The organism is Domibacillus sp. PGB-M46 (assembly GCF_022668875.1).
Classification (GTDB): Bacteria; Bacillota; Bacilli; order Bacillales; family Domibacillaceae; genus Domibacillus.
The window spans coordinates 1-57,671 of sequence record NZ_JAKGCR010000027.1; the positions used below are offsets into that span (position 1 = coordinate 1).

Here is a 57,671-nt window from a genome sequence, read left to right on the forward strand (position 1 = left end):
TTTTGGCACTGGAGCGTTCAAGGAAAAAGAATGACTGAAAAAGCAGCGATTCATCCCCCACTTAGCAAGCTTGAAGTGGGGGTGTTCTCGCCAAAGATGATAAAATCATCTTAAAAACAATCGATTTTGAGCCTTACTTTAGACATAGAAAACAAAAAATGAAGTAGCTTATAATTGAGCTACTTCATCTTTCTCTCCACAATCTGTTTTTCCGCATAATAAATTAAACGAACATTATTAAACAGATTACAGGTTTCCACCGATTTGCGTGAGTTCCCTTGCCATAGAACCGTCTAAATCTTGGCTTTCAACAACTTTTAATTTATAAACCCTCGATTCATACGGTTTTAACATAGCCTTTTGGATATCTTCACTTTGTTTACTATCATAATTACTAATTAGTAACTCCTTTGAGCTATATGTTAAATTTCCCGGTAAGTCAAAGCATGCTTCTCTATCAGAAAGATTTGTCAGAACCAGTATTGTTTCATCTTTCAACGTTCTTGTGTAAGCATAAATTTGCTTATGTTTTTCCAGAAGAATATCATAAGTACCGTATATAAGTGTTGGGTTCTCCTTGCGCATTTGAATAAGTTTCTTATAGTAAAAATAAAGCGAATCTGGATCCTTTAATGCATTTTCGACATTAATCTGTTTATAGTTTGGATTAACCTTGAGCCACGGGCTTCCTGTCGTAAATCCGGCATTCCATTCCTGGTTCCACTGCATAGGCGTTCTTGAATTGTCTCGCCCGCTTCTCCAAATAGTTTCCATTATTTCATCGTGGGTTTTTCCGTTTTCTGTTTCAAGCTCATATAAATTTTTAATAGCAATGTCATTATAGTCTTCAATCGACTCAAACTGAACATTCGTCATCCCGATTTCTTGCCCCTGATAAATAAATGGCGTTCCTTTCATAAGGAGATACATTGTTGCAAGAGCTTTACCTGATTGATCCCAATATTCTGTATCATTTCCAAAAGTGGAAATAGAGCGGGGAATATCATGGTTTTCTAGAAATAATGCATTCCAACCGGATCCCTCAAGTCCTTTTTGCCAAGCAGTAAATGATTTCTTAAAAGCCGGGAGATCAATTTTATGGTCAACGCTTTTTCCCCAAAGTTCAAAAGCTCCAAATTGGAACACCATATTAAATTTCCCATTTTCTTCTCCCACCCACAAATCTGCGTCTTCCATAGTGACTCCATTCGCTTCACCTACGGTCATGACATCATACTTATCAAGTGTCTCCCGTTTGAATTCTTCTAGGAAAACATGAATTCCCTCCTGGTTCATATGAGCGTCAAATGAAGGAACATAACGTTTATTCTCCGGATTTGGCATATCAAGGAAACCAGGCAGTTTTTTAATATGAGAAATAGCATCAATGCGAAAGCCATCAATCCCTTTATCAAGCCACCAATTTACCATTGTATATAATTCTTGGCGCACCTTTGGATTTTCCCAATTTAAATCTGGCTGCCCGGTTGCAAAGATATGCATGTAATACTGTCCTGTTCTTTCATCGTATTCCCAAGCTGAACCGCCGAAAATGCTTTCCCAGTTATTAGGTTCCGAACCATCCTCTTTTGGGTCTGCCCATATGTAGTAATCCCGCTTTGGATTGTCTTTACTGGAACGGGATTCCGCAAACCACGCATGCTCATCTGACGTATGGTTAATGACAAGATCCATAATAATTTTCATTTCTCGCTTATGTGCCTCTTCCAAAAGCAAATCAAAATCCTCCATGGTTCCAAATTCATCCATGATGTCTTGATAATCAGAAATGTCGTATCCATTATCTTCATTTGGTGATTTGTAAATTGGACAAATCCAAATAACATCAATACCAAGATCTTTAAGATAATCCAGCTTTGAAATAATTCCTTGCAAATCGCCAATCCCATCCCCGTTGCTATCCATAAAACTTCGAGGATAAATTTGATAAACAACTGCTTCTTTCCACCATTTTTTTAATTCCATTTTTGTAACCCTCCTGTATTTTACCCTTTTACTGAACCGCTGGTAATTCCTTCAACATAGTATTTTTGCAGATAGATGAATAACAGAGTGATCGGGACAGCAATTAGGACACAGCCTGCTGTAAAAGCCATATATAAATGATCTGCGTTTTCCCTTGTCATCATCGAGAACAGGCCAATGGCAATCGTATATTTCTCTACATTGTCTCCCATGATTACTTTTGCAAAAATGAAATCCATCCAGGGAGCCATGAACGCCATCAGTGCCGTATACACAATAATTGGTTTCGACAGCGGCAATGTGATCTTCGTGAAAATCTCTGCTTTTGAAGCACCGTCAATCATGGCAGATTCATCAAGTGTTCTTGGAATCGTATCGAAAAACCCTTTTGCAATAAAGAAGTTAAGGGCAGCGCCTGCAGAATATACCAGGATAAGTGCAAACAGGCTCTGAGTCAGGTTGACAGCCTTCAGCAAATAATAAACAGCAATCATGCTCATGAAAGCAGGGAACATGGTAAGAACTAAGGAAACCTTCATAATCGGCTTTCGCATTTTGAACTGCAATCTAGATAATACATAGGCCATCGACACAGTCAAAATGGTGCTCAAAATACATGTGACAACAGAAACAATGAACGTATTTGTAAACCATTTAACGAATGGAAAGTTGCTGTTTCCATTGAATAGATAACGATAGTGCTCCAGCGTATACTCCTTCGGAATAATATACGGTACAAACATACCGCCTTCTCCCCGAAAAGAAGTTAACACAATCCAGATAATTGGAAAAACCCAGATCGCCGCTAAGAAAATGAGCAGTCCGTGAGAAAGGAAATTGCTTATTGTATCTTTTTTCACCCCAGGCCATCCTCCTTCTTAAAAGAATTAGATCGAGTATAAACAAACAAAGAAAACACAGCACTCAATACAAAGGTGATAATGCCGATTACAGAAGCGATATTATAATCAGCGGTTTCAATAGTGAGCTTATAGAGCCAGGTAACCAGCAGGTCTGTTTCACCAGCAGAATAATAGTTGCTGTTTACTGGGCCGCCCTCAGTTAATAAGTAGATTACGTTAAAGTTGTTGATATTTCCTACAAACTGCTGAATAAGGCTCGGAGTCATGACGAATAAGATTTGAGGGAATGTAATGCTCTTCAAGATCTGAAATCCATTCGCTCCGTCGATTTTGGCTGCTTCTATTTGGTCACTTGGCAAATTCATCAATATTCCTGTAGCGACCAGCATTGTGACCGGAATACCGATCCACATATTGATTGTAATAACGGACAATTTTGCGATTAACCCATCGGTTAAAAATGGAATCGGGGCTGAAATTAAGCCGATGTCTTCCAGGAAAACATTGACCGGGCCGGAAGCGTGCAATAAATTACGCATAATCAATAAAGATACGAATTGCGGTACAGCCATAGTCAGCACAAACAGGGTCCTGAAGACTGCCTTTCCTTTTATTCCTTTTTTATTAATCAAAAGAGCTAACAATACGCCAAAAATAAAGGATGTTGCTGTAGCCATAAAAGCCCAGGTTAAGGTCCACCCGAGTAATGGAAAGAAAGTGCCAGCCATCCTGCCAGTCAGGATATTAGAAAAGTTTGCAAAACCAACCCAATCAAACAAGTTTTTGGGAGGCAAGTGATTATGATCAAAGCTCGTAAAGGCGATACTAATCATGTAAATCAAAGGTATTACCGTAAAGACAAGGACACCGATTACCGGTATAGCCAATAAGGTAATATGAAACTTATCATCCAATAAGGATTTAACATCGTCTTTAAACGAAGGAATGGCCAGACCTTTTTTCTCAAGGTCTGAAATATATTGCATACTTTTAAAATGTGCATGATAGACACAAATGAACAGGATACATAGAGTAATCGCCACAATTCCATAGATGAGCATAAGCATGGAATTATCGCCCTTCGCCAAGACCTCGATCCCTAATTCCTCGTCCATAACCCAGCCCTGCTGGGCAGTCCCCAGGGTCAGCAGTCCACCTATTGCACTGAATCCTTGAAGAATCATAAATAAAATGAATCCAATCTCCGCCGATAAAAATAAACTTCCCTTGATGAGCTGCCCTTTCGAAAGATGCGAGGCACCCATGATAATAAAGGATAGATTCCTGACACCGCTTCCTTCCTTAAAAAAAGCAGAATATTGTTTTAAGGAAGATGAAATTGTAGAACCGATCTGACTCATTATTTACTCCCCCTCTCAATAATAGATCTATAAACGAATATTGGTTCCATACCGTTATTCGTTGTATGGAACCAATATTGAATTTATATTACTTGCCCGACGTATCTTCTACCAATTGATCCAACTTGGCCTTCATATTTTCTTTAGCAATCTTGCCATTGTACGCATCAATGATAAGAGCATCGGCTGGCGGCCAGAATGTAACCATTTCCGGAATTTTAGGCATTACCACAGAGTTCTCTGGTTTTGCCATTTGAATAACAGTTGTTGCTTGCTCGTTTGCTTTTACGTCAGCATTTTCCTGAACTTCCTTGGATGAAGGAGTATATCCTTTCTCTTTGAAGGTTTTTTCCTGAATCTCATTACTTGCTAGATAGTTTGCAAGCTTCATTGCTTCAAGCGGGTACTTTGTTGTTGCTTTTACCGAATACAACTTAACTCCCAGGAACGCTTTCAACTGAACCGGTCCATTGCCAAAATCAGCAGTAGGATAAACGGCAACCCCCAAGTTATCACCCAATATTTCTTTCAATTGATTGTATGACCAAGGCCCGCCGATAAGGGAATTTATTTTTCCGCTTTCCAGGGCACTGATTGAATCTGCGTTTACATGGACAACATTCTTGTTATTTTTCAAGTTAGAAATCCATTCCATCGCTTGAAGACCTTCTGGAGTATTAAAAGTAGATCCGTTTGCATCCTCGCCGTTATCTCCGTACAGTTTGACATTGTTGGCTAAAATGAAAGGTACTACCGTATAGTTTGCTCCTGCTTCTGACAAATTCAACCCAAGTTTCGCCTTTTTCGTAATCCCCTCAAAAGTTTTTACATCTTCTTCCGTTAATTTGCTCTTATCATAGTAGAGAAAGAGACTTTCAATTCCATACGGATATCCATATACCTCTCCTTTGTACGATGCCGCCTGTACTGCTGGTTCAATATTAGACTTTTTAATTTCATCAGCATATTTCGTATTCTTATATACCGTTCCTGATTCTACTAATTGTCCTAATTGATCATGTGGCATACTGAAAACATCTGCTGCTGCATCCGGATCTTTCTTTACAAATTCCTGTGCTTTCCCTGTATCTGACTCAACTACTTCAATTTCATATTTTTTATCTGGATTTTCCTTGATGAAGTTATCTACTACCGTTTTGTAATATTCGCCTGAATCAGGATCTACCCATACTTTTAAAGTTACTTTCTCATCATTTGGCTGGCCGCTTTGCTCACTGCTGGATTCATTTGAGCACCCAGCCATAGCCATTAGAGCACTCAGGCAAACAGTTAATAGGAAAATCAATTTCTTTTTCATTTTTCTTTCCTCCTGTTTTTTACTTTGCTTTCAACGTCTATACAAAACGTTTTAAACTATTAGAATATAGCCTCCAAAAAGTGATATTACCCTTATTAACTTTTATAAAGCAGTGCGCGTATGTCAGCGCTATCATCTCTGACTCCAAAACAATAAATTTAATCAACAAGGTGCATTCTTTGACTTGCGTAACCGGTTACGTAAATGTGCAAAAGACTTATGTTTATTAACGTAACCGGTTACGTAAAAGTCTAAAAAAAACTATAGACTATTTACACTTTGTCTCTCAACAACTCGATGTGAAACAATGTAATTCTTTTTTACTGCTTTGTTTGATTCAATCATCTCGAAAATCAAATTTGCAGCTTTTTCGGCCATCTCACTGTGTGATAGTGAAACTGATGTTAGCGGGGGATTCAAAAATTCACAAAACTTCACATTGTCCATGCCAATGACGGATATATCTTCAGGAACCTTTATGCCCAATTGATAAGCTGCAGATAAAACACCCATACCGATTTCATCATTTTCAGTGAAGATAGCTGTTAAACCAGGAACCTGTCCAATTAATTTTGTCAGGCCAGTTGCACCATCTTCACAAGAAAATCTGCCATATACAACATGATCTTCATTGGCCGAAAGCTTGTGATCTAAAAGAGCAGTCTTAAATCCTTCCACCCTAGGTAGATGATTACCTGCAACCCATTCTTCTTTATTGCCGCTTATCATTCCGACCTTTTTATGCCCTTGCTGAATTAAATATTTCGTTGCCATATAAGCTGCAGCGTAGTCATCTGCTGTGACAGAAGAGACCGGATACTCTGAATCAGTCGACAAAAGAACTATCGGAATTTTTGTTTTTTCAATGTAATCATAATACTCTTTTTGTAAAATTGTACTAGCTAAAATAATCCCATCTACTCGTTTTTCATGCAGTAGCTTGAGATACTTCATCGTTTTCGCACCTTTTGACTCGGTATGACAGACGATAATACTTGAGCCTGCTTTGTGAGCAACTGCCTCAATTTCATTTAAAAAGTTTGTAGTTAAGGAGCTTATTAAATCGGGTAACACAATTCCAATCGTGTGTGTTTTCTTATTGGTTAGGCTTCGCGCAACCGCATTCGGGTTATACTCTAACTCTTCAATAGCTTTAAGTACATGCCTTTTTGTTTTTTCGGAGTAACCACCCTGATCGTTCAACACCCTTGATACTGTTGCTTTCGATACATTTGCTCTCTCAGCCACATCCATTATTGTAACAGTCATAATATACCTTCTTTCTAACTAACTAACGAAACCGGTTACGTAAATCAGAATAACATGAAATGATAGCCCTTTCAATAATATCTTTTAAAAAAAATAAAATTTCAGAAAAAAACCAAAATAAAGCAGCTTTTAGTTAAGATACTTTATGTTTTTCTATTTTCTTATTGAATTAACCTGCCTCGCTAGTTTAACAAGAAAATTAACAATACTCTCTAACAAGGCTTTCTTCTAAGTCAGTTATCGAAAGGAGCCTTTTACTTAACAATTTCGCTCAAGTGCTGACTAATTATGCAGGTACACCTGTTAAGTAAAAAACTATTTGTTTTTCCATTTATCCATTAGTAAATATGAAAATGTTTATCAGCTAATACATGAAACCGCACTCCCTCAATTGTCATAAACTATACGAAATCTTCGTTATTGTACACACAAAGAGCAACTCTTAAACTGTGGGTTATTTGAAAGAACGGCAATACTAGTTCCGTCATAACCAATTCAAAAGATGCTTGTATCCTGATTTACTTTCGCTACGATTGTTTCTGTGATTTTTCCTTCCCAACCTCCTGTCCATTCTCATTGTTCCACACTAAACACATCTTTATTTGCTGACCATACAACGATTTCACCTGCTGTTCCTGCTGTAATGAACCAGGGGAACATTTCTTGGAATTGCTTTTCATTTTGAATCTCCGTAACTGCTATAGTTAGCTGTGGGCTTTGGAACAAGTATTTGTAATAAATATTTGCTCCCTCGCAATCACTTTCATACTCTTCTTTCTAGGAAGAAAGGATTTCAGAACAAAAGTAAATGGGATATGCTTTAATGTTTTTCATCCATAAACGCACGAAGTTTTTATCACACTCAGGAAGATAAAAGTCACTTATATCAAAAACATAACTTGCAGTTCCTTCAATAGCAACCGGAAAATAACCACCAGCATCGGGCTTATTAGTAAAATAATGTTTCGGAAGATAGGCTATTCCAACATCCACACGTATTCACCCTTTTATTAATGAATTATTTATTAAATCTTAATATACCATTATGCAGCAGGATTTGAATGTCATACTCGTTAGTTAGCATAGGATTATGTGGTATTATAAAAAGAATAAATTTTAGCTATATGACTGATTAGCAACCAGTCGTGATAAAGTTGATCATTGAAATAGACGGTATGTTTCATCAAGCTTTACTGACAGGTAAAAAGTGTTCTAAAACACAATTAAGAAAAATGTATTTTCAAGCCCAAGAATTAACTTATGAGATGGAAGACTTTCCACAAGTGTTTTGCAGACTACATCATTTTGACCAAGTACCTTATACAGAAGATATAACGGTTGATTTTGTAATGGACACTGATACAGACAGAATTTACTCACCTTTCTCTTAGGTCAACTGTTAACAGGTAAAAATGAATGCAACATAAATGATGTTATGTGATTTGGATGGTGTTTATTGTCGTGAATACTTTATTAATAGTTACAGGAATCATCTGTATAGTCATTTCATTGTTTATCTTTATACCAGCAATTAAGAAAGCTAATACTGCTAAGGAAAAATGGGGAGAAATTTTAGAATTTGTTTTAGACCCTTTCACTGGATTAACTGGAGTGTTTTACTTAGGGCTTTTGTTAATCTTTTTTGGCTTAGTGAGGATGTTTGAATTAATATAGAGTTTTTTTCGGATGCAACATAAAGGATTATGTTGCATTGGAAAAGCCCCGGCTGTCAAAGGCAGCCGGGGCTTTTAATATATAGTAAGGACAGACTGTTGATTAACTATATGTTAATTTAATCCACTATTCTTTTGAACGAAGATAGAGATAAACTTAGATAATCATTACATTTCTATTTGTTTGAAAGAAGGAATTATCAGCTAATGAAAAAGAAAAAAGTGTTACTCCGATGGGTTATTGTTCTGTCAGCATTATATACTTTAGGGCATATTCTATTTGGTTTTGATGAAACCCAATCAATAAGAGCCATTACTAGTTTAATTGGAGCAGCCCTCTTTGTAAGCATACTTCTCTATCTAAATTTAAAAGAGCAAGAAACAACCGGACAAAAGGATACTCCTTTAACTTTAGGGATGAGCAAAAGTTTATTTAAACTTGTAAGCATCTTCATTCTTCTCGGTATTGCTAAACACCTTTACTTTTTGCTTCACGGAGCAATCACCTACTTTACTTGGGAAAGTTTTGGGGCTGATTTTCTCGCTTTATTTATCTCTGTTGTTTGTTTTTTTATGTTTTTAAAAATTAAATAGAGGTTGAACAGTAATTTTTGAAAAAGTCCTCACCCAAATTTCTTAATCAACAGTTTTGGTCTGCTGCTGAATAAATCGGTATTGGTATTAATTTTCTGTATGTACGAAATGTTGATTGACTAGTATTTGTTTCAATACGATTTGATATAATTAGCAATTATGAGGAAGGAATGTTTTGTTTGAATCGTCAAGTAATAAAGGAAGCTGCTTTTACATTTTTCACCTATATGATTCTCGTTCTTTTTGCTTACCATGCAAGCCACATAAACTGGAATATTACACTTCTTAACAATCTAAACCCTTTAATTATGGTTCTAGGTCTACTATTGATTGACAGTTATCTTCGTCGGGGGCAGAAGATTTTAACCAAAAAGGCTTACTCTATACTATATGTTATCAGTGCGTTTGTAGGTCTTGCCATTTATTTTGGATTAACCTCATTTTGAATTTGTATGCAGGAGATTGATATCGTGTTTAAGATAATATTAAGAAATTATTTGATAGTTACACTTGTTTACTCGGTGGTAATGCTTTTCTTTTTTGAGGCTGACAAGGTTGACTATATTAGCGGGTGGAGCGCTTATACTCTTGGATACTTGATAGTCGCTTACCGTGAGATAAAAAAAGAGAAGAAAACAGAAAAGAAATGATAAATATGATTGATAGTACGGTTTTGACAATAATTGCTGTCTTTGCTTATGGTATTTTTTATTTTCTTTGGACCTCTCGAAACAAAGAAGCAGCCAGAAAAAGAAATGAAGAAATAAAAAAAGAATTTAAAGGCGAAGGAAAATACGGCATATTAGCGGTCTTTCTTTTGTTCGGACCTGCCCTCCTTTTCATAGCCATTCTTTGGTTGATAATAGAATGAATCGCATAAAAAGTTATTCAACAGTATAGGTCAACTGCCGCTTAATCTAGAATTAGTCCTGCTTATCTGTATGGACGAACTGTTAATTAAGGATTTAGGTTGTTATGTCTTTAATATTTTGGTTCTCCTAAACACTGGTGCAGACATATTATTAAAAGAAAAAGAGGATCAATTTTTTTTGGTCCTTCGCTTTATTTGTTCTTTAACTTAATTTTCATCGAAATACATATCTGCATAATACTCTATTTCTTTATCCTTCCGTATGATGGATGCCATTTCCTTGACCCCTTTAGAAGACAGTATCCCTACTTCATTGAAATGATTAGCATAATTGGCTGCCAACTGTTTAATCTCAAGAATTGGATTTTGAAGCAGAACGATCAGCTTTTGCTCAATAAAGGATTCATTTCCTTGCGTATTTTCATAAAGAAAGTTCAAAGCAAGAATAACCTCTTGTTCATTATTCGTTGATAAAGCTGTGTCAACTTCATCGAGAGTCAAATGTGTGATATCTGGTTCGAAATAAGCATCTTCAAGCTCGTCCTCTTTTTCTTCTTCAACGTATAATCCATTTAAGAATGTCTCAAAATTAGGCGCTAATTCAATAATCTGTCCAGAGTCCGCATCAATATATATAACAGGAGGCTCTTTTTTTGTATTCCGGTAATCAAATGCCACCCACGAATGTCCTTCTCCGGAGAATAAAACAATATTTGTGGGCAGCTCCCATTCTTTTATTAGATATTCGCTTTGTAGTATACCGTCTTCTTCACTCACGCCTAAAATATGGTCTATATGAATATGGCCCCCTGCCCAAGAGGTCGGGACACTGGAAGGAAATGCGTTATAGTGAATGTATCCGCCATTCTGTTCTTTAAGAAGATTAATATACGATTCAGGTAGCTTTACTTTAAGTTCTTCTTCTGCGTCTTCAACTGCTTTATCCGTTAAAGGTGGTAACTTATAATAATCATCATCTTGCCATATAGTTTTCAACATTGAACTATTCCTCCCAAAACGGATTAAACAGTTACTGCCATTTTAACGTTAGACTTTTATTTACTCAACAGTATCGGTCAGCTATTGACCAGTAAAATACATTGGAACGTAAATCTAATTATGTTTTAGTGGGATGAGGTGAAAAAAATGACTTGGAATGAATTCATAGATCTCCAAGAGCGAGTAGGTTGGGGAGAAGAATTCAGCTTTGATTATAAGGGAGAAGAGTACTGGATAAGCCAAAATACAGATGGATATTTTCTAACACGCTCTAAAGATTCAATGACGCAAGAATTTGATACCTCAGAAGCTCTTTTTGTTAAAGGAAAAATTAATGGAAAGTATCTTTCAGAAATTTACTCTGATATAGAATGGTAGCCAAACTTCTGAGATGTTTGATGCACAGTATGTACGGACTGTTTATTAACACATTCGCCGCCTCAAAAGTGATAATATATGGTATTGTCAAACGAAAGGAGTGATAATTTTGGAAAATTACAAACATTTGGTTGTGTTTATTGGTGTAATACTATTATTTGTTGCCGGTTGTTCAAATGAAATCAAATTAAGTGAAACTAAATCAAACACAACTAAAAATAGCGGAAAAGTAATTACAGTAGAAAAACATAGCATAAAAGAAGGTAATTATGAACCTTTCAGAGAAATCTCCGATGATGATGCAGTTCAAAAAATTGAGGACATACTTGCTAGCATTGCATGGGAGAACGCAGAAGTAAGTATGGCATCCCCTCCACATTCTAGATTCCATTTAGGAGAAAAAAATGAACAAGCTGAGACAAATAAGATAGTTTACTACCTGTGGGTTAGCCCAAGTAAAGAGAAAGTAGAACTTGTTATAGAGGGTGAAGGTAAATATGCTCAATTAAGCAAGGGTCAGTCAGCAGAACTATTTCAGACAATTACAGATAGAAAATTGTCTGACGTAAAATAAAAATAAAAGGAACATCAGAGGTTCCTTTTATTTTTATTTAATTACTGTTAGAGCGTTTTATTCAACAGTTTTGGTCAACTATTGATTTATCCATCTTCTTAGAAAAAGAACTTTACAAAATTTCACCCTAAAAAATCAGCCAACAAGAATTATGGCTGATTTTTATTGATGCACATAATAATTACGTTCATGTTGTATTGGAGGTTGAGCTTTTGATTCACTCTCTTGAACTAACGCCCCCGTTAGTTTAAGTACAATTCTTCACATTATAGTTTTTCTCTTTTTTTGTTTCTTGGACCTTTTGGTTACTAAGGACAAAACTAATAATTGCTGCAATACTACAAACATATGGCAGGAAAGGATAACCCCAATTAGATATGACATAACCACCAATAATTGAACCAATGGTAATACCAATATACAGAGCCGTATTATTCCACGCCATAACAATTCCTCGTTCCCTGGGATATTCGACTGTTAACCGTGCTTGGTATGATGTAAATCCTGCATACCCAACCAAAGCCCATATGAACAGAAAGAAATAAATCCAATCGCCAGATGAGAAGAATATTCCTAAACAAACGAGTATAAGGGTCAATAAAATTAGCGTAGCTTTAGAAATCTTCTTTTCTCCAAACCTGTCTGTGAATTGTCCACTTATAAGACTGCCTAAGACAGCACCAATACCATAAAAAGTAACCGCTAATGCGATTTCTGATGATGTGTATCTATTTTCGGAATAAAGAGCCGCACCTAAGTAAACATAAAGAGCATACATTGAAATCGCCCAAGTGGTGGTAACACTTACTGAACCAAGTATTCTTGGCAGATTTCCTTCTAATAGATTTTTTGTTGCATTCCTTTCAGGAACATATTTCCACGCTTTAAAATTTACTGCCGCCAATAAAGTCCCTATAATAGCCATTACAACAAATACTGAACGCCAACCAAGAAAATGCTCTAGTAACGTACCGATTGGTGCTCCTGCCCAAAGAGCTGTTAAATGTCCTGAAACAACAATAGAAAGCCAAGTTCCTCTCCGATTTGATGGTGCAATATCCCCGATAATGGCATAAATCAAAGGGGTGACTGCAGCAACGGCCAAACCAGCTAAAATACGACTAATGATTAACCAGGTAAAAGAAGGTGAAGAAGCAGTTAAGATATTAGAGAAGGAAAACAACAATAACCCAAATGTAATAAAAATCCCTCTTCCGTTTTTATCTGAAGCCCAACCAAAGAAAGGGGCTGCAATAGCATATGTTACAGCAAAAACAGTTACCATCCATCCTGTCATCGCTGAATTAACACTATACGCTTCCGAAATGAACGGCAGTAACGGAGATACTACAAATAAATCTGTCCCCATTAGAAACAAAGTTATCCAACCAACACTTAAACTGACTCTCCCTTCCAAGCCCATTACCTCCCCCATTTACAATTATTATTACATGTATATTTTTTAGAGTCATAATTGTTCAAGTAAATTTCTCCGTTTGTTCAATAAGAAAAGGAGGTGCCGCAGCTACCTCCGTTGTTAAGTTAAAGCACCCTTTAGTTTAAATAAGCAACACTCCGAAAATACAGGATTATTGTAGCATACTCTCCAACTTCCCCTTCACTAGCACCCATTCTTGGTCGATTACACTGTAAAATACAGAGTCTCTTAAATAACCGTCAGGCATAACCATATGATTCCGAAGCACTCCTTCTTTTACCGCACCCAGCCGTTCAATTGCCTGCTGGGACCGCACATTTCGATTATCTGTTTTCATCTGAACACGAATTGTCCCAAGTGTCTCAAAGCAGTGTTTCAAAAGAAGATACTTACATTCTGTATTTATTCTAGTTCGCCACACAGTTGGAGACAGCCATGTCCAACCAATTTCCAAGTTACGGTTTGGTGTGGATATATTAAGAAAACGAGTGCTTCCCACAATTTTCCCCGAATCCTTGTCGAAGATAACAAAAGGAAATTCGCTTTCTTGCTCTCTCGCTTGAAGTGCTCCATTCACAAGATACTTCATATCTTCAATCGATTGAACCTTCATTGGCATGTATGCCCATATATCTGGATTGTTTCCCGCATCAAATAATTCCTGTACGTGATAATCCTCCATAGGTTGTATCTTTACTCTATCTCCTATTAATACTACTGGTGTTATCTCCATAATTCTTCTCTCCTTTTTTTCTTTGGCATGATTATATAAACAAACTGTCCTGCATTAAAGTAACAGTTCTTTATTTTTTATAAGGTACAGATAAAAGAGGAAGCAGATACTACATGGTATTTGCAAGAAGAGAGTTCTTTTCGGTGCAACATATATGATGCAAGATCTCCACTGTCTTGGAGTGTCAGTGTAATACATTTCAATCAATCGACTATAACAAGAAGGATGACACGGAGAAGCCGGAATGATAACTAACCTCAGACCACGAGTCCCGGAGCAGCTTAGCAGGCCTCTGCCTTATGAATAGACCGAACGAAGGAATGTAAGCGCACTGACGCCAAGAGACATGGGAGGGTACATCATCATAAGCGCTGCAGAGATCCATAGTTCATCACAATACCGGAAGAAAAATACAATTATTTCCATTTGATTTAGCGAAGCGTACACCAACTTGGTAATAAAAATAATAAATTCAAAACTATGTTTATAAGTAAGTATAAAAATAATTTTCCCTTCATCACGAAGTGATGTAAGCCGTTAATACATCAATGTTTATAGAGGGAGGTTAGCTTAATAAGTCTTTCGCCTTCTGAGGTTTAAAAAGAACAATATAGTGAATAACCTAACATGGAATACTTTTCAGTCTGTAATGTCTACTTAGAAATTCTTAGAAAAAGACGGGGGAAATACTGAATGAATAAAACATTAACAGGGGCGTTCTGTTTATCTTTGGCAGCTAGTATATGGGGAGGGATGTTTGTAGTCAGCAAGTATGTTTTAGAGTATATTCCTCCCTTTACACTCATCTGGATACGTTATCTTATAGGATTTTTAGTGTTGTATACAATTTTGAAAGTTTCCCAGAAGAAAAGACAGTCTGTTAAAAAAGAACGGAAAGACTGGTCAATGTTTATATGGATAGGTTTTATTGGTTATTTTGTTTCTATATCTTGTCAGTTTATAGGGGTAAAGCTAGCAGATGCTCATACTGGTTCACTTATTACAGCCACTACTCCTGCCTTCACTCTGATTTTGGCAAGGCTGTTTTTAAAAGAAAAATTAACTGCACGAAATATAATCGCTCTTCTCCTAGCAACTTTTGGAGTCATCATTACGATAGAGTGGGATAATCAAATGGGTAATTACTTATGGGGTATTTTAGTCCTTGCAGGTGCAGCCGTCTCCTGGGCATTGTTATCTGTTTCTGTGAAAGAAGCTGCCCACAAGTTTTCTTCTGTAGAAATTACAACTTATGGAGTTTTCTTCGCTCTAATTATGACTACTCCCTTTGCCGTATGGGAACTTCAATCAAAAGAAATTCTTTTCCAGAACACAGCGGTTATTCTAGGTGTTATCTATTTGGGTGTTGTCTCAACTGCTGGTGCCTTTTTTTTATGGAATAAAGGAATGGAATTAATGGATGCAGGAACAGGTTCGCTCTTTTTCTTTTTCCAGCCAATTGTCGGGGCTTTTCTCGGGTGGTTATTATTAAATGAACATATAGGGATTAACTTTGTTATAGGTGGCTTCCTCATTCTAGTGGGAATATTCGTTATAACGAGCAAACCAAAAAATAATGCAGCAAGAGACTCGATATGAAAGTTTCTATATAATTGTATTTAAACTAACGGGGCTTTTATTCAATATCTAAAATTACCGATAAGTCGAAAACATGTAAATTTTTATTCATTTATTGCATATTTTCGGCTTTTCATATTCAAAAAACATACTATCATAAACAGCATTTTTTAATTGCTAAATACACCATCTACTAGGTATTATTGCCACATCTCCCGTTTGGAAGAATTTTAACTTGATGTATCAATTGCTTCAATTATCTTGATTGCAGGAAATAAACTAGATACTCGTTTGATAATAATAAAAAAATGCAATATTACCTCTTTTAATATTAAGTAATATCACATTTTAATTAACGGTTATTCATTTAAGGAATGATAATTCATATTTGTTAAAATCTTATTTACTTTATCAAGACGTTCCTTTGTTCTTTCTGGGTAATTGATCGCAATGGCGCTGATTAAATAATCGGCAACAAACATGGATGATACCGCTGAATTATGAAAAGCGATACTGCTTGAGTTACAAGGTAAAATTAAGTCGGAATGCTTCATAAGCGGTGACGAGTAGCTATCCGTAATAGAAATAACTTGTACCCCGTTCCCTTTTGCTGTTTCCGTAAAGTCAATAATCCTCCTTGCGTATCGAGGGAAACTTATGGCGATCACCAGATCGTTTGATGACATATTCACGATAGTATCCACCCAATCACTTACATCAGAGACGATCATTTGTGTATTCCCCAAAAGACGATTAAGTCCATGTGTTAAGTATTGGGCTACAGGCAGACCGCTTCTCACACTTGTGCAGATAATACGTTCGGCAGATACAATTTTCTCAATAGTCTCCTCAAGAATTTCAGGTGTTATTATATTCATGGTATCCTGAATGCTGCTGATCTGGCTTTCTGCATACCGCCCCCATAAATTATTCTCGCCCATCCCTTTTATATTAGCTTCAAGTCTTGTTTGCGGAGCAGCACGATTACGAAGTATCTCCTGGAGTCCCTTTTGAAATTCTGTGTACCCCGAATAACCGACACTAAAGGTTAGGCGCATAATCGTTGTTGTACTTGTACCGACAATGCCCGCCAATTGATCCACTGTCAAAAAAGCAACATCAAGCGGATGCTTAATAATATAGTCTGCTACTCTCTTTTGTGTTTCCGTCAGTTCTGAAATTTTTTCCTGTAGTTTAATAATTGGGTTTTCCATTTTATCTCTCCAAATAGACATCAGATGTCGTAATTTTTCCACCTATCACCTTTAAAAATAGTATCACCTTATTCTTTTTTTGTAAAAATTACTTTTTAAAATGAATAGAACCAGTCAAAATAATTATTCCGCATATATAGAATACACCAGACATTCCAATGAAACCTGAAACCGTACCTAGAGAAAGCGGTGCAATGATTTGAGTCAATTTGTTAAATGTCAGCCGCAATCCTAAACCTTCCGCTACACGGTTTTTAGGCAGTGCCATGATTGTAGCAAAGATTGAGAGCGGCTGTGCAATTCCAGTACAAAAGCCTAAAAGAAGAGAGAACATACTGAGCCATACAATATGATCTGCAACAGGATGTAAAAGATATGAAAGACCTGCCAAAAGGATCGAGAGAGTAATGACAACATCCCGTTTTAAATGTTGAGAAATCCATGGTAAAAAGCCTCGTATGAGCATGCCGGCACCTGCATTTAACGAGACAATAACACCAATAACAAAACCTGAGTGCCCATTTTCAGATGCAAGCAACGGAAAAAAAGCAATATATGTATCTTTTGAAAGCAGAACGATAGAACTGACCAGCACCGCCTTTCTCAAGTCAGGGATTCGAAGCAGGCCAAAAGCATTTCCCGTTCTTTTTCGGGATGATTTCTCGATTGATTGTTTACCGTCAAATACAAAAGACAATAGAAGCGTAAGGATTAGTAGAATGCCTAATAATAAAAATGCATAATTATAACTGAAAAAATCAGATGAAAAACCTGCTATTAATGGGCCAATAAAACTGCCCGCTGCTACAGCAATACTAAAAACCGAGATGTAGTACTCACGAAGTTTGCTTTTTGAAAACTGCCCTGAATATGCCTGCATCGACAATACAAATACTAACTGAGAAAGTCCAGAAAATATTTGTGACAGATAGACCCCTGCTATGTTGCCGAATAAAAACAGTATGATCAGAGACACGCTTCCTAACAGGATACTTGCTATCAAAGGTTTCTTAATGCCAACACGATCTATCACTTTTCCAAATGGAATAGACACAAAAAGCGGTAAAAAAGAGAACAAGGAAACTAAAATTCCAACTTCCATGTGACTGGCGCCCAGTTTATTGGCATATAAGGGAATGAGGGGTCTGCTGCCTGCGATACTGACCATATATAGAGCTGTACATGTAAAGAATATATACGAATGAAACTGCCTTCTTTTTTTCATTCTTTCCTGTCTCCTTTCTAACATACAGGAAAAAGAAAAAGCAGACGTATCCAGTTGGACTGTCTGCTTAAATCTATTTATCAGCGTACGTTTTCTACTTCCTCACTAAACTCATCTGAAGAGTATATATCAACTTCTTCCATTTTTTCTTTGGGGAAATACCCTAAAATAAAGCCAAGTACGCCGCCAATAGCGCTAATCGTAAAAGTTGGATTAGCGAAAATATCCCACGTTTTGATAACCATATCGCCATTTTGTAGAAGCAAACCACCCAATTGCCCTAAAACGAGGCATGTACCTCCTAATAAAAACAAGACGAGACACGTTTTAAATAAAGCAGCAATTATATTTCTCATCATTTTCGCTCCTTTCTTTTACATTGGAACTGGAAGAATGCCCATAGCTATTAAATAACCGATTAATAGAATTGGAAGAACATAATATACAACTAGCGGCATAAATGTTCTTTCAGCTTGCGCTCCTGCCAAAGATGCTGCAATAAAGATGGAACCGGACGCCGGCGGAGAAGCACCTTCTGTTGAAGCAAATACTAGAATTGCGACGACTGCAAGTAACGGGTCAACTCCGGCAGAAACCATCCCTGCAAAAGCAACCATTCCAATAGCCGTTAATGTAGCAGTTGAAGACAATGGTCCAGCTACAAGTGCGACGAGTAATCCAATAAGTAGTACCATTAGCCACTTAGAGATTGCTATTGATCCCATCAGGGTTGATAAATCTTCTGGAAGCCCTAAATCTGTTAATACTTGACTGGATGCGTATGCAAAGACAAGAAGGGCTCCAATTGTTGAAAAGCGAGGAATTGAATTGTTTAAAAACTGAGACCAGTCAGATTTGGTTTTAGGAAGGTGCGCCCAGCCGACCATAAAACTAATCATAATAATTAAAATGGGAATCCATGTAATAAGTGAAATGCTTTCAAGGGCGCCTTCTCCTATTGATGGATTTGCTGCAAAGCTCTCAGCAAGCGGCCCGATAGTTGCTACAATCGGAATTAAAGCACCTAAAAAAATTAAGGTTGATGTCCAGCCCGTACGCAAGGACTCTTTAAGGGGCTGTATAAAATCAGGCGAAATGGCTTTAATCTTGTCTCTCTTCACGAAATACACAATTAAAAAGATCCGATAAATCACTTGATAAACACCAGAAATAAATAGAGCAACGTACAAATCTCCTTCGGAAACTACTGCCGCAACCGGTGCGAAGCCAAGCATGATAAACATTGACGCGCTCGGAGGCAGTGCAGCACCAAGACCGCCATTACCTGCAACAATTGTCGCAGACAGTTCTTTGCTAAAATTAGACCTTACCATCCATGGGGCTGTTATAGACCCTGTTGTTGCTGTATTTCCTGAGTTCGAACCAGCAAGCGTGCCCATCACAGCTGATGCTATTGTATCAACATAAGCCGCTCCTCCAGGAAGGCGCCCGAGAAGGGAATTAAGAATTTTGATCAGGCTAGCAATAACTGCTGTTCTGTCAATTACGTAGGCCATAAATACAAAGGCTACTGAAGCATATAACACATCATTAGTGGCCGCAAAAACTAATCCGTTCCACATTAACTCTGGTGCTTGAGTACCGCCAAATAAAGCGGTTACAATAAACCCCGCAAGCATTGCTTCAGCAATATTTCGTTTTAACACAAGGTTGAAGAACACAATGATTCCGATAAATACAAGTAATGCCCAAATACCAATACCCATAAGGCACCTCTTTTCACATAATATTTATTACGGTATACGGCACCGGCATCGCCGGCAGCCGTAATCATTCGTCTAGGTATGCTTAGTTTGTTACTTTAAAAGCTTCAATTACTTGAAGCCAGTGTTCAGGTTTTTCACCCTTGAATTTATCTTTTAAATTTAAAGAAGCAAGCTTTTCAATTTTTTCTTTTGCTGCTTTTGACATAGAAGAGTCAATATTGACAGAATCAAGCATTGCAATGGTACCGCCAAGTTCTACCGATCGTCTAACTGCATGAAGAGCTGTTCCTGTAACAAGTCGATTCATGGTTTCCTCAAATGTACGGCCATTTATTGTTTCACTCAGTGAGTCAACTACAAGGGACTCAACATTGAACTCGTGTGCTGCTTCTAAGAGTTCGATGTACAGACCGACAACGCCTTTCATATAAATACTGCGAACTAGTTTAACGGCTGTTGCTTCTCCCGGCACATCACTTACTTTAGTGATGTTCATACCAAACGGCTGCATGATTTCCATAAAGGTATCCGTCCCATCACCGCTTGCTAAAATAGGGACTTCATGTTTATATACTGGAAGTGGACCCATCATTGCAGCGTCAACAAATTTTCCGCCTTTTTCTTGAATATTTTTAGCAATGTTCTTCTTTACATCGGGATTAGAGGCGGATACATCAATATATAAAATCCCCTTTTGTACACATGATTTTAATTGACTGCTTACTCCAAGTGCTTTATCAGCTGGTACCGCAACGATCACAGCATTTACCTGCTGCAAAACCTCTTCTGGTGTTTGAACAATTGTTACACCTGCAGCTGCTGCTCGATTTGATATCAATTCGCTGTATTCCGACACATTCCATAGTGGATCATACGCCGTCATTTTTTTAAGTCCTTGCTGTTTTAACCCTGAAGCCATTTCAAATGCAGCTTCTCCAAACCCAATAAATCCTAAATGCATGTTCTTTCTCCTTTCTCCTTAAAATCCAAATTCTTTTATCTTATCTTCTAACCATGGCGGTGCAATGCTGATTCCATCTGCATTTCCTTGTTTTCGTTTTTCTTCGTAATTCGCAATTGTCTGAAGACGCTGTTCTTCGTATTCAAATTTGTTTTCTGCTTTATGCAATGCTTCCTCAATTTTGTTCTTAGGAACGACAACGACACCGTCCTCATCCCCAATAACTAAATCTCCTGGATGAACAGCTACCCCGGCGCAGGAAATGGGAGTGTTAATAGCTCCAGGACCGTCTTTGAATGGCCCGTTTGGAATAAATCCTTTCGCGAAAATTGGAAGCCCAATTTCCCCTAACATTTCTTTATCTCTGACGAACCCATCAATGACAATTCCTTCAAGGCCAATTGCTTTGGCCGCTCCAGCCATTAATTCTCCAAGATACGCATTTTCAGTGTGGCCCTTACCATCTGCCACAAGAACATAGCCTTCACCGCCACAGTAAATACCCTGGTGCAGGAAAAGATTATCACCGGCTCTCAGGTCTACTGTTAAAGCAGTCCCAACTACTTTCATGCCAGGAGCTACTGGTTTTACCGTATAATGCATGGATCCAGTACATCCCAATGCATCTGAGATCAGTGTGGTATTCAGTTTTTTTGCGCGTTCGATTACTTTCGGTGATAAAAGCGGTGCTGTATAACTCAATTGCAAAATCCCCTTCCAAATCTTTTTAAATAACTGACAGCGGTTTCAAAATGTATCAAAAAAATAAGTACTGGTTTTGTAGTAAAAATAACTAACAAAATTAAATTTGTAATATTTATTACTACTTACAAGGACATCGTAACATCTATAACAGATAAAGTAAATATTTTTTCTGACATTTTGCTTTTCTATACTAAAAAAATTCAGTTTTCTTTTACTTAAATAAATCAGTTAATGATCTTTAGAGATTTATTGACGGATTAAAACTCGTCAGTTAATATCTAAAGATAATCAGTTGTAAAAGTAACTACCTTTTACATTTTGGTAATATTTATTACTTTACGGGTTCATAGTAACATCGTTCATTTCTTGTGTAAACACTTTTTGAAAACGCTTTAAAAATAGAGGGGGATGAAAATTGCTTAATGTTCAAAAAGAAGAACTTGAAAAGTGCGTGCTTGAAATCTTCCAGGCTGCTGGTTTGGATGAAGAACAAGCTAGTATTGTAGCACGTCATCTTGTGCTGGCGAATTTAAGAGGCATTGATTCCCACGGGGTCAGCAGGGTCGACATTTATACGAAACGGCTCGATCTTGGCATTATGAAAAAGAAAACAGAAATCAATGTAGTTAAAGAAACGTCATCCAGTATGCTGCTAGATGGTGGAGGTGGTGTCGGCATTGTCCTTGCAACAAAAGGGATGCAAATAGCGGTTGAAAAAGCCAAAACAACTGGAATTGCTATCGTTGGTATTAATCATTCATCTCATTGTGGAATGCTCGCGGATTATACAGCGTACGCAGCGCAAAATAATTGTATTGGGCTTGCTGTCACAAATGCGCCGTCCAGCATGGCACCTTGGGGCGGCAAAAAGGGATACTTTGGTACAAATCCTTTATCTTATGGAATTCCAGCTGGAAAAGAAATTGATATTGTATTTGATATGGCAACAAGCGTAGTAGCACGAGGCAAAATTACATTAGCCCGCCAAAATAATCAGGAAATTCCTATTGGCTGGGCGATTTCCAAAGAGGGATACCCTACCACTGATCCGATTGAGGCAGGAGAAGGTCTCGTTCTTCCTGTCGGCGGACCAAAAGGATATGGACTTGCTTTTTTTGTTGAAGTCTTATCAGGACTTTTAACAGGTGCGACGTTTGGCCCTTATATCTCAAGCCTTTATAAAGATTTAAATAAAAGTCAGAATATTGGCCAGTTTTTCCTTGCGATAAGAGCTGATTTATTTGAAGAATTGGCTTCTTTTAAAAAACGAATGGATCAAATGATTGAAGAAATTCGTAATATTCCACTTGCGCATGGATATGATCGAATTTACTTGCCGGGGGAGATTGAATATGAAAGATCAAAAAAACTAGCAGTAGAAGGTATTCCGCTATCTAAAAATGTTTTAGATGAACTTGCATCAGTCGTTGAGCGCTATGGATTAGAAATGCCTGTTTAACATTGTTTTTAAAGAAAAGGACCAAATTAAGCGCTCCAGCATTTCAGCAGCAGGAAAAGTACAGCAAAGGAGAAAGGCTTGTGCTTAAAAAAATGTCTGCGTGCCAGAAAAAAAATGCTCTAATTTAAAGAGAATTATGTAAGCCAAAAACCATCCTCCATCTATTTGTGAAATAGGTGACGCGATTGAGTTAAAGTCTTCTTCATCAGTAGAGGGCATCTTGATCGTTTAAAGGCGGCCTGTTTATACAATAAAACTAAGGCGTTTCTTTTAAAAAGAAACGCCTTAGCTTTACAATCGTTTTATTTATTCGTCAGGTCCGCTAGTCAGAATATCACCCAGTACATGAATCGCTTTTTCTTCATCATGGCCATTTGTAATGAGCATTACGCTATCCCCACGACGGATCGCTGAGGCCATGATGCCCATAATGCTTTTCGCTGCTACCCTTTTTTCATTCTTTATCAGCAAAATGTCACTATTGAAGGATGAAGCTTTCTGGACAAAATAGGATGCCACTCTTGATTCGAGCCCGGGGTCCAGTCCAACTACAATTTGTTTTTGAAGCATAGTCATCTTACCTTTCTGCATTCACCAAGTGTCTGGACGCTCTCTTTTTAAGCAACAAGAAAATATACTTATTTAAATGATAATTTGAAGGTTTACAATTGTTCTATCTGCTTTTCACTTTACTAGTTCCACTAGTAAATCTTCAGCACTGATGGTTCACTATTCCGATTATCCTGATTATGGATACTTTTTACCCTTTTATCAAATGGTGCCTGTACAGTTGTCTCTATTTTCATTGACCTGATAATCCCGAGATGATCCCTGGTTTTACTTTGTCGCCTTTTTCAGGGATGGCTTTAACCATTGTACTTAAGCGAATTTTTATAAAAAAGTAGATATCCTAAAATACAACCGATTTCCTGCTTACAGGTTTTATGTTATTAGATAGACAGCACTCCGATTAAAACACCGACAATTGTCATAACCACTGCTGTTCCTAACGCATATTTGACTGAAAAACGAATATGGTCACCTATATCAATACCAAGTAGCCCTACTAGTACGTAAATAGACCCTTGAAGCGGGCTTAGCAAGTGTAAAGGCTGTCCCAAAAGAGAAGCTTGTCCGATCTCTATTGGTTGGATGCCAAAGTGGGCAGCAGTCTCCGACATAATAGGAATAATCCCGAAATAAAACGGAGCATTCGCCATAAAAAATGTGAATGGCATACTTAGAATGGCAACAATAACCGTTAATCGAGGTCCAAGCTCATCTGGAATTACTGAAATTAGAATATCTGCCATAGCTGCAACGATTCCAGTTCCCTCTATAATCCCCGAAAATACACCTGCTGCAAATATCATGGAGACAACAGTTAATATGTTACCTGCGTGTGCATGCAAACGATCCTTTTGGTCTTGCAAGTTGGGATAATTCACAATCATAACGATCGCAAATCCAAGCATAAATAAAGCCTGTAATGGTAAGAAGCCCGTAAGTAAAGCTGCCATTATTAAGACGGTTAAAACCAGGTTAAACCAAAATAATGTAGGACGTTTTATTGATGCATCCATTCCTGTATCGAGGGTAGCGGCAATTTCTCCACTTAAATCTAAGTCAATGTAGGTAACCCCTAACCGCTTACGTTCACGCTGCCCGAGAAAATAAGCAACCAACAGAACCCATACCCCACCTGCAATCATAGAAGGAATTATTGGCACTAGCATTTCTAGTACATCTACATTTACTGCTGCAGCGGCTTGAACAGCCGGCCCTCCCCATGGTGTCAAATTCATTACTCCCATAGCTAATGCGGGAATACAGGCCAAAATAAGTTTGTTCATACCTAATTTTTCATACAATGGAAGAAATGCTGTTACGACAATAAGGTACGTAATTGTACCGTCACCATCCAGAGCGACGATCAATGATAAAACGGCCGTACCAAGTACAATTTTTAGTGGGTCGCCACCCACTATTTTTAAAATTTCCGATACGAGTGGATCAAAAAATCCAGTATCTATCAATACGCCAAAGTAAAGGATAGCAAAAATAATCATAATAGCAGTTGGCGCAATTTTCTCGAGCCCCGCCAACATCATTGGTCCTAAATCAGTAAAACCACCAATTAGCGCAAAAACGACTGGAACAATGGTCAATGCGTTGAACGCTGACATACGCTTGCTCATTATCAAATACATAAAAACCACAATCATTGCAAATCCCAAAAGTGCTAGCATTATATACTTCCTCCTTGTTTCATTGAGTTCCTCAGATTATATGTAAGTTTTTAGGAGATAACTCTTCTAGAGTGAACATCCGATAGTAACCACAAAGAAATATTCAAGCATGAAATGAACAGTGCCTTCCCTCCCGTTTGTAAAGGCTTACAAAATTAATAGACTATACAGTCAAAGGTAGGATGATTTAGCATCACATCACGGATAAAAATCATTTCTACCCCTTCTTGTCTTAAGCTCGTTGATAATTCAAAAGTTACTTCTCCAAATCCAATAAAGCCCAATCGCATTTTTATACTCTCCTCCTATTTTACAATCTATAAGATTTTATTTTCTCTTTTAACCAAAGGGGCTGCATGCTTCCTTCCACCATACCTTGCTGGCGTTTTTCCGTATACTTTCCAATGATTTCTATCCGGTTTTCTCCAAACCTAATTTTTTCCCTGCTTTAGCAAGAATCCTATAAACAGCCTGCGTGTCATTTTGTTATATTCTGTTTAACACATACAGTGGCACCGTTTTCAAAATTCCTTTTACAAAATCAAGGTTTAAGTATTTTTTAAGGGCTAAATGTTTTCCTTTAATTGCTTAGTAAAAATTAAATGTTAGTAATAATTATTACACATTATATATATGTTGTAATTTTTATAACTAAGGTAAATACATCTTATCATTAATATTGACGTAAGTAAACGCTTTTTTGTTGAATAAAGCATAGTTAATAGTGGTAAGCATTTAATCTAACAAACGAAAATGGATTTTATTGAAAAACCTGGCAGCCAAAATATTATAAATATTACTTACTCAAAGGGTAAATCCTATATAGAAAAAACAATACTGAATTTGCAAAAAGAAAAAGAATTCGAACCAAATGATCATCCAAAATTCTTTATTTCCGTAATCCTTGCAATTTCAACTCTAAATCAATCCTTCCCTATTCTCTACTCCTTCGTTTATTTTTTTAACAGCAGCAGGAGAAAGATGCTTTTAACTCCAGCTGCCGACACTGGTACATGGTTCCCTTATCCCTGCATCCAATGAAAACCCCCTTCCTCCCCAAGATAAATAACCTATATCTAAACGTTAGAGATAAAGAAAGCAGGCCATTCAACCAGAACCAGAGCGCGATACACAGCGGGTTACTCAAGAATAAAAATGATTTTTCAGTAGAGAATAGAAGAAATGGTATAAACAGGAGGGGACAAGAATGGCTTCAGAAATGAAGGAAAAATGCGGGGTATTTGGCGTGTTCAATCATCCTAAAGCAGCCGATTTAACATATTACGGACTTCACGCCCTGCAGCACCGGGGCCAGGAGAGTGCAGGAATCGTGGTTAGCGATGGCAAGACTTTTAAACACCACCGCGGGATGGGATTGGTTACCCAGGTGTTTTCGCGTGATATTCTCGATGGGATGGGCGGGAATATGGCTATTGGCCACGTTCGTTATTCAACCTCTGGGGAAAGCTTGCTGCAAAACGCACAGCCTCTCGTTTTTAAATATAGCGGAGGCGATCTGGCTGTGGCTCATAACGGCAATCTGGTAAATGCAAGGATAGAACGAAATGTGTTGCAGCAGCAGGGAAGCATCTTTCAAACAACAACTGATACAGAAATCATTGCCCACCTTATTGCCCGTTCCAGTAAAAACGGATTTGAGGAGGCGGCTCCTGATATTCTTACACGAATCGATGGGTCTTTCGCTTTGCTTATCATGACAGAAAAACAGATGCTCATTGCGCTGGATCGTCATGGATTGCGCCCTCTCAGCCTTGGAAGGATCGGTGAAGCGGTCATTGCTGCTTCAGAAACATGTGCTTTAAATGCTGTTAATGCTGAGTTCTGGCGGGACGTGGAGCCTGGAGAATGGCTTCTTATTGACGAAGATGGTATTCGAACCGGACGATTCGCTCCGAAAAGTGAATTATCTCTTTGTTCTTTTGAGTTTGTTTATTTTGCCCGGCCTGATAGCGTTATACACGGAAGAAGCATTTTGTCAATCCGAAAAGAATTAGGGAAAATTTTAGCAAAGGAACATCCTATACAAGCAGACGTGGTAGTCGCTGTTCCCGATTCTAGCATACCGGCAGCTATTGGTTTCGCCCAAGAATTAGGGGTTCCTTATGAGATGGGTCTGATCAAAAATCCATATGTCGGCCGTTCATTTATAGAGCCTACCCAGGAACTGCGCGAATTGGCTGTTCGCCTTAAACTGAGTGCCGTTCAAGAAATTCTTGAAGGAAAAAGAGTGGTGCTTGTGGATGATTCGATTGTAAGAGGAACAACCAGTAAACGAATTGTCCAGTTGATTCGGCAAGCTGGCGCTAAAGAGGTTCATGTACGCATTAGTTCACCGATGGTTCGCAACCCTTGTTTTTATGGAGTGGATATGCCCACAAAAGAAGAGTTATTTGCCAATAGACTAGAGCATGAGGAAGCAATGGGCGAAGCGATTGGAGCGGATACTTTAGCTTTTTTAAGTACGGAAGGTTTGTTAAAAGCAGTGGGTGTGAACCTGGAAGAAACCAGCAATCGTTGTATAGCTTGTTTCAGCGGGGCTTATCCGACCAATTTATATTTGAAGTGAGTAAGTGCCCGACAAAATTAATAGCTGCTGACTACCAACCCAACAAGGCATGTGTTTACACTAATTATGCCTTGTTGAACTTTCAGGAAAAGACCATACTTTTGACTCCGCTTAATTGTAAATACAAGAAATTTACAGGTCTCCGTTTAAATCATAAACTACTTATTTTTAGAGGAAATTCGTAATACTGATCGAGCTTTTCATATAGCTCTTCAAGGAATTCCTCTACTTCTTCCCGTTCATTCTGCCATTTTTGAATTTGATCTATTAACCCTTCAACCGATGTATTATGTAAATCGTGAATTACCCTTTGATCCACTTGTTCATATGTCTCGTCTATCAAATCATCCAATTTATCCCGTGCTTGTTTCAAATCAGAAATTTGTTCCGTTAGCTGTTTGAGAAGGGGATTCAACTTTCATACCTCATTTCATTTTTATTTCTATTGTTAAATTTGACGGAAAGGTACCGCTTTTATACCAATGATATCCCACTTAATTCTTTCTAATACAAAAGCAATTCAAGTTCCCTCAATATGTTTTTTACTCCCAAGTCTTGTCTGTTCATTAGCCAGTGGTATTTTACGGGGATTTCACCTATTATCAGTTCGTGTAATTCTTCTGACAACCGTTTGTTCGTCTGCTCTTTTTTATCACTTTCGGCGATTCATCCCCCACCTAGCAAGCTGGATCTTCTTTATCAGCAGGTTCCAGTGGCCAATCTATATATGGAACGGTTAAAAGACCGATGGATTATTCATATGAAAGATGCCCGGTTAAATGGTGTTTCTGTGGAGTTAGCTGACTTTATAAAACGTTCGGCTAAACAAGAACGTGTCGGTTATGTTCCGGAGTATGAGACGCTCAGTATTGAATCACAAGAGGAATTGCTGTCTGTTTCATTGTCCATCGATATTAAGGATTGACTGCGAAAAAAAGTGAATAGACAGGCAAGAGTATGCAGGATATTGCTACGGAGATCCTCGAAGAAGTTTATAAACATGAACAAGGTTAAAGCGGAGATAATGTTAATCACTTTCAAGAATTCAAATAAAGTAAAAGAACTGACTTATCTGAGTCAGTTCTTTTACTTTATTTCTGTAATTGTTTGGTCCCAATTTTGGTGAAGTGGAGAACCTATTTCAAAAGCTACGTGGAAAGAACCATATGATTTGAACCGCTGTATATTTAACATAAGTTTCGTACAGAAAGGTTTTCCGTCAAATGCAAAATCTGCTGGGATTTCTTTTAAATAAAGTTATATTTGAATTTACACATGATAAAAAAACATATACAGAATGTGAATGAATGCATACATACAACATTTTTAACGATTTTTAATGTTTATTTTTAACAATTGAACCGAATAGGCTCACTCCGATACCTGTTGTAGCGTACTATTATTTGCGAAATGTAAAACTATATAACTAAAGTAAAAATATAAATATGCCTTAACAGAAACACATAAAACCATGCTCAATTTGGGATTTGCAGTTTATTAAAAAGAATGTCACACTTTAAAAAATTAGCAATTGGAATGAATCAAGACGACTGAAAATCACTATCCTCTGGAGGAATAAAACCCCTTTACTATATTTTAGCAATCAATGGACTACGTTGTTTAATCTCTTGTATTGATAGATACAAACTATAATTCCCATAATCGAGAATCTTATTAAGGAAAAGATTTAATTTCTCTTGGGAATTAACTTTTATTTTTAAATGGTAACAGCCTTCTCCTGATACTCGATGAGCTTCAACCACCTCATTTTGATTATTAATAAAACGTATAAAAGAATCATGGTTTGCTGTTTTCATATAAATAACGACAAACGCTGTATAAGAAAGTCCTAATTTCATTTCATCAACTATTAGAGAATAGGCTTTAATTACACCACTTTCCTCAAGTTTTTTAATACGATTCCCTACTGCCTGCCCCGTCATATGAATTTGTTTCCCCAAGTCTTTCCATTGAACCCGTGAATTTTCGGTTAGTAACCGAAGGATTTGAAAATCAATGTTATCAAGTTCCATAATAAATTCCTTTCATTATGAAATGATTTAATACAAAAGTGTTTCATCAAAGTATCGATGAAAATCAAGGTATTGTATATCATCATACTTGTAATAATAATTTTTTAATGAGGTGGATAAAATGAGTACAGCTTTAATCATTGTCGATATACAAAACGACTATTTTCCAAATGGAAAAATGGAGTTAAGCAATCCTGATAAAGCAGCTGATAATGCTGCTAAAGTTCTTGAGTGGTTTAGACAAAATAATAAAGATAATATTTTTCATGTTCAGCATATCGCAGGCAGTCCAGAGTTAGGCTTCTTTCTTCCAAATACAGAGGGAGCTGCAATACATCAAACTGTTCTACCATTAGAACACGAAAATCTTATCGTAAAAAATTTCCCTAACAGCTTTTTAAAGACTGATTTGGAAAGCAAATTAAGAGAAAAAGGTGTAACCAAGGTAGTGGTTGTAGGTATGATGACGCATATGTGTATTGATGCAACAGTCAGAGCTGCAGTGGATCTGGGCTTTGAAACAACACTTATTGAAGATGCCTGTGCGACAAGGGACTTATCTTATCAAGATAAGGTCGTGCCAGCTGAACAGGTTCATTATGCTTTTGTCAGCGCACTTAAAAGTATGTATGCCAATGTTACTTCGACTGAGGATTTTCTACAACAATAAGCTAAAAAGATCTTGAAAACAACTAAAGAGCCTGGTAAATTTCGTAAAGAGTCCAGCTTGCAGACAAAGATTTTAATTTGAAAATAGTGTCTGCAAGCTTTTTCTTTCTATGTTTGGATTGTCATTTTCCACATGAATGTCATTGACCTCTTTTCGCTTTATCGTTCAGAGTATCTCGAAATAATCGGGCAATTTCTTCGTTAACTGCAGTCCTTTTTCCTTTAACTCTGGAGGGATCATTGTATTTTTAGGATTAGTGCTACTGTAGTATGCATTTGGCCAGCTGAAAGTCAGTCTCCAAAACGGGTCTTTAATAAACATTAGCGCCATAGTTCTTACGCCTGATTTCAGAAAGAGATCCTTTTTATCTCTGTTTTTCATAGGACACTCCTGGTATTTTATTAATTCGCTTTTGCAAAATTCCCCTGCTAAAAACACGTAAGAATGACCCCATAATTTCCATATCCTGCACGAATTTGGACATCTTGGAATCAATGCTGCGAGAATTTTGGTTCCCTCTGCATTTGTCTTCACTACATATTTCGCATTTAGAACTTGCCAGAACAGCAAAAAAGCTGCGGGGTAAACCTCGAAGCGTCATAAGAAATGTAGATATTATCATGATCTTAAAGAAAAGACACAAAACCATTACTAGAAAAAGGGTAGCATAGATGGATAAGTCAGGAGTTAAACAACTTCAAAAACCTTGATAAATCAATGTATTTATTGACTACATGTAGCCAATAAACTACAACTTTCTCCAACAATATTTTGTTAAATGGTAATTAATGTGTTTCCTTGAATTACCTAGTTTAGGAATCTCTACTTTTGGGGCTCCTTTAATTGGTTAGTTTGGCGACCGGTCAGTTAAAGGAGTAGAGCGGGGATAATACAAATCCTTGTGAACCTCCCCACCTAGATCAAAGATTTTGATGAAGCATCCCTTATCTTGAATACGGTACAGCATCAGCGGATTAAGCTTCCCTCAGAAGCCCGAGTGCATCATGGAGACTAATGAACGAAGACAAGGTCTGGGATGTCCTTATTGCCAGCTCAGGGACTTTTGCCTGAAGAGACAACCATTTCGTTTCCGAATTGAATTTTTGAAAAGCCCGGATAAAGTAACGGGCGCCGATGTTATAAGAGGCAGATAAATCCGCGTGTTAGGCTTTGCCTGTTGAAAACTTGGCAAGGTCTTATCATAAGGACAATCAATTTTGAGCCATACAATTTGCTTTCGGTTAAAAGGCTGACCATGATACTCCTCATGCTTAATAACTTGGGATAAGAAGCATTGCTTTCGTTACTGAATAAATTAGTAAATGGTTACAGGGAAAAACCCCATTTTAAAAATGGGGTCTTAACGCGGGCAGTATCCAACCATGTTTAATCGAGTTAGTGAGTCTCCAGAATGATGATAGAAGTGAGGCCTATCGGCATTAAGCCTGCTAGTCCAGCTGTCCCTGATTGCTCATGCTCATCTCTGTATTATTGCTTGAGGCAGCTATATGGATTTTATGGCTGCTTGGTCCTTTATGGATTACATTGACGGCTTGAATGCATCATCCAGCTGCCGAGCCATAAGAGCAGCAAAATGCTCGCGTGTCAGATTAACTCCCGGTTTAAAAGAGCCGTCTTTATAGCCAGCTGTAATACGGTTTGAAGCTAAGGAGGACACATAATTGTGTGCCCAATGGTTTTTTGGCACATCTGAAAACCCTGTCGGATAGTTTCCTTTCAAATTATAAGCAAGCGCAAGCATTTTAGCGGCCTGGGCACGTGTTAGCTGTCCGTTCGGATCGAACGTTTTTTGTCCTTGTGAATTCGTTTTCCCACTAATAAACCCGAGTTCTACAGCTTTTGCAACTTCTGCATATCCGTAATCTTCCGGTTGAATGTCTAAGAATCCAGGGTTTGGAACATGGTTAAAGTTCACAATTCCCTTTTCTCTTAAGATCATTTGTACAACTTCCAGCCTTGTGATGGAATCCTTCGGCTTGAAATACCCGCCCTCATGACCTTTAATGATTCTTCTTGAGGCTAAGAAATGAATTTCGTCCTTAAAAGAAATGACGTCTTTAAATTCTGTTTCAGTATCAACTTGAAAATTAGGTGTTGTTTCAGGTACAGTTCTTGCTTTTGTTGCCTGCTCAAAAGAATAAGCTAGTCCAAATAATGTTTGTTCACTGTATGCCGAACCCAAAAAAGAAATCCCTACAGGTAAATCTTCCTTCGTAGCCCCAGCCGGGACCGTAATTTCAGGAAACCCGGTAGCCGATGCTATATAACCAGCAGCGTATGTATCATATGCTTCACATACATAGGTCGGGTCTTCCTTATCGTATCTAGGAGAAGCTGGGCATGACAGGGTTGGAAAGACAATTGCATCTAAATTATTTTCTTTTAGTATTGTCTGTACTTCATTACGTACTTCAGGTATTTCCTTCATCAGTATGTTGTTATATTCCGGGGTATCCTTAAATACTGCTTGTGCCAGATCTTCCTTTAACCCTTCAAGCCGCGCCGGGTTAACAGGGGTTTCCGAGTTTACAACTTCTGGTGATTCCATGATTTTTATAACTTCTTCAAGCGTTTTCGGCTGACCTTCTGGAAGCCGGCTAAGATATTCTTCAAATTGGGATTTGAAATCTGCACTGTTAATCGGCCCAATAACAGGCGTCCAAAGATATTTCGTATTTTCAGAGAAAGATACTGGGACAACCTCTGCGCCTAGTTCTTCCATAGTCTCCAATGCTTTATTGTTAATTGAATCTACTTCAGCATTGTCTCCAAAAAATTCCCTCACTACTCCGATGCGAGCGTCCTGCAGAGCATCTTTGTTTAAATCTGCACTGTAATCTTCAATAATATGGCCTGCTGACTTCATTGTTTGAGGATCATTTCGATCGACTCCGGCCATAAAACTCAGCGCAATAGCTGTATCTGTTACCGTCCTCGCCATGGGGCCAGTCGTATCAAATGCCAAAGAAGAAGGAATGACGCCGCTTCGGCTTGTTAAGCCAAGAGTAGGTCTAATTCCAACCAATCCAGTGACATTTGATGGCCCTCTGATGGAGCCCGATGTATCTGTGCCTAAACCGAATACGGCAAAGTTCGCAGCAACTGCTGCGGCAGTGCCGCTGCTAGAACCAGAAGCATCCCGATTTAAATTGTACGGGTTTAAAGTCAAACCACCCAAGGAACTGTATCCTAATCTGCCATATGATGCGGCAAGCTCCGATAAATTTGCTTTGGCAATAATAATGGCACCTGCATCGGTCAGTTTTTTAATGGTAAACGCATCTTGAGTGGGATACGCATTTTTTAGCGCAACAGAACCAGCTGTATTAGGCAGTCCTTTTACGTCATAATTGTCCTTAACAACAATAGGAATACCATGGAGCTTGCTTCTCGGCCCCTTACTTTTTCTTTCTGCGTCCAGCTTTTTGGCTGTTTCGAGTGCTTGACTGTTGAGTGTTGTAATGGCATTTATTGTGGGCCCTTTTTTATCGTAAGCTTCAATTCGTTCTAAATAATAATGAACGAGCTCCTCAGAGGTAATCTCATTGTTATCTAAAGCAGCCGAGATTTCATCAATGCTTTTTTCAAACGGATCAAATTGAATTTCCTCTGCGGAAACATTTGATATTGGCATTAAGAGAATGATGAAAATAAAAGTGATAACAAATTTGAATGGATCGTTCTTTCTAAACATTATATTTCCTCCAAAAGTTATTTCCTGCTTCTGCAGTTTAATTAAACCTTTCATACTCCTTTCATGATAGTTATGTATACTTTAAATCTTGTAAGTACTACTTTATTCATAAAATAAATTTAAATCACAAAGCATGTCAGATAATCTGACATTTTTTTGGATCGTAACATCTTTATGAATATCCAGGCAGGATGCTTCTACCCTTGAAGAATGAGAAGGAATTAAATCTTTTATATCATAGATAGAACTTTCGAATGAACACCCAAAAACCTTTGATATTCCCTGTGCATTTCTAATGCTTCTTCTCACAAAGTTGACATAATAGAGATTTTTTCATCTAAAAATTCTCATGCTTGCTGATTATAGAGTTGAGTATCTGTAAATCTAATGTGGAGGAACGAATTTCAGAGATCAATTTTTGCATCAGTATAATTTTCTTATCCAGTTGTTGGCTGATTTTTAAGATACCCGGATCGGAGAAATCCGTGTTTTTCGCTAATTTGTACATATCGTAACGATCCTCTTCTATACTCTTTCTTAAATCTAGCGCGCTCTTTAAAAGCATAAATCTTATTTCCTTTCTCCCTATTAACTTTCACAGAATAAATACAAGTTTTAACTGAACACTTATATAACCTTTTATTTATGCGAGTATAGTTGTTAACATTAGCCTAAATAATCAAAGAAAAGAGCTGAAATCCAAATTTTTAGATAAAGCTTGTATTTCAGCTCTTTTTCCCATTACGTATTTAGCAAGAAGCTTAAACATTGCCTAAAGTAAAATTAGGAGCAGGAAAGTTGATCATTTCCGAAAGAATCCTGCATCCTTACATTTCCCTTTATGGTATGCTAAGCACTCTAGGAACTTTTATTCTATATATCCACCAGTACTCAAACATTTCGTCCGCGTGGCAGCTTACTTCTGCCTTCTTAACACAAAATAAAGGCTTTTTTCTGCTGCTCAATTGCCTCTAAGTCTCCATCTTATTACTCGGATGTCCCAACATCTCTTTTGCCGCAGTCAGGAAATTAACATCTTCTTTTTCCTCTATAATACGATGATTAAAATTTAGTGCAATCTGCACCTTTTACCTTCGCCCACTTCTGCTGATTTCGTTTGCATTTTATGCATACCAGGATTCTCCACTTACACAATGTTTAAGTTTGATATTGATAGCATAGATTTCACTATGTTGATTTCTTTTAACGTATTTGCCAAATCCCCTCATGGAAACCGCTTTCAATATTAGTTTACGTTAACCGACTTCATTTTTCTTAAAAACTGGTTGTGGTCTAGGCACTAACCAACCACTTCTATACGCAATGGCAAATAAGACGATGCTTACACCTAACAGTACAATAGAAAATAAGCCTCCCGTACCTCCCATTACCATAATTGGACCTAGCGTTATAATCAATATCTCAACAGGAACCATCCCAATATAACTAAGTGCATAATCGTTTAATGTAGAGCTCTTCGACTTCGGGTCGACGATACGGAGCAGTGCAATGCCTATTGCAACTGTTGCTGTACTCCATCCCCAGCCAAACAGGCCATTTTCAAACCAGTGTTGATGAAAGACTCTAGGTGCAAGCAGTTGGAATATTCCGTATGCCAAAGCCACTCCGAAAACAAATAGAACAGCTAACGGGACTGCGTAATCGACAACAACAGACAAATTGATAGAAGTCATACCAAATGCAACAATCAAATCTGTGGCAGTACCACTAATACGATCAATCACACGTTTATCTACATAGTAATCCGCTTTGGATTTTCTAAGCATTCCTTGTAATAACATTCCAACAACGAACGCAAGACTTAACAATGGAATGTTAATACCCGGAATAAGACTGTCAATCCAACCCTTTGCAAAATAGCTAATCATTACAACAACAGCAATAAGTGACACATGGAAGAATAATGGGTCGACGGTATTTGATTCTAGAGTATCATCGCCTGAAGAAACCCGTTCAGATTTCGAAACAAGACCTGTTCTTAGCGCAGGAGGCAAGTCTTTAAAATCTGAAATGAAATTTGTTTGATTTCTTTTCGTACTAAGCTTAATTAGTAGAAGCCCCCCAAGAACAGAACAAATAATTCCGACTGTTGCTGCTGTGTATCCTAGAGCAGTCGCCTCTTCCCAACCCATTGAACGAAACGCTTCGCCTACGGCTGCCGCTGTACCATGACCTCCAACGAATCCTGCACCCAATACTAATCCAAACCCGGGCGGTAGATCCCATATATTATTCATAAGGAAAAGTCCGAAAAATAATCCTCCTCCCCACATAATCAGCGTCAGCATCATAGCGTAAAACCACATATTCCGGACACGGCTAAATGTATCTTTCCACTTTACTTTTGCAGCGCCGATTGGAATAGCTCCAAATATGATGGCGATCAATACCGCCGGGTATTCTGAAAGAAGCGGAGAAAAAGGAAGTACATTAAACCCATTTGGCCCAAGCACTAATCCGAGTAGCCCGGCAATGATACTAGCGGGCAAAAATAGGTTTTGAATCATTGTTATTTTAGCTCTTAGAACAATTCCTACTAGAAGAAGGAGAGATATCAATCCTACATCGACAGCTAAGTCCCACATTGAAATATTCATTCTTTTCCTCCTTTAATTCCCTTTATTAACATTTAATAAATAAACAACGTATGGCAACCAAATAATCTTAACTAGAAATCATCATCTTATCCCACAAGCTTCTGCTAGAACCTCTACTAAGTGCAATGAACGAATGTCACTAGAAGATCCTTGCCTTTCTACCCCTAGCTTCATCTGTAACAAACACCCTGGATTCGTAGTAACAATTGTTGTAGCCTTCGTTTCTTTAACATGTTTCATTTTCTCATCGAGAATATTCATTGACTCATTGAAGTGCAAGATATTGTAAATACCTCCCGAAGCGCAGCATCTATCGCTGCCTTTCATTTCGATAAAGGTTGCACCAGGAACAGACTGTAATAACAGGCGGGGTTCATCTGAAACTTTTTGAACATTACGGAGGTGGCAGGAATCTTGGTACGTAATAATGCCGTGATATTCCTTTTGAAAAGGCAGTGGACCATATTGCACAAGAATTTCTGTAATATCTCTTGATTTACTTACAAAATCCTTTGCTCGTGCGTACCATTGTTCATCATTTTCAAACAATTTGTCATACTCACACAACATGGCGCCGCATCCTCCGGCATTGTTGATGTAATAATCGGCGCCCGATTGTTCAAACGCTTCAATATTTGCCTGTGCGAGTGTTCTTGCCTGGTTTGTAAGACCTTGGTGAGCGTGCAATGCCCCACAACAGTTTTGTTGGTTTGGAATAATGACCTCACATCCGACCAAACAAAGTAGCTCAACGGTTTGGCGATTGATTTGGTACATCATGGCATCCATGATACAGCCTGCAAAAAACGCTACACGTGCTTTCTTTTCTCCCTTTGCCGGAATTGTAGATCCCCACTTATTTCGTTTTCCTGGAAACTCTAAACGCGGAAGCACTTTTTCAAATTGCGCCATTGGTTCTGAAATCTGATTGATTGCTTTTGTTTTTCGTACTAACTTGTTCACACCGGCTTGCTGGTATAACCAAGTGACATTGCCGATCAGCCTTAATCGTCCTTTATGCGGAAATACATTTTTAAGTATGGTATCTCGTAATTTGCTTTGAAAATTCGACGACTTTTTTATGCGTTCTTCTTGAACACGTGCTTCCTCCTGCTTTTCTGCAATCACTTCTTTTGCTGCTTCATATATCTTTGCGTATGGTACATCAACAGGACATGCCACCTCACAGGCACGACACCCGAGGCATAAGTCAATTGGTTTGGCCAGATCTTTTTGAATATCAATTTTTCCTTCAGCTGCCATTTTGACAAGATTGATTCTTCCCCGCGGGGAAGCTGATTCTTTCCCCATTGATTCGTAGGTTGGACAAGCCGGTAAGCAATATCCACATTGTACACACTGGTTGGCTGCATCATATGATAAATCTCTTAGCTTTTCTGCATATGGATCTTGGAGTCTTAATTCATGCTTTGGAGGACATGTAGTCATGCTCTTAATACCACCTTTGTCTGGCCTGGCTTCGGAAAAATTTTACCTGGATTTAGTATATTGTTTGGATCCCATGCTTCCTTAATCTTTTTCATCATCAACAAACCTTCTTTTCCAAGCTCCAGTTCCATATAAGGTGCTTTTAGCGTTCCAATTCCGTGCTCTCCAGATAAAGTACCGCCTAATGAGACAGCCGCTTCAAAGATTTCGCTAACAGCATCTTCAACACGTTTCATTTCCTCTATATTTCGTTTATCAGTAATAATGTTTGGATGGAGGTTCCCATCTCCGGCATGTCCAAATACTACAAGATTAAGCTGATATTTTTCTCGAATTTGTTTCAACCTTTCCATCATTTCTGGAATCTTGCTTCTTGGTACAGTCGCATCTTCCGATATTTTGGTAGGACCCATCTGAGTAATTGCAGGAGAAACCATTTTTCTTGCTTTCCATATCTCCGCACGTTCTTCTTCTGTTTGAGCCACTTTAACATTTGTTGCTTTTTCCTGGTAACAGAGCTCTTCACATTGTTTGATTTCCTCTTCAATTGCGCTAGGATGTCCGTCGACTTCAATGATAACCAGTGCCTGTGCATCAAGAGGCAATCCACTAGGCTGATAGTTTTCCACAGCTCGTATACAAGCGTTATCCATTAACTCCATTGCCCCCGGCAAAATACCTGATGATAAAATTCTCGTTATAGCTCGACCTGAATCTACCAGATTATCAAACGAAGCAAGCAACGTTTTTCTTGCCTTCGGCTTTGGAATTAAGCGTAAAATGACTTCGGTTACGATTCCTAATGTGCCTTCTGAACCGACAATTAAGCGGGTTAGGTCATAGCCGGTTACATTCTTGACCGTGCTTCCGCCGGTGCGGATAATTTCGCCTGTTGGTGTAACAACCTCCAACCCAATCACATATTCCTTTGTGGTGCCGTACTTTAATCCCTTTGGCCCGCTGGAATTCTCTAGTAAATTCCCTCCAATTGTTGATACGTGGGAACTGCTGGGATCAGGCGGATAAAATAATCCAACTTCTTCTGCACTTTTATGAACCTCTGCTGTTATTACACCGGGAGAAACAATCGCAAGTAAATTTTCTCGGTCGATGATGTGTTTTTTATTTAATTGTGACAAATCCAATACCATTCCTCCTTCAACAGGAAGGGGACCCCCGCTTAATGATGTTGCGGCTCCTCTTGGATAAACTGGTATAAGGTATTTATTTGCCATCTTTACTAACTGGGCGATTTCTATACTATTACTTGGCTGAATTACAATATCCGGCAAATATTCTCCGAAAGAAGCGTCATAACTGTAAGAATACCGTTCTGATAGATCGAGAAAGATTCTTTCTTCAGGAACAATATCCCTTATTCTGTCAATCACTTGTTGTTGCAAACTATTCACCCCGCTATATATGTTATATTCCTAACAGCTGTTTTGGGTTTTTCACGATCATTGTTTCGATTTCTTTTTCTGAAATACCACAGTCCACCATTTCTCCAACAAAATTACTTAACGCTTGAATGGGTGGAATATTATGCTCTTGTCCATAATCAGTAACAAGCACGCAAGACTCTGCTCCAATTTCCCTAATGCTATGTGCCATTTCCTCAACCGTTAAATCTTGAAAATCTTCACTGCAAGCTAAATAACATTTTTCTAGAATGGCTCCTTTTCGAGCGAATTCTTTCTGCATTTCAAGAGGAACCGGCGCAATCCCCAGATCGGCATGCTGAATCAAAATCTTTCTGACATTATGTTCTAGAGCCGCGTCAAGTAAAACATCCACTTCTTCTGCTGACAAATGACCTGTTGCAACCGCTATATCTGCTTCTGCAATAAGTTGCAAAATTTCATGAACCTCAGGCAGGATCTTCCGGTTTTCATCCCATATTTCTAATCCTTTTTCAGGGTTCTCTAATGGACGTTCACTGTTAAAAAATCGAGTTTTCTTTTTACCGAAATGGCAACAGTGTTCATTTGACGAAACAGTTGGCATCCAGATGACCTTTGCACCTAGACGAATGGCAGCATCAACTGTGGCTGGTGACAATCCACCCGAGAAATGGTTGCATACTAATCCTCCATAAACATCTATTTCCGGTTCTTTTAAACGGATTAGTGCAGCCCGATCAACCGTTTGAGATTCGTGCGATTTTAAGACGACCCCCGCCATACCGGCCTTTTTCACATCTTCGATCAATTCCCAATCAGTTTGTTTTCTGGGAAACATACTAGGGTAACTATGACAATGTAATTCGATAGCGTCTTTTAATAAAGGATGAAACGCCATATATAAACCTTCTTTCAATAATTATTTATTTACACTTATTATTTGCAAGAAGTGTGCCAGTTTTCATAACTGTTTTTATATACAAAATGATGATTCTTGAATGTTGATTTGTAAAAATTCTTTTACATTTCAAAAAATTATTTAACAAAACACAAAAACATTCCCTGTGTAATTTGTATTCTTAGAAGTTACAAAATAAATAATGGGGTTTCTAAGCCCCTTGCCTGTAGTGAACCTTTCCGTCTAATTACAAAGTAATTTGAAAGAGCTATTGGCCGGTAATACGACAAAATAAAAAATACACCTTCTGTAAGGTGTATTTATTGAACAAAATATTTATTTAGTTTATACAGAAGACGCTGTCTTGAAACGCCTAATTTTCTTGCTGCTTCTGCTGCATTTCCATGGTTTTCTTCTAAAGCGGTAAGAATGATTTGTCTTTCGATTTCCTCCAGTTGCTGTGGAAGGGATTTATTAGGATCAGTTGGAAACTGTTCATTATTCAATGTTGTCTGTTTGTTTTTCTGGATTTCACGCGGAAAATCTTCCAATGATAAGTTTTCTCCTCTACATAAAACTACTGCTCTTTCTAACGCATTTTCCAGCTCCCTTACATTTCCTGGCCAGCAATAATTGGACAAGTTATTCATTAGTTGCGGAGACACTTGAAAATTTTTATTATATTTCTTTCTGTATCTTCGTAAAAATCCTTCGATAAAAATAGGAATATCGTCTTTTCGGTCTTTCAAAGAAGGAATATATATATCAACAATATTTAAACGGTAATATAAATCTTCTCTAAACGCCCCTTCTTGTACCATCTTCTTTAAATCTCGATTTGTTGCTGAAATAATCCTGACATCTACTTGTTTAGTTTTATTGCTACCTAAACGCATAAAAGACTTTTCCTGGACAACTTGTAACAATTTGGATTGCAGGGGCAATGAAACCTCCCCAATTTCATCTAAAAAAATCGTTCCTCCATTTGCCGCTTCAAATTTACCTTCGCGGCTTACATTTGCTCCTGTGAAAGCTCCTTTTTCGAAACCGAATAATTCACTCTCTAATAACTGTTCGGGGATAGCAGCGCAATTTACTGCTATGAAGGGTTCTCCGTTCCTATTACTTAGCTTGTGAACCATACGTGCAATCATACTTTTTCCTGTTCCGCTTTCTCCATGCAATAATAACGTCGCGTCCGTAGCCGCTACTCGTTCTACCATTTCAAATATCTGTTTCATTGCTAAACTAACACCTATTATCCCGTTTTGGGATTCAAATTCCTTTAGTTTTTCCTTTAGGTGGATATTTTCTTGTTTCATTCCTAACCACGTGGAAGCCTTCTCAATCACGACTTGAATTTCATTCATTTTTACAGGTTTGGCGAGATAATCAAATGCACCCGCTTTCATTGCTGTCACAGCACTTTCAACTTCGCTATATGCCGTCATAATAATAAAAATCTTGTGGGGATATAAAGGTATAAATTCTTCAAGTAATTTTAATCCCGTTGTATCCGGCAGCTTTAAATCAAGAAACACGATATCAATTTCCTTCTCTTTTATTGTTTTTCGTGCTTCCTCTCCGTTAGCTGCTATATAAATGGTATAGCCTTTTTTGCGAAAGAAAGCTGATAAAATTTTTAGCAACTTGATTTCATCGTCGACAAAAAGAATGCTTTTCATTGAAAGTCCCCTTACTGTAGAATATTTGGCAAATAAATAAATATAGATGTTCCCTCTCCTTCTATACTAGTTGCCCGAATATTTCCGTTATGCTGGGTGATGATTTCATGAGCGATTGAAAGACCTAATCCAGTTCCTTCTGATTTTGTTGAATAAAAAGGATTAAAGATCCACTTCAATTTCGATGCAGGTATTCCTTTTCCACTGTCTTTTATTTCTATTTTCCAGCCATTCTGTTCGGCATTTACATGAATATAAAGTGATCCTCCATGTTCCATAGCTTGAAGACTGTTTAAAATAATATTTAATATCACTTGTGTTAATCCATTCTTGTTTCCATAGACTAATGCTTGTTCTACTTCATATTGACGATAAACCATAATATCCTTGTCACTGACGTTTTTTCGAAGCAAATGCAATAATTCGTCGATAGTCTGAACTATATTTATAATTTGACTTGTTCCCTTTTCATCACCCTTTGATAGCTTCAAAAAGTCTGTTAATAGGCGGTTCATACGATCAGCGGACTCTAAAATATCGCGAGTATATTCCGGAATAGAAGAGTCATCCAATTCACCATCTTCAATTTCAAACTGTATGGCTTCAGCTGCGGCTTGGATGATACTCAATGGATTTTTCACTTCGTGAGCTATCCCTGCAGTTAATTGACCAAGTGAAGCAAGACGCTCGCTTTGTTTTAAATATTCTTCCAGTTTTTTTATTTCACTTACATCTCGAATCACTAAAATTGATCCGACAAGATCATCCTTTCCTCCGTTAAACAGTGACGAATAAAGCCTTACATCGTGCTTTTGTTGTTCTTTATCGTAAATATAGCTCTCTACTTCTTCAAACGCTTTTCCCTGCTTTAATGTCTTATATAAAAAAAATTCTTCCTTTTTATTTTTAATTGGAAGCTCAAAAATTGATTGTCCTACAGCTTCTTTCCGAGAGAAAAGCGTCAACTTTTCAGCTCCCTTATTAAATGTAGTGATTCTTCCATTTTGATCGGTTGTAATAACACCATATGGGATTGATTCAAGAATATAAAATAACTTTCTCTCCTTCTCAGTTAAAGCCTTAGCCATTTGAGCCATTACAAGAGACAAATCCTCTAGCTCATCCCCTGTTTTAACTAAATCAAAATCTGATCTTTTGTTTTCTTTATATTCTTTCACCTGCTGAATTAAGCTTAAAACAGGTTTAACGACCCTCGAAGTTCCAAAAATGGTTAATCCAATAGCGATTATAAATACAAAAATAAATCCTTTAAGCAAAAGCATCATAACCGACTTTGCAGGCAGCATCGCCTGATCGATCGGCTCAGCTACAATCAAACCGACATTTCCCAGGGACAATGGCCGATAGGCTGCAACCATATTTTTATCAAGCAAATCCCCGTTCCACAAACCATATCGCTCTTTCTTTAAATATATTCCTAAGGGATGCTCGCTGATAGGTTGACCAATGTAATGATTGTTTGTATCAGCAATAATGGATCCCTTGCGATCAATCATAAGGTTTACCCCCTGTTCGCCAATGGTATAAGCTTGCAAGTAGGTTGATAGAACTTCAAGGTTTAAAAATGCGATGACTCCTCCTTTGTATTTTCCATTCTCGTCTACAGCAGGGGAAGCAATACACAATGTTTCTCTGCCATCTGGAAGCGCTATTAAATTTGAAACATAGGAAGTTTTACTCCAAGATATTCTCTCTGTTACTTCTTTAATTTGAATACCTGTAGAAAAAGGAATATCAGGTACTTTAACCAATTCCTTTCCTTCTTCGTCAACAGCTTGAATAAATAGGTAAAGCGAATCCTTAGTAACCATACTTTCGATTTCGTCTTTATAAAAATGATAGCTTTTTTCATTATAAGTGAGGACAAAGGGAGAGACTTCACTCGTTTCAGTAATGACACGGTTCATAAGTACTTCAATGTGTGTGCTGAGAGTTTTGGTAATTAATTCATCTCGGTACTCAATTTGTGATTTAACTGATTTATTCGTCACATAATTCGCTATTCCATAGATGGAAGATAGAACGAATAAAATGACAATCAGTACAATAAGTAAATAACGTTTTGTCAGTGTTGCTTTGAATATATTCATTACTTTTTCTCCCTCAATAAATCTAAAAGCGACATATATTGATATTCTCTCTTACAAGCTTTGTTTCTGATAAGTTAGTCGGAAAAATAAGAATATCAACCTTGTACAAAACTTCTTTGTTACTAGTTGTCACCATGATTAAGATTTCCATTGAGTATCGCAGCCTTCTTCCCAATCCAATGGCCGACCCGTTACTCTACACCCGAATTATCCATTATTAACCAGATACAATTTGGTGGTCCTTGCTAAACAAATATGTATTTACCGTTTGGCAATTTGTTCAAATACTTCCATTATCTTTACTGAAAGGGTATTCAAAAGCTTGAATTGCATCGGAGGGGGCATAATATTATCTATAGGCTGCTGTTTTGGTCGGTCTTTATAACTGCCTGAAGTAAATTCTACACTTTTCATTTAGATTTGTTAATTAAAGATTAAAATAGGTCATTTCCACTTTAAACGATTGGGAAATTATCACTTCACAGCCTCCTTATCGATAAGAAAATGAACAAAATGCAAACATTACGTCCTCAGCCCTGACAACCACCTCACTTTTTTCTGGCAAAATACTTTGCTTTAATATAGGACTAAAAGAAATATAGCGATTTTTTGAACTTAAACAGTTTGCTTTAGCCATACCTTTTAATTCTGTAAAAAAAACAGATGGCAAACTACCGCCATCTGTTTCAAGCTTATATATTCGCTATTTAACCCAAGAACAAAACACGTCACTTAAACGAGAATACTAGCTTTCTCTTTATTCTTTTCAGCTAAATTTTCTGTAAAAAACGTATTTAATTCAGTAACTAGTGATTGGAATATTTCATGATCGTGGTACATAAAGTCATTATGTTTGCCATCAATCAGATAAAACTGTTTTGGTTCTATTGCTGCTTTATATAATCCATAGGCTTCATCAATCGGATGCAGCAAATTATTTTTACCGTGACCGATAAAGATTGGGCAAGCAATATCTTTCACTACTTTTTCAGCATTCATCGAAATGATTGAATCAGTAAATTGTAATGTTGTTTGCTTTCCAAAAGGAGAAAGCGGTACCAATTCTTTTTGTACGTAATCCTTCGTTGCTGGATCAAGCGGATAATGAATAAATGGATCTGCATAAACAGATTCTCCTGTTGTAACGCGTTTCTTGCGATCCTCTTCAACCACTTTCAAAATTTCTTGCCATTCAACATAGGAGTGTATCGACTTTAACCATCTTTCACCATCATAAAATCCGTTAAGTGCTGCAACTGCCTTGATACGGCTATCTTTTGCAGATACGCGTACAACATTGGAGCCACCCATCCCCCAGCCAATAAGCCCAATTCTTTCTTGATCTACTTCTTCTTGCATAGAAAGAAAGGTAACCGCATTTTGAATGTCCTCCACTTGCTCATCTAAAATAACATGCCCTTGTTGTCCCTCACTATTAGCAAATCCTCGATAATCAAATCCAAGACAAATAAATCCTGCCTCCGTTAAATTCCGTGCAAACAATTTTGGATAAAATTCATTGAAACCTTGGTATCCGGAATTAGGAATAATGGCTGGACGTTTCTCCCCCTCTTGATAGTCTTTTGGAAAGTATAAGGTGCCCTCCAATTTGCATCCTTCACTATAAAAGCTCACTTGACGTTCAATCATCATGATTCCCCCTAGTTATAAAATGTTGTTTCAAAATTTAAAATGCAACTATCGTGCCAAGATAAAATAATTCATCTTAAAAAGGTGAAAACTCCCTATAGTTAAAGGCAGAACAATGTCTATGTAAGCATATTATCCGGAAAGAAAATTATGGAATCTCGTTCAAAAACTGTAGTTGTAAAAAAATTTTACTATCTGTAAAATTTTTATAACAAAAAAATTTAAAATTAGGTTGATCTGATTATGATCCAATTACTAGTGGGTAAAAGAAGGAGTATTTCGAATCTATTAGAATTACTAACTAAACAATTAGCCTAGCGTATTTTAGAATATTACATTAGCGAAAGCATGAAAATAAGACATAGAAATATCTTAAAAGGGGACAAATTTGTGAAAAAAATAACCATAAAACTCGTAACTATTTTAGTGATTATCTCTATGATTAGTATACTAGGCGCCTGTGGTTCATATACGCAGGATACTCAAAGGACAGAAACTGAAAGTAAAGGAAAGATAACAGTTGGCGGAAAAGACTTTACTGAGCAACAAGTTTTATTAAAAATAACTGCTGTCTACCTGAAAGAAAAAGGATATGAGGTAGAAGAAGCATCAGGTATGAGTAGCGCAGTTGCACGTTCAGCACTTGAGAAGGGACAGATTGATATATATTGGGAGTATACAGGGACTGGATTATTACTGCACTTAAAGGAGCCTATTGAAATTAATCCTGATAAGGCATACCAAAAGGTTAAAGAAATAGACAAAGAAAACAAGCTGATATGGTTAAATAAAGCAGAGTTTAACAATACCTATGCAATTTTAATGAGGAAAGATCAAGCTGAGGAACTCGGCATTAAAACTATTTCCAATCTTGCCAGCTATGTAAACAAAAATGATAATTCATTAAAGTTTGCAACAAACGCTGAATTTTACGCACGGGAAGATGGCATGAAAGGTCTTCAAAAAAAATATAATTTTCGATTTCTAAGCAAAAAAGTCACTAAGATAGATTCAAAATTGTTATATAACTCTCTTAAAGAGGGACAGACGGATGTTTCCATCGGATTTGCAACGGATGGCCGAATTAAAGGATTTAATTTAGTCGCGCTAGAGGATGACAAATCTTTCTTCCCTGCATATAACGCCGTACCGGTAATTCGAGAGGAGACAGTAAATAAACATAAAGAGTTGGAGGATTTGTTGAACGAGCTTGCCGACAACTTAGACACTGAAACAATGAAAGACTTGAACCATAAAGTAGACATAGAACATAAAAACATAATAGAAGTTGTAAGAGAGTGGCTTGTGTCTAAAAAGCTAATTTAAACAGATGATTGAACCGAAGTGACAAAGAGTAAATGAAACATGAAAATTTATCTTATATTAATTGGGCAGCAAAGCCGGCCATGTTTCAGTTTATAGAAGGCTGGTATAACCGAAACAGAATTCATAGCAGCATCGGCTATCAGACATCTCAAGCCATAGAGGATCAGATTAGAAGAACCGCTTAAGACTTAACTTTTCTGTGTCCAAATTATTTACTCAAACCCATTAATGATGCTTATAGAAAAGTGGACTTATGCAAACATACACTTTTGATTACGTATACCTTTGTATAAGTACACTTTTGCTGACTAATCCTTCATTCTTCTTCCTGGCCATACATCGCTCTCCAAGTAGAATTATTTTCACTCTTGTACTGCCAAAAAGATCTCATATAATCATTTTTCTTCTATGACACCCTGTCTTCTTCTACTAAATATCTTGCTTACGCACACTTCTACACAAATAAAAGTGTACCTATACAAATATACACTTTTGCTTACATATTCCTTTGTATAAGTATACTTATGCTGATTAATCCTTCATTCTTCTTCCTGGCCGAACATCGCTCATCAAGTAGAATTGTTTTCACTGCCGTATTGCCAAACAGGCTTCTGTATAATTATTTTTCTCCTATGGCACCCTGCTCTCTTTTATCAGATCTCTTGATTATACGCGCTTTTATATAAACAAAAGTGTACCTGTGCAATGGTGTACTTTCGTTTGCGTATACCTTTGTGTAAGTATACCCACAATAACTATGTCTTCATTCTTCTTCTTGGTCGTACATCTCTTGCCAAGTAGAATTGTTTTCACTGCCGTGTTGCCAAACAGGCTCCTGTATAATTATTTTTCTCCTGTGGCACCCTGCTCTCTTTTACTAGATCTCTTGATTATACGTGCTTCTATATAAACAAAAGTGTAACTATACAATGGTGTACTTTTGTTTGTGTATACCTTTATATAAGTATACTTATGCTTACTAATCCTTCATTCTTCTTCTTGGTCGTACATCTCTTAACAAGTAGAATTGTTTTCACTGCCGTGTCGCCAAACAGGCTCCTGTATAATTATTTTTCTCCTATGGCACCCTGCTCTCTTTTATCAGATCTCTTGATTATACGTGCTTCTATATAAACAAAAGTGTACCTATACAAATGTGTACTTTTGTTTATATATACCTTTGTATAAGTATACCTATAATAACCAAGTCTTCATTCTTCTTCTTTGCCGTACATCTCTTACCAAGTAGAATTATTTTCACTGCCGTGCTGCCAAACAGGTTAGATACCTATATAATCATTTTTCTCCTATGGTACCCGCCCTCTTTTATTAGATATTTTGCGTAGGTACACTTTTGTCTACATACACTTCTGCCGATTAAGCCTTTATTCGTCTTCCTCCTTGAATACTGCTTACCCAGTAGAATTGTTTTCACCATTATGGAGCTAAACAAATTTCTGTATAATCGTTTTCTGTTCGCCTTTGACACCTTGTTCTTTCCTACTAGATATCTTACTTATATATACGTTTTATAAATAAAGGTGTACATAAACAAAGGTATACTTTTGTTTATGTACACCTTTGTAAAAGAACACTTATGCTGACTAAGCCTTTATTCGTCTTCCTGGTCGAGCATCGCTCACTAAGTAGGACTGTTCTCATTGCTGTACATCTAAACAGGTTCCTGCATACTCGTTTTTTGCTCGACTGTGACACCCTGCTCTTTTCTATTAGGTACTTCACTTATATACTTCTACCTATACAAAAGTATACCTGCACTAGTATACACTTGTGTTTAAGTATACTTTTGTATAGGTACACCTATGACGACTAAGCTTTTATTCGTCTTCTTACTCGAATCTCGCTCACAAAGTAAAATTGTTTTCACCACCATTCAGCCAAACAGGTTCCTACATAATCGACTGTTTTACGGCTCATCTATCGCAGCCTCCCTTCTCTCTTCTTCATATATCTTACTTATGTATAATTCCATATAAACAAAAGTGTACCTATCCAAAGGTATACTTTTGTTTAAGTACACTTTTGATCAGGTACACTTCTGATTACTAAGATTTTATTTATCTTCCTGCACAAATTCACTCATAAAATAAAACTGTTTTTGCTGCCGCTCAGTCAAACGGTTTTCTACATAATTATCCACCAGCTCATTCAAGATAGCGTATGTTTTCGTCTCATCCATAAACTTCCCAAGCATATTGATCTGCGTGTGAAGCAAGGAAGGAACTTTAATTGTTTTAGTCGAGTTATTCTTACCAACGACCGCTTTACGTTTTTTTGGTTCTTTAGGGGGTTCAGCTGATACAGGCACCCTGCCCTGATTTTTTTTCTGTGGCACAATCGTCTCTTCTTTTATAGATTGAATACCAGTTGTTTTTATTTCCGGCTTCTTCGCTGCTTCCTCCACTTTTGGTTCTTCTTTTTTAATTAGTGTTTCCTTATTTTTTACCGGATCAGTTGTCGCTGGCTTGTTAGCATTATATTTAAAAGGATCTTTGTCGTTAAACTTAACGGGCTGCGCTCTCAAATTATCCCTTTTTGGGACTTTCAGTAACTGCCCTTTTATGTTTTTCTCACTCACCGACTGTTACACCGCCTTCAATCTTCTCTATTTTTCCGAGCATTTCTTGAACCACATCAATGAAAACTTGATGCGCGCGATTGTCATGGTGATCATTATATGTAATTCCGGTGATATCCCAGGCTTTTAGACGTTCTAAATGCTTCACGTAATTTTCAAATACGTTATCGTCACCAAACATTTCTTTCGCTCTTTCTACAGTCGCATGGTCTACCCGCCCTCCTGGACGCAATAAAACCGGGAGCACTCCTGCTACTTGGATATAAGCCTCATATTCATCTATCATAAATTGAAGATAAGAAATATAAGTTTCAGCACCTTCAAGTGAAAGCTCCTGTGCTTGAAGAATAATTAAGACATAGTCAGCAGCCATCATGGCATTATCAGAGTAATCACTGATCGTAGGTGGTACATCTATTAAAATGTAATCATAGTTATCTTTTAACGGCTCCAATAATCGGCTTAAATAGGAAACCTGGTCAAGATCTTCTGAAAACTTACTATATAAAAACTTTGGAAGGTTCTTAAATGAAACAGTGGCTGGAATAAGATCCAGGTTGTCATTTACATGCATAACAGAAGGAGCTAAATCTCCATTCTCAAATCCTTCAAAAATAGAAGACTTGATTTCTGAAATTCCTGCTGATCTGGCAATAAGGGTTGTCGCATTCGCCTGCGGGTCCATATCAATCAAAAGAACTTTTTTATTCATCGCTTTCGATAATTCCCACGAAGCCATAACAGCCACTTTTGTTTTTCCAACCCCGCCTTTAAAGTTACCTACTACTATCGTTTTTGCTGTCATCTTATCTTCTCCTCCCAACGAGTGCTATTTGCAAAAGTATACATTAACAAATTTCTACTTACTCATATCTTAACATAAGTGGAAATTTGCGAGAAGCACCTTTTAAAAATAATGTCCAAATTTGGTATTATTACGGCCGAATAATTTGTAACACAAATGTAATATTTCGCTCTTTTCGAGCTCTCTTCCTCGCACAAGTAGAAATTTCTACTTTTCTACCCGCGCAGAAATTGTCGACTTTCTCACACAAGTAGAAATTTCTACTTTTCTACCCGCGCAAGAATCGCCTTCTTTCTCGCACAAGTAGAAATTTCCACTTTTCTACTCATGCGGAAATCGCCTCCTTTCTCGCATAAGTAGAAATTTCCACTTTTCTACTCATGCGGAAATCGCCTCCTTTCTCGCATAAGTAGAAATTTCTACTTTTCTACTCATGCGGAAATCGTCTTCTTTCCCACATAAGTAGAAATTTCTACTTTTCTACCCATGTAGAAGTCGTCTTCTTTCTCGCATAAGTAGAAATTTCTACTTATGTTTCTTTTATAAAGCTGTTAAACCCTTTTATATTGGTACCTCTAAAATATCTTTTTATCTACCAAACTCACATAAGTAGAAATTTCTACTTTTCTACCTGTGCAGAAACCACCTGCTTCCTTACATAGGTAGAAATTTCTACTTTTCCACCCGCACAGAAATCGCCTGCTTTCTCGCACGGGTAGAAATTTCTACTTTTCTACCTGCCTAGGAATCGCTTACTTTATTGCACAGGTAGAAATTTCTACTTTTCTACCTGCCTAGGAATCGTCTACTTTCTCGCATAAGTAGAAATTTCTACTTTTCTACTCGCGCAAAAATAGCTGACTTTCTCGCACAAGTAGAAATTTCTACCTATGCTATTTCAATAGGGCTGAAACCGCATTCCGAAGGGATTTACAAGGGATAATAGGTGGTGTAATGTAGGGGCAATAAAAGCAGTGCCTGAAAAATTCATATCAAAAACTAATTTATTCAACATAAAAAGGCAAAAGCGTGTTGGGGAGTGTTCGCAGCAGTCCATCAACCGTTCATCGTGAATAGGCCACGATAAACACCTGCTTTCACTTGAAAACTTTATGTTTTCATTATAATGGGAAGGGCTGTGCCTTCTCCATGGTGAAGCAACCCATTTATAGATCCTTTGCGGAAACTTAAGGGCGTGTTTATCGTACAGCGAGCGATAAATGCGCCTTTTATTTTTTCTGAAGGGAGACGAGCAGACATGGGAAAAAATAGAAAGTTATCGATCCAGGAGTTTCACTTTCTATACAGCTATGAACCTTATACGCAAACCCGCAGCCAGCAGCAAAAGCAGAAGCTGGAACTTTTAACAAAAGTGATCGCTTCCTATGGAGACACTTACTATAACCTAAAAGACAAAACCCGCCAGGTCATTGAAATGATTTGCTGGTTTTCTGCAGAAAAAGGATACTGCTTTGCAAAAGAGGACTACTTTTCAGATAGGTTTGGACTTGCTCAAAGAACGATCAGAAACATTTTCAAACAGCTTCGTGATGCCGGAGTCATTATTACCGTACACCGCCAGTCTACAACTCAGAACGGCCTGGGAGCCGCCATACATATTTTCGTTGACCATCCGTACTTTCATATCTGGAATAACGCATTTGAACTTGTTAAATGCCAAGCTGAATGCCAAGCTGAATGCCAAGCTGAAAATCCTAAAATCCCTTGCGAGAGTAAGGACGGAGAGCCAAAAAAAGTTTCTACCAAGAATTTATCAATTTCTAAAAATCTTTTAAAGATCTTACGTAAAAAAGACCGTCTGGATGAAACGTATATTCCAGAAAATGTCCCTCAGGAATTCGTTGCTGCCGTAAAACCATTCTTCGGTACAGCTGAAGAGGTTTACCACTTATGGGGACGTGTATTGATCAGCTACAAACAGTACAGCCTCAAGAATCCAGTAGAGTTTTATAAGGAGAAAGCGGTTGAAAGCTTTAAACAAGCCGTTTTCGCTTATAAGAACCGCTTAATCAAAAAAGACTTCTTTGGCTACTTTTACGGTATTTTGAAAAACAAGTTTGGCCAGCAAAAAGCCAAAGAAACGTTTGAGAATCACCCTGTTCTTTATAACTGGCTTGAGGAAGATACCGAACAGGATGAAAACATATCTCCAACGAGAAAAAGTGGCAGCTGGCGTGATGAAATTCAGCGATTGATACAAAGGGATGAACAGGCACTTTCTATGCAAGGAGAAGCTTATTTGCCATATTAATGTGAAAAAACACAAGATATCGTGCCATCTTCTTATCGCACATTCTGGTATTATAATAGGATTTTTCAGAACATATCGATTGACCGCCCTAGTGAGGGTAGCCAAGCATAGACGATTATCATGCTTTGCACACAGATGGCTTTCTGATTCTTCTTGTTTATCATTAGAAGCTGTCAATATTCCAGGCAGTCATGTTGCAGACTTGGTCGTCATTAAAAAGACTGCTCGTTATTGCGTTGATAGTGCCAGTGGCTGGTATAAGCTTGCTTGGTAAGGTACTCCTCTAATAAATGTTATTTGGTTTTTTATTGTCGTTCTGGCTGCCACAATAGGTAGCAAAACAGTAAAATACAGCTCCGGATGGACATCAGAAAGGTATAGGAATTAAATCGGCTCTAAGGAACAAGGTCTCTCTAATTATTGCAAGTGCCGATTTGTTCAGCAAGCTGGAATATAAACCAGTCTAATAATGATCCAACTGCAGTCACATGGCTTAGAGAACTTGAGTACTTGACCGTTTTTATATTTTTCTTAATAAGCCGTCGTTTGCTGGCCGACAGAAGCCTAAAAAATGTTTGTGTCAGACGATACACCAAGTATGATGTCCATGTTAGCAATACTCCAACTTGTGTTATTAGGTTTGTGTCAGGTAGTGTATTCAGTGCTACTAGGCTGTCAGCGGTGTTCACAGTCTTTTTCAGCAATATTGTAAAAAATATGTACCGAGAGAACATGTAGGTGCAGCATTACTTGAGTCGGGTTGCCTTCTTCCTCTAAAGAAAAGCCAGTGTAGTGAAACAATCTGCGTTAAGTGACCCTAAAATGAGACTGCACTTCATGGCTCATGGGGTACAGTACCAATATAGCTGGGGCAGCTATTATCTACTTTCGCTTTCTTTTAAATTTGGTTATGTTAAATAATATGTTTGATTTTTGAACAAAATTAAAGGAACTTCCTTGTTTAGAAGTTCCCTTGTTTCTTCTATATAAAGCTCCTTTATCGGAAGAAAGATTTAAGTCCATTCATTTCTATGCTCGGAAATGAATTTAATATCATGTTGGTAATGATCAAGATGGCCTTCATCTATCATTTTTTGGAAAGCAGGGTCACCTTCACTGGCTCTTCTTGTAATTGTTTTGCATAATCCGTCTAGTCGCAGCAGCACCATTTCTATATAATTTTCTGCAAATCCTTCACCGTAAGAATCTAAAAACAATTTAATTCTGTTTTTAATACGGTAAGCATCTTGAAATGAATCATAATAAACTTTTTCCCTTGTTTCGGTAAGATAAAATCTGCTTAATGGAACACACGTGTAAAGAGCATAAGCTATGTCCCAAAGTCGTGGACCAGGTGCAGCTACATCAAAATCAATAATGCCTACTGGCCTCTTATTACGAAAAACAATGTTGTATATTGCAAAGTCATTATGGCATAATACCTCCGCTGGCTGTGGGGTATTATCTAATGGTTGCCAGCTATCCTCAAATGAAAAGTCGCTTACAGAGTCATGATAGAGGCGGAGCATTTTCGCAAGTTCTTGTAAGACATCATCTGACCACATATATTTTTTTAAAGGATAATGACCAGCTTCTCCTTCGATGAAGGATAGAATTTCTCTTCCTTTTTCATCGATACCAAGGTATTTAGGGGCATAATTGTATCCTTTGTTATCAAGATGTTTTAACAGTAAATGAATTCTTTTGCTGTTTGGCTTTAATTCCCGTCTAACCGTATTACCTGATCTATATACTTTTGAGACGTTACCGCCAGCTAACAATTTTTCATTTGAAGAATTAGACATACATGCACCTCCTTTTCTTGTTCTGGAACCCTGCTCTTTTATTAAACTATGCAGTTTACCAAAAGGAAATTGAGCGCTCTATAAGATAAGGATGAGTTTCACTTTTTAATAATGATGCCTGAGCGCCTTCTTTTGCTAAGCGACGAAGAAACTCTAGAACCTAGTCAATATCTTCTTCATCTTTGAGTGAAATAACTTTAGCAATAGTTGTGTTTGATTATAATAGCATCTACAGTATAACTGGTTAAAAATTTATAATATATATGACCTTTGAATACTGTGCCCTTTATAAAATAGAAAATAGAAAAAGCTGATTAAAAAAAATTATTAAACCTACAACCTACAGGTATATTAACTTTAAATAGAAGTTGATTCTTCAATGTTTTAAAGGCTGTCGTTTAACTTTTCAAGATCTTTTTGAAGCTTTTGCTTAATTTTTTCTTCTTGTTTTTTTGCATCATGTAATCGCTCCAGTGTCTCTGCATATGGCTTTAATCCGTTACGTATCAATCCATTTAAAAAGCGTGTCTTCCAGCCTCGCTCAGAGACACTAGCCAATAAATCCATTGCTTCTTTAAGCTCTTTATCGATATAAACGGTATGGCTAACATGTGTGTCATTTACCCGTTTTTTCTTTTTTATTTCTGCCTCTTCCTCGCTTAGGCTTTTTATGAATGCTTCAAAAGATGTTATCTCTTCAGGTTCATCTTTATCCTCATTCATTTTTTGAACAAACGCATTAGCGCCTGTTTTTCCTTTGATTTTATTAAAGATGTCTTGCTGTTTATTGGACACGTTCCTTCAGCTCCTCCACAAAATTTATGTATTCGCCAATCCCTTTTTTTAGTTCACTGTTTTTCTCAAAACCATATACCGCCAGCCGCTTTGTTGCCGCTCTTCTCTGGATGACAGTATCGAAACGGTACCCTTCGAATTCAGAATCCACCAACTGGATCATGGCTTTGGTATCAACTGTCCGTGAATCTACAATAGAAAATAAGATGCCGGCTACTTTTAAGTTCGGGTTTCCGTTTTCAAGTGCCGCTGCACAAATTTCTAAAAATTTGTAAATAGCCGCGTAACAAAATTTAGATCCGTCGTTCATGATGACAGCATAGTCACTAGCGGAAATGGCATTGATGGTATGTTCAGATAATGCCGGAGGAGTGTCGATAATAATGTAATCATACTGGTCTATTACTGGAGCAAGTGTATTCGCCAGGATAAGGTTTTTATTCTCATCTGTTGCTTTTGTGTAAACATAGCGTGGAAGGAGCGCTAGGTAGTCATTAGAAGGCACGATATGTAAGTTTTCTGTTACAGGTACAATATATTTCGTGATATTTTGTTCTTTAATTGCTTCAAGGATCGTCTTTTCCTCAAATACGTCACAGATCTCATCTACACCTGTCAGGAACTGTGTGAGGTTTCCCTGGCCATCCATGTCTACTGCTAAGACTTTTGCTTCCTGACTGAGCAGATGAGCAGTGATGCCTGCTGATGTGGTCTTTGAGCAGCCTCCCTTGCTGATGCCAAATGTAATAATTTTTGCTTTCTTTTGAGCCATCTAATTCACTCCTTATCGATAGTGGTGATAATAATGATGAATATTACTTATAATTATAAAGAGCTTTACTATAACAAACAACCATTTGTTTAAACCTGTAGGTTACAGGTTTAAACAAATGTTAGTCTTTACGAAAAGAAGTTTATTAATATTTGTGTGAACCACTCTACCTGAATTAAAGATTTTGACGGGGTATCCCTTATCCCGAACACAGTGCAGCATTAGCTGGCTAAACTTCCTTCGAAAGCTCGAGTGTATGACGGAGACTAATAAACGAAGACAAGGCCTGGAATATCCTTTTTAATATTTCAGGGACTTTCGCCTGAAGAGACAACTATTTCGTTTCCAGAATGGATTTTTAGGAAGTCCGAATGTAATAACAGGCTCCGATGTTATAGAAAGCAGATAAATCCACATAACAGACATTTGCGCGTTGAAAACAAAGCAGGGTCTAGCTAAGGAGTTAGATAAGATTTTCTTCATTAAGATGAGCGGTAGAAAAGGAAAACTAAATAGAATGTTCGCATTTCTAAATCAGGTACCCCCTATTTCAGGAGTTGCCAAAGAGCTTGAGGATATTGGGTATGAACATAAGAAAACAAAACAAAACAACACAACAAATTACAAGGTATTAATTCATTGCCCTGCGTTTAACTGGTTAACAAAAGAAAATTAGATATTTAAAACTACAATTTTTTAAACCTACAACCTACAGGTATTGAAAGTAGTGTAGATTTATAATTTATCGCATTACAGGCCATTTATATTTGTTGCTTAGTAAGTGAAACGTATATCCCCTTTCTGGAATACAGTCTTTGTTAAATAATGAAGGTGTATCGAGACGATGCTGAATTACCGCTTTAAAATTTTTTCAAATGAGGAACCAAAAAGCACCCTTCACTCATGGCTCAACCTTTGCGACCAGCAGTACAATTCTGCTCTTCTCGATAAAAAAAGAGCCTATCAAAATTGATTTCCTTGTTAAACTAATGAAGGTTGCTGAGGCACCTTCTTTTCTTATTGAACAAACGGAGCAGATTAATCGAATAACAAATGATAAATAAATACATATGCATCCTTAGCATTAGCCTTAGTATAAGAAATTACAGGCAAACAGATAATAAATGAAAAGGAGGCTAAACATAATGCCACAAGAGGATAACAATATACATGGAAAAAAACCAAGCGTACTAAAAGATGATATGGATAGAGAACCAATAGGTGATCGTTTAAATAGCGATAACGCATTCAGCGACAAAGGCTTAAATAATGCACGTTTAACTCGCGAAGCTGTGAAGAAAGG

The 57,671-nt window shown here is 37.5% G+C and carries 48 protein-coding genes and 2 pseudogenes (1 of these 50 running past the window's edge); 15 read left to right on the forward strand and 35 right to left on the reverse strand.

The genetic code is table 11. The features are described from left to right. Window positions 1-246: 246 nt before the first annotated feature. From L2D08_RS20265 to L2D08_RS20290, 6 genes are all read right to left on the reverse strand, one after another. Window positions 247-1,986 carry a glycoside hydrolase family 13 protein gene (locus tag L2D08_RS20265; protein ID WP_304653942.1) on the reverse strand — a complete coding sequence of 580 codons (1,740 nt, stop codon included), beginning with the start codon at window positions 1,984-1,986 and terminating at the stop codon, window positions 247-249. 20 nt (window positions 1,987-2,006) lie between these two features. After that, window positions 2,007-2,846 (reverse strand): sugar ABC transporter permease, encoded by an 840-nt coding sequence (locus L2D08_RS20270; RefSeq protein ID WP_242236616.1) that lies wholly within the window; start codon window positions 2,844-2,846, stop codon window positions 2,007-2,009. Beyond that, entirely contained in the window at window positions 2,843-4,210 is a 1,368-nt protein-coding gene (locus tag L2D08_RS20275) for a carbohydrate ABC transporter permease (RefSeq protein ID WP_242236617.1), read from the reverse strand. Before L2D08_RS20275 ends, L2D08_RS20270 begins: the two co-directional genes overlap by 4 nt. 88 nt (window positions 4,211-4,298) lie before the next feature. Continuing rightward, complete coding sequence (locus L2D08_RS20280) at window positions 4,299-5,528, reverse strand: extracellular solute-binding protein (RefSeq protein WP_242236619.1); 1,230 nt, start codon at window positions 5,526-5,528, stop codon at window positions 4,299-4,301. Window positions 5,529-5,789: 261 nt separating this feature from the next. Continuing rightward, entirely contained in the window at window positions 5,790-6,797 is a 1,008-nt protein-coding gene (locus L2D08_RS20285) for a LacI family DNA-binding transcriptional regulator (protein ID WP_242236621.1), read from the reverse strand. 777 nt (window positions 6,798-7,574) lie between these two features. Continuing rightward, on the reverse strand, window positions 7,575-7,790 hold the full coding sequence (locus tag L2D08_RS20290) for a hypothetical protein (RefSeq protein ID WP_242236623.1): 216 nt from the start codon (window positions 7,788-7,790) through the stop codon (window positions 7,575-7,577). A gap of 468 nt (window positions 7,791-8,258) precedes the next feature. Here L2D08_RS20290 and L2D08_RS20295 point away from each other — a divergent pair, with 468 nt between their 5' ends. The 4 genes from L2D08_RS20295 (at window position 8,259) to L2D08_RS20310 (ending at window position 9,935) form a co-directional block, all read left to right on the forward strand. After that, entirely contained in the window at window positions 8,259-8,471 is a 213-nt protein-coding gene (locus L2D08_RS20295; protein WP_242236625.1) for a hypothetical protein, read from the forward strand. Window positions 8,472-8,677: 206 nt separating this feature from the next. After that, window positions 8,678-9,064: a hypothetical protein gene (locus tag L2D08_RS20300; RefSeq protein WP_242236626.1), complete on the forward strand. Its 387-nt coding sequence runs from the start codon at window positions 8,678-8,680 to the stop codon at window positions 9,062-9,064. A gap of 470 nt (window positions 9,065-9,534) precedes the next feature. Next, on the forward strand, window positions 9,535-9,714 hold the full coding sequence (locus L2D08_RS20305) for a hypothetical protein (protein WP_242236629.1): 180 nt from the start codon (window positions 9,535-9,537) through the stop codon (window positions 9,712-9,714). Between the two features lie 5 nt (window positions 9,715-9,719). Beyond that, the gene (locus L2D08_RS20310; protein WP_242236631.1) at window positions 9,720-9,935 is read left to right on the forward strand and encodes a hypothetical protein; all 216 of its coding nucleotides are present in this window, start codon (window positions 9,720-9,722) and stop codon (window positions 9,933-9,935) included. 540 nt (window positions 9,936-10,475) lie between these two features. Here L2D08_RS20310 and L2D08_RS24385 read toward each other — a convergent pair. Beyond that, a pseudogene (locus tag L2D08_RS24385) lies at window positions 10,476-10,934 on the reverse strand (SMI1/KNR4 family protein); the annotation flags it as partial. A gap of 147 nt (window positions 10,935-11,081) precedes the next feature. On the opposite strand from L2D08_RS24385, the gene L2D08_RS20320 reads away from it, so the two are divergent. Next, window positions 11,082-11,312: a hypothetical protein gene (locus L2D08_RS20320; RefSeq protein ID WP_242236635.1), complete on the forward strand. Its 231-nt coding sequence runs from the start codon at window positions 11,082-11,084 to the stop codon at window positions 11,310-11,312. A gap of 109 nt (window positions 11,313-11,421) precedes the next feature. Beyond that, window positions 11,422-11,886 (forward strand): YhfM domain-containing protein, encoded by a 465-nt coding sequence (locus L2D08_RS20325; RefSeq protein WP_242236637.1) that lies wholly within the window; start codon window positions 11,422-11,424, stop codon window positions 11,884-11,886. Window positions 11,887-12,133: 247 nt separating this feature from the next. On the opposite strand, the gene L2D08_RS20330 is transcribed toward L2D08_RS20325, so the two are convergent. Together L2D08_RS20330 and L2D08_RS20335 are read right to left on the reverse strand one after the other, a co-directional pair. Then, window positions 12,134-13,303: an MFS transporter gene (locus L2D08_RS20330; protein WP_375337623.1), complete on the reverse strand. Its 1,170-nt coding sequence runs from the start codon at window positions 13,301-13,303 to the stop codon at window positions 12,134-12,136. 172 nt (window positions 13,304-13,475) lie between these two features. Continuing rightward, window positions 13,476-14,057: a GNAT family N-acetyltransferase gene (locus L2D08_RS20335; protein ID WP_242236641.1), complete on the reverse strand. Its 582-nt coding sequence runs from the start codon at window positions 14,055-14,057 to the stop codon at window positions 13,476-13,478. Window positions 14,058-14,750: 693 nt separating this feature from the next. On the opposite strand from L2D08_RS20335, the gene L2D08_RS20340 reads away from it, so the two are divergent. Beyond that, window positions 14,751-15,656 carry a DMT family transporter gene (locus L2D08_RS20340; RefSeq protein ID WP_242236643.1) on the forward strand — a complete coding sequence of 302 codons (906 nt, stop codon included), beginning with the start codon at window positions 14,751-14,753 and terminating at the stop codon, window positions 15,654-15,656. A 338-nt stretch (window positions 15,657-15,994) separates the two neighbouring features. On the opposite strand, the gene L2D08_RS20345 is transcribed toward L2D08_RS20340, so the two are convergent. From L2D08_RS20345 to L2D08_RS20370, 6 genes are all read right to left on the reverse strand, one after another. Continuing rightward, window positions 15,995-16,849 (reverse strand): MurR/RpiR family transcriptional regulator, encoded by an 855-nt coding sequence (locus L2D08_RS20345; RefSeq protein ID WP_242236645.1) that lies wholly within the window; start codon window positions 16,847-16,849, stop codon window positions 15,995-15,997. An 88-nt stretch (window positions 16,850-16,937) separates the two neighbouring features. Then, the gene (locus L2D08_RS20350) at window positions 16,938-18,074 is read right to left on the reverse strand and encodes an MFS transporter (protein ID WP_242236647.1); all 1,137 of its coding nucleotides are present in this window, start codon (window positions 18,072-18,074) and stop codon (window positions 16,938-16,940) included. Window positions 18,075-18,154: 80 nt separating this feature from the next. Further along, complete coding sequence (locus tag L2D08_RS20355) at window positions 18,155-18,430, reverse strand: hypothetical protein (RefSeq protein ID WP_242236649.1); 276 nt, start codon at window positions 18,428-18,430, stop codon at window positions 18,155-18,157. A gap of 18 nt (window positions 18,431-18,448) precedes the next feature. Continuing rightward, window positions 18,449-19,801 (reverse strand): TRAP transporter large permease subunit, encoded by a 1,353-nt coding sequence (locus tag L2D08_RS20360; RefSeq protein ID WP_242236651.1) that lies wholly within the window; start codon window positions 19,799-19,801, stop codon window positions 18,449-18,451. Window positions 19,802-19,883: 82 nt separating this feature from the next. Further along, window positions 19,884-20,762: an NAD(P)-binding domain-containing protein gene (locus tag L2D08_RS20365; protein ID WP_242236653.1), complete on the reverse strand. Its 879-nt coding sequence runs from the start codon at window positions 20,760-20,762 to the stop codon at window positions 19,884-19,886. Between the two features lie 18 nt (window positions 20,763-20,780). Then, complete coding sequence (locus tag L2D08_RS20370) at window positions 20,781-21,464, reverse strand: RraA family protein (RefSeq protein ID WP_242236655.1); 684 nt, start codon at window positions 21,462-21,464, stop codon at window positions 20,781-20,783. 418 nt (window positions 21,465-21,882) lie between these two features. Between L2D08_RS20370 and L2D08_RS20375 the strand changes: the two genes are divergently transcribed. Continuing rightward, window positions 21,883-22,926, forward strand: a complete 1,044-nt coding sequence (locus tag L2D08_RS20375; RefSeq protein ID WP_242236656.1) for an Ldh family oxidoreductase — start codon at window positions 21,883-21,885, stop codon at window positions 22,924-22,926. A 157-nt stretch (window positions 22,927-23,083) separates the two neighbouring features. Beyond that, window positions 23,084-23,158: pseudogene (locus tag L2D08_RS24595) on the forward strand (hypothetical protein); the annotation flags it as partial. A gap of 74 nt (window positions 23,159-23,232) precedes the next feature. Here L2D08_RS24595 and L2D08_RS20380 read toward each other — a convergent pair. The 3 genes from L2D08_RS20380 to L2D08_RS24130 all read right to left on the reverse strand — a co-directional run bounded on the left by L2D08_RS20380 (window position 23,233) and on the right by L2D08_RS24130 (window position 25,465). Beyond that, window positions 23,233-23,502 (reverse strand): HPr family phosphocarrier protein, encoded by a 270-nt coding sequence (locus L2D08_RS20380; RefSeq protein ID WP_309241435.1) that lies wholly within the window; start codon window positions 23,500-23,502, stop codon window positions 23,233-23,235. A 374-nt stretch (window positions 23,503-23,876) separates the two neighbouring features. Further along, window positions 23,877-25,175, reverse strand: a complete 1,299-nt coding sequence (locus L2D08_RS20385) for a CitMHS family transporter (RefSeq protein WP_242236658.1) — start codon at window positions 25,173-25,175, stop codon at window positions 23,877-23,879. 155 nt (window positions 25,176-25,330) lie between these two features. After that, window positions 25,331-25,465 (reverse strand): hypothetical protein, encoded by a 135-nt coding sequence (locus L2D08_RS24130; RefSeq protein ID WP_255822062.1) that lies wholly within the window; start codon window positions 25,463-25,465, stop codon window positions 25,331-25,333. 917 nt (window positions 25,466-26,382) lie between these two features. On the opposite strand from L2D08_RS24130, the gene purF reads away from it, so the two are divergent. Then, the gene (purF, locus tag L2D08_RS20390) at window positions 26,383-27,762 is read left to right on the forward strand and encodes an amidophosphoribosyltransferase (protein ID WP_242236661.1); all 1,380 of its coding nucleotides are present in this window, start codon (window positions 26,383-26,385) and stop codon (window positions 27,760-27,762) included. 151 nt (window positions 27,763-27,913) lie between these two features. Here purF and L2D08_RS20395 read toward each other — a convergent pair whose 3' ends face one another. Next, window positions 27,914-28,177: a hypothetical protein gene (locus L2D08_RS20395; protein ID WP_242236664.1), complete on the reverse strand. Its 264-nt coding sequence runs from the start codon at window positions 28,175-28,177 to the stop codon at window positions 27,914-27,916. Between the two features lie 297 nt (window positions 28,178-28,474). Between L2D08_RS20395 and L2D08_RS20400 the strand changes: the two genes are divergently transcribed. After that, window positions 28,475-28,687: a hypothetical protein gene (locus L2D08_RS20400; protein ID WP_242236667.1), complete on the forward strand. Its 213-nt coding sequence runs from the start codon at window positions 28,475-28,477 to the stop codon at window positions 28,685-28,687. A gap of 664 nt (window positions 28,688-29,351) precedes the next feature. Here L2D08_RS20400 and L2D08_RS20405 read toward each other — a convergent pair. Beyond that, window positions 29,352-29,795 (reverse strand): Lrp/AsnC family transcriptional regulator, encoded by a 444-nt coding sequence (locus L2D08_RS20405; protein WP_242236670.1) that lies wholly within the window; start codon window positions 29,793-29,795, stop codon window positions 29,352-29,354. A 121-nt stretch (window positions 29,796-29,916) separates the two neighbouring features. Between L2D08_RS20405 and L2D08_RS20410 the strand changes: the two genes are divergently transcribed. Then, window positions 29,917-30,465 carry a cysteine hydrolase family protein gene (locus tag L2D08_RS20410; protein ID WP_242236671.1) on the forward strand — a complete coding sequence of 183 codons (549 nt, stop codon included), beginning with the start codon at window positions 29,917-29,919 and terminating at the stop codon, window positions 30,463-30,465. A gap of 165 nt (window positions 30,466-30,630) precedes the next feature. On the opposite strand, the gene L2D08_RS20415 is transcribed toward L2D08_RS20410, so the two are convergent. The 10 genes from L2D08_RS20415 to L2D08_RS20460 all read right to left on the reverse strand — a co-directional run bounded on the left by L2D08_RS20415 (window position 30,631) and on the right by L2D08_RS20460 (window position 45,994). Then, the gene (locus L2D08_RS20415) at window positions 30,631-30,846 is read right to left on the reverse strand and encodes a hypothetical protein (protein WP_242236677.1); all 216 of its coding nucleotides are present in this window, start codon (window positions 30,844-30,846) and stop codon (window positions 30,631-30,633) included. Window positions 30,847-32,005: 1,159 nt separating this feature from the next. After that, window positions 32,006-34,180, reverse strand: coding sequence for an amidase family protein (locus L2D08_RS20420; protein WP_242236680.1), 2,175 nt, complete (start codon window positions 34,178-34,180; stop codon window positions 32,006-32,008). 337 nt (window positions 34,181-34,517) lie between these two features. Next, window positions 34,518-34,745 (reverse strand): Spo0E family sporulation regulatory protein-aspartic acid phosphatase, encoded by a 228-nt coding sequence (locus tag L2D08_RS20425; protein ID WP_255822063.1) that lies wholly within the window; start codon window positions 34,743-34,745, stop codon window positions 34,518-34,520. A gap of 691 nt (window positions 34,746-35,436) precedes the next feature. Further along, window positions 35,437-36,798: a sodium/glutamate symporter gene (locus L2D08_RS20430; protein WP_242236683.1), complete on the reverse strand. Its 1,362-nt coding sequence runs from the start codon at window positions 36,796-36,798 to the stop codon at window positions 35,437-35,439. A gap of 81 nt (window positions 36,799-36,879) precedes the next feature. Beyond that, window positions 36,880-38,247, reverse strand: a complete 1,368-nt coding sequence (locus L2D08_RS20435; RefSeq protein ID WP_242236685.1) for a (Fe-S)-binding protein — start codon at window positions 38,245-38,247, stop codon at window positions 36,880-36,882. Next, a complete protein-coding gene (locus tag L2D08_RS20440) occupies window positions 38,244-39,659 on the reverse strand; it encodes an FAD-binding oxidoreductase (RefSeq protein ID WP_375337624.1) in 1,416 nt (471 codons plus the stop codon). Before L2D08_RS20440 ends, L2D08_RS20435 begins: the two co-directional genes overlap by 4 nt. Before the next feature lie 13 nt (window positions 39,660-39,672). Next, window positions 39,673-40,548 carry a DUF6282 family protein gene (locus L2D08_RS20445; RefSeq protein WP_242236689.1) on the reverse strand — a complete coding sequence of 292 codons (876 nt, stop codon included), beginning with the start codon at window positions 40,546-40,548 and terminating at the stop codon, window positions 39,673-39,675. A 320-nt stretch (window positions 40,549-40,868) separates the two neighbouring features. Next, window positions 40,869-42,233, reverse strand: coding sequence for a sigma-54-dependent transcriptional regulator (locus L2D08_RS20450; RefSeq protein WP_242236691.1), 1,365 nt, complete (start codon window positions 42,231-42,233; stop codon window positions 40,869-40,871). A gap of 11 nt (window positions 42,234-42,244) precedes the next feature. Then, entirely contained in the window at window positions 42,245-44,344 is a 2,100-nt protein-coding gene (locus tag L2D08_RS20455) for a PAS domain-containing sensor histidine kinase (RefSeq protein ID WP_242236693.1), read from the reverse strand. A 732-nt stretch (window positions 44,345-45,076) separates the two neighbouring features. Next, window positions 45,077-45,994 carry an alpha/beta hydrolase gene (locus L2D08_RS20460; RefSeq protein ID WP_242236695.1) on the reverse strand — a complete coding sequence of 306 codons (918 nt, stop codon included), beginning with the start codon at window positions 45,992-45,994 and terminating at the stop codon, window positions 45,077-45,079. A gap of 390 nt (window positions 45,995-46,384) precedes the next feature. Between L2D08_RS20460 and L2D08_RS20465 the strand changes: the two genes are divergently transcribed. After that, on the forward strand, window positions 46,385-47,320 hold the full coding sequence (locus L2D08_RS20465) for a glycine betaine ABC transporter substrate-binding protein (protein WP_242236698.1): 936 nt from the start codon (window positions 46,385-46,387) through the stop codon (window positions 47,318-47,320). Window positions 47,321-49,394: 2,074 nt separating this feature from the next. Here L2D08_RS20465 and L2D08_RS20470 read toward each other — a convergent pair. Both L2D08_RS20470 and L2D08_RS20475 read right to left on the reverse strand, forming a co-directional pair. Further along, complete coding sequence (locus L2D08_RS20470; protein ID WP_242236701.1) at window positions 49,395-49,919, reverse strand: hypothetical protein; 525 nt, start codon at window positions 49,917-49,919, stop codon at window positions 49,395-49,397. Further along, window positions 49,912-50,724: an AAA family ATPase gene (locus L2D08_RS20475; protein WP_242236703.1), complete on the reverse strand. Its 813-nt coding sequence runs from the start codon at window positions 50,722-50,724 to the stop codon at window positions 49,912-49,914. The genes L2D08_RS20470 and L2D08_RS20475 overlap by 8 nt, the downstream gene beginning before the upstream one ends. Window positions 50,725-51,982: 1,258 nt before the next feature. On the opposite strand from L2D08_RS20475, the gene L2D08_RS20480 reads away from it, so the two are divergent. Beyond that, window positions 51,983-52,996: a helix-turn-helix domain-containing protein gene (locus L2D08_RS20480; protein WP_242236705.1), complete on the forward strand. Its 1,014-nt coding sequence runs from the start codon at window positions 51,983-51,985 to the stop codon at window positions 52,994-52,996. A 1,013-nt stretch (window positions 52,997-54,009) separates the two neighbouring features. Here L2D08_RS20480 and L2D08_RS20485 read toward each other — a convergent pair. The 3 genes from L2D08_RS20485 to L2D08_RS20495 form a co-directional block, all read right to left on the reverse strand. Further along, window positions 54,010-54,801 (reverse strand): phosphotransferase, encoded by a 792-nt coding sequence (locus L2D08_RS20485; RefSeq protein ID WP_242236707.1) that lies wholly within the window; start codon window positions 54,799-54,801, stop codon window positions 54,010-54,012. A gap of 384 nt (window positions 54,802-55,185) precedes the next feature. Continuing rightward, window positions 55,186-55,596 (reverse strand): hypothetical protein, encoded by a 411-nt coding sequence (locus tag L2D08_RS20490; protein WP_242236709.1) that lies wholly within the window; start codon window positions 55,594-55,596, stop codon window positions 55,186-55,188. Continuing rightward, window positions 55,586-56,368, reverse strand: a complete 783-nt coding sequence (locus L2D08_RS20495; protein WP_242236711.1) for a ParA family protein — start codon at window positions 56,366-56,368, stop codon at window positions 55,586-55,588. Before L2D08_RS20495 ends, L2D08_RS20490 begins: the two co-directional genes overlap by 11 nt. 1,145 nt (window positions 56,369-57,513) lie before the next feature. On the opposite strand from L2D08_RS20495, the gene L2D08_RS20500 reads away from it, so the two are divergent. Further along, on the forward strand, window positions 57,514-57,671 hold the 5' portion of the coding sequence (locus L2D08_RS20500) for a hypothetical protein (protein ID WP_242236713.1). Its footprint extends 10 nt past the window's final position; 158 of the gene's 168 nt are visible here — the first part of the coding sequence; the start codon lies at window positions 57,514-57,516; the stop codon falls past the right edge of the window.

What these genes read in the sequence shown, in the direction of transcription:
- L2D08_RS20265 (WP_304653942.1), bottom strand. Translation starts at nt 1,986, where the DNA reads ATGGAATTAAAAAAATGGTGGAAAGAAGCAGTTGTTTATCAAATTTAT.
- L2D08_RS20275 (WP_242236617.1), bottom strand. Translation starts at nt 4,210, where the DNA reads ATGAGTCAGATCGGTTCTACAATTTCATCTTCCTTAAAACAATATTCT.
- L2D08_RS20280 (WP_242236619.1), bottom strand. Translation starts at nt 5,528, where the DNA reads ATGAAAAAGAAATTGATTTTCCTATTAACTGTTTGCCTGAGTGCTCTA.
- L2D08_RS20285 (WP_242236621.1), bottom strand. Translation starts at nt 6,797, where the DNA reads ATGACTGTTACAATAATGGATGTGGCTGAGAGAGCAAATGTATCGAAA.
- L2D08_RS20300 (WP_242236626.1), top strand. Translation starts at nt 8,678, where the DNA reads ATGAAAAAGAAAAAAGTGTTACTCCGATGGGTTATTGTTCTGTCAGCA.
- L2D08_RS20310 (WP_242236631.1), top strand. Translation starts at nt 9,720, where the DNA reads ATGATTGATAGTACGGTTTTGACAATAATTGCTGTCTTTGCTTATGGT.
- L2D08_RS20320 (WP_242236635.1), top strand. Translation starts at nt 11,082, where the DNA reads ATGACTTGGAATGAATTCATAGATCTCCAAGAGCGAGTAGGTTGGGGA.
- L2D08_RS20335 (WP_242236641.1), bottom strand. Translation starts at nt 14,057, where the DNA reads ATGGAGATAACACCAGTAGTATTAATAGGAGATAGAGTAAAGATACAA.
- L2D08_RS20340 (WP_242236643.1), top strand. Translation starts at nt 14,751, where the DNA reads ATGAATAAAACATTAACAGGGGCGTTCTGTTTATCTTTGGCAGCTAGT.
- L2D08_RS20345 (WP_242236645.1), bottom strand. Translation starts at nt 16,849, where the DNA reads ATGGAAAACCCAATTATTAAACTACAGGAAAAAATTTCAGAACTGACG.
- L2D08_RS20350 (WP_242236647.1), bottom strand. Translation starts at nt 18,074, where the DNA reads ATGAAAAAAAGAAGGCAGTTTCATTCGTATATATTCTTTACATGTACA.
- L2D08_RS20355 (WP_242236649.1), bottom strand. Translation starts at nt 18,430, where the DNA reads ATGAGAAATATAATTGCTGCTTTATTTAAAACGTGTCTCGTCTTGTTT.
- L2D08_RS20360 (WP_242236651.1), bottom strand. Translation starts at nt 19,801, where the DNA reads ATGGGTATTGGTATTTGGGCATTACTTGTATTTATCGGAATCATTGTG.
- L2D08_RS20365 (WP_242236653.1), bottom strand. Translation starts at nt 20,762, where the DNA reads ATGCATTTAGGATTTATTGGGTTTGGAGAAGCTGCATTTGAAATGGCT.
- L2D08_RS20380 (WP_309241435.1), bottom strand. Translation starts at nt 23,502, where the DNA reads ATGACTATGCTTCAAAAACAAATTGTAGTTGGACTGGACCCCGGGCTC.
- L2D08_RS20385 (WP_242236658.1), bottom strand. Translation starts at nt 25,175, where the DNA reads ATGCTAGCACTTTTGGGATTTGCAATGATTGTGGTTTTTATGTATTTG.
- L2D08_RS24130 (WP_255822062.1), bottom strand. Translation starts at nt 25,465, where the DNA reads ATGCGATTGGGCTTTATTGGATTTGGAGAAGTAACTTTTGAATTATCA.
- purF (WP_242236661.1), top strand. Translation starts at nt 26,383, where the DNA reads ATGGCTTCAGAAATGAAGGAAAAATGCGGGGTATTTGGCGTGTTCAAT.
- L2D08_RS20405 (WP_242236670.1), bottom strand. Translation starts at nt 29,795, where the DNA reads ATGGAACTTGATAACATTGATTTTCAAATCCTTCGGTTACTAACCGAA.
- L2D08_RS20410 (WP_242236671.1), top strand. Translation starts at nt 29,917, where the DNA reads ATGAGTACAGCTTTAATCATTGTCGATATACAAAACGACTATTTTCCA.
- L2D08_RS20415 (WP_242236677.1), bottom strand. Translation starts at nt 30,846, where the DNA reads ATGAAAAACAGAGATAAAAAGGATCTCTTTCTGAAATCAGGCGTAAGA.
- L2D08_RS20420 (WP_242236680.1), bottom strand. Translation starts at nt 34,180, where the DNA reads ATGTTTAGAAAGAACGATCCATTCAAATTTGTTATCACTTTTATTTTC.
- L2D08_RS20425 (WP_255822063.1), bottom strand. Translation starts at nt 34,745, where the DNA reads ATGCTTTTAAAGAGCGCGCTAGATTTAAGAAAGAGTATAGAAGAGGAT.
- L2D08_RS20430 (WP_242236683.1), bottom strand. Translation starts at nt 36,798, where the DNA reads ATGAATATTTCAATGTGGGACTTAGCTGTCGATGTAGGATTGATATCT.
- L2D08_RS20435 (WP_242236685.1), bottom strand. Translation starts at nt 38,247, where the DNA reads ATGACTACATGTCCTCCAAAGCATGAATTAAGACTCCAAGATCCATAT.
- L2D08_RS20445 (WP_242236689.1), bottom strand. Translation starts at nt 40,548, where the DNA reads ATGGCGTTTCATCCTTTATTAAAAGACGCTATCGAATTACATTGTCAT.
- L2D08_RS20450 (WP_242236691.1), bottom strand. Translation starts at nt 42,233, where the DNA reads ATGAAAAGCATTCTTTTTGTCGACGATGAAATCAAGTTGCTAAAAATT.
- L2D08_RS20455 (WP_242236693.1), bottom strand. Translation starts at nt 44,344, where the DNA reads ATGAATATATTCAAAGCAACACTGACAAAACGTTATTTACTTATTGTA.
- L2D08_RS20460 (WP_242236695.1), bottom strand. Translation starts at nt 45,994, where the DNA reads ATGATTGAACGTCAAGTGAGCTTTTATAGTGAAGGATGCAAATTGGAG.
- L2D08_RS20475 (WP_242236703.1), bottom strand. Translation starts at nt 50,724, where the DNA reads ATGACAGCAAAAACGATAGTAGTAGGTAACTTTAAAGGCGGGGTTGGA.
- L2D08_RS20480 (WP_242236705.1), top strand. Translation starts at nt 51,983, where the DNA reads ATGGGAAAAAATAGAAAGTTATCGATCCAGGAGTTTCACTTTCTATAC.
- L2D08_RS20485 (WP_242236707.1), bottom strand. Translation starts at nt 54,801, where the DNA reads ATGTCTAATTCTTCAAATGAAAAATTGTTAGCTGGCGGTAACGTCTCA.
- L2D08_RS20495 (WP_242236711.1), bottom strand. Translation starts at nt 56,368, where the DNA reads ATGGCTCAAAAGAAAGCAAAAATTATTACATTTGGCATCAGCAAGGGA.